The sequence below is a fragment of the Anaerocolumna xylanovorans DSM 12503 genome (assembly GCF_900143645.1).
In the GTDB taxonomy this organism is placed as follows: Bacteria; Bacillota; Clostridia; order Lachnospirales; family Lachnospiraceae; genus Anaerocolumna; species Anaerocolumna xylanovorans.
This window is the reverse complement of record NZ_FRFD01000011.1, coordinates 115343-173013: the sequence shown is the minus strand read 5'-3', so window position 1 is coordinate 173013 and position 57671 is coordinate 115343. Positions and strand designations below refer to the sequence as shown.

The 57671-nt window shown below is 40.8% G+C and carries 48 protein-coding genes, 1 pseudogene and 1 riboswitch (2 of these 50 running past the window's edge); of the genes and pseudogenes, 43 read left to right on the top strand and 6 right to left on the bottom strand.

Annotation, left to right across the window (positions count from 1 at the left end; all coding sequences use genetic code 11):
* The 8 genes from BUF11_RS18445 to BUF11_RS18410 all read left to right on the top strand — a co-directional run.
* On the top strand, nt 1–1891 hold the 3' portion of the coding sequence (locus BUF11_RS18445; protein WP_073590336.1) for a CoA-disulfide reductase. 605 nt of this gene lie to the left of the window's left edge; the window shows 1891 of its 2496 coding nt (coding positions 606–2496); its start codon lies off the left edge, out of view; the stop codon is at nt 1889–1891.
* 264 nt (nt 1892–2155) lie between these two features.
* Nucleotides 2156–3073, top strand: coding sequence for a 4Fe-4S cluster-binding domain-containing protein (locus tag BUF11_RS18440; protein WP_073590335.1), 918 nt, complete (start codon nt 2156–2158; stop codon nt 3071–3073).
* A 103-nt stretch (nt 3074–3176) separates the two neighbouring features.
* Complete coding sequence (gene rlmD / locus BUF11_RS18435; protein WP_084558755.1) at nt 3177–4562, top strand: 23S rRNA (uracil(1939)-C(5))-methyltransferase RlmD; 1386 nt, start codon at nt 3177–3179, stop codon at nt 4560–4562.
* A gap of 509 nt (nt 4563–5071) precedes the next feature.
* A complete protein-coding gene (locus tag BUF11_RS18430; protein WP_073590334.1) occupies nt 5072–5563 on the top strand; it encodes a GNAT family N-acetyltransferase in 492 nt (163 codons plus the stop codon).
* 489 nt (nt 5564–6052) lie between these two features.
* Nucleotides 6053–7168, top strand: a complete 1116-nt coding sequence (locus BUF11_RS18425) for an alpha/beta hydrolase (protein WP_073590333.1) — start codon at nt 6053–6055, stop codon at nt 7166–7168.
* A gap of 380 nt (nt 7169–7548) precedes the next feature.
* On the top strand, nt 7549–8223 hold the full coding sequence (locus tag BUF11_RS18420; RefSeq protein WP_073590332.1) for a Crp/Fnr family transcriptional regulator: 675 nt from the start codon (nt 7549–7551) through the stop codon (nt 8221–8223).
* Between the two features lie 85 nt (nt 8224–8308).
* A complete protein-coding gene (locus tag BUF11_RS18415) occupies nt 8309–8863 on the top strand; it encodes a nitroreductase family protein (protein WP_207665494.1) in 555 nt (184 codons plus the stop codon).
* 4 nt (nt 8864–8867) lie between these two features.
* Nucleotides 8868–9713, top strand: coding sequence for an SDR family NAD(P)-dependent oxidoreductase (locus BUF11_RS18410; RefSeq protein WP_073590330.1), 846 nt, complete (start codon nt 8868–8870; stop codon nt 9711–9713).
* Between the two features lie 165 nt (nt 9714–9878).
* On the opposite strand, the gene BUF11_RS24490 is transcribed toward BUF11_RS18410, so the two are convergent.
* Entirely contained in the window at nt 9879–10676 is a 798-nt protein-coding gene (locus BUF11_RS24490) for a response regulator transcription factor (protein WP_242952411.1), read from the bottom strand.
* 786 nt (nt 10677–11462) lie between these two features.
* Here BUF11_RS24490 and BUF11_RS18400 point away from each other — a divergent pair.
* The 6 genes and pseudogenes from BUF11_RS18400 (at nt 11463) to BUF11_RS18380 (ending at nt 16885) form a co-directional block, all read left to right on the top strand.
* The gene (locus BUF11_RS18400; protein WP_073590329.1) at nt 11463–12845 is read left to right on the top strand and encodes a DUF6271 family protein; all 1383 of its coding nucleotides are present in this window, start codon (nt 11463–11465) and stop codon (nt 12843–12845) included.
* Nucleotides 12832–14094, top strand: a complete 1263-nt coding sequence (locus BUF11_RS18395) for a type III PLP-dependent enzyme (RefSeq protein ID WP_073590328.1) — start codon at nt 12832–12834, stop codon at nt 14092–14094. Before BUF11_RS18400 ends, BUF11_RS18395 begins: the two co-directional genes overlap by 14 nt.
* Nucleotides 14067–14444: pseudogene (locus tag BUF11_RS25235) on the top strand (N-acetyltransferase family protein); the annotation flags it as partial. The gene BUF11_RS18395 and the pseudogene BUF11_RS25235, both read left to right, overlap by 28 nt.
* Nucleotides 14441–14644: a hypothetical protein gene (locus BUF11_RS24820; RefSeq protein ID WP_242952410.1), complete on the top strand. Its 204-nt coding sequence runs from the start codon at nt 14441–14443 to the stop codon at nt 14642–14644. The pseudogene BUF11_RS25235 and the gene BUF11_RS24820, both read left to right, overlap by 4 nt.
* A 14-nt stretch (nt 14645–14658) precedes the next feature.
* Nucleotides 14659–15822 (top strand): MFS transporter, encoded by a 1164-nt coding sequence (locus tag BUF11_RS18385; RefSeq protein ID WP_073590326.1) that lies wholly within the window; start codon nt 14659–14661, stop codon nt 15820–15822.
* Nucleotides 15823–15916: 94 nt separating this feature from the next.
* Nucleotides 15917–16885, top strand: a complete 969-nt coding sequence (locus BUF11_RS18380) for a radical SAM protein (protein ID WP_073590325.1) — start codon at nt 15917–15919, stop codon at nt 16883–16885.
* Here BUF11_RS18380 and BUF11_RS25270 read toward each other — a convergent pair.
* Complete coding sequence (locus BUF11_RS25270) at nt 16869–17054, bottom strand: WYL domain-containing protein (protein WP_456297807.1); 186 nt, start codon at nt 17052–17054, stop codon at nt 16869–16871. The two genes, BUF11_RS18380 and BUF11_RS25270, sit on opposite strands and share 17 nt — an antisense overlap.
* A gap of 524 nt (nt 17055–17578) precedes the next feature.
* On the opposite strand from BUF11_RS25270, the gene BUF11_RS25230 reads away from it, so the two are divergent.
* The 8 genes from BUF11_RS25230 (at nt 17579) to BUF11_RS18340 (ending at nt 31876) form a co-directional block, all read left to right on the top strand.
* Complete coding sequence (locus BUF11_RS25230) at nt 17579–17821, top strand: radical SAM protein (RefSeq protein WP_073590324.1); 243 nt, start codon at nt 17579–17581, stop codon at nt 17819–17821.
* A gap of 848 nt (nt 17822–18669) precedes the next feature.
* Nucleotides 18670–20496 (top strand): glycosyl hydrolase family 18 protein, encoded by a 1827-nt coding sequence (locus tag BUF11_RS24815; RefSeq protein WP_073590323.1) that lies wholly within the window; start codon nt 18670–18672, stop codon nt 20494–20496.
* A gap of 76 nt (nt 20497–20572) precedes the next feature.
* A complete protein-coding gene (locus BUF11_RS18365) occupies nt 20573–21883 on the top strand; it encodes a chitinase (RefSeq protein ID WP_073590322.1) in 1311 nt (436 codons plus the stop codon).
* A 17-nt stretch (nt 21884–21900) separates the two neighbouring features.
* Nucleotides 21901–23658: a chitobiase/beta-hexosaminidase C-terminal domain-containing protein gene (locus BUF11_RS18360; protein ID WP_073590321.1), complete on the top strand. Its 1758-nt coding sequence runs from the start codon at nt 21901–21903 to the stop codon at nt 23656–23658.
* A gap of 68 nt (nt 23659–23726) precedes the next feature.
* Nucleotides 23727–25478, top strand: a complete 1752-nt coding sequence (locus BUF11_RS18355) for a chitobiase/beta-hexosaminidase C-terminal domain-containing protein (protein ID WP_073590320.1) — start codon at nt 23727–23729, stop codon at nt 25476–25478.
* Nucleotides 25479–25519: 41 nt separating this feature from the next.
* Nucleotides 25520–28900, top strand: coding sequence for a chitobiase/beta-hexosaminidase C-terminal domain-containing protein (locus BUF11_RS24810; RefSeq protein ID WP_073590319.1), 3381 nt, complete (start codon nt 25520–25522; stop codon nt 28898–28900).
* Between the two features lie 440 nt (nt 28901–29340).
* The gene (locus BUF11_RS18345) at nt 29341–30354 is read left to right on the top strand and encodes an NAD-dependent epimerase/dehydratase family protein (protein WP_073590318.1); all 1014 of its coding nucleotides are present in this window, start codon (nt 29341–29343) and stop codon (nt 30352–30354) included.
* A 7-nt stretch (nt 30355–30361) separates the two neighbouring features.
* Nucleotides 30362–31876 (top strand): NAD-dependent epimerase/dehydratase family protein, encoded by a 1515-nt coding sequence (locus BUF11_RS18340; RefSeq protein ID WP_073590438.1) that lies wholly within the window; start codon nt 30362–30364, stop codon nt 31874–31876.
* A gap of 41 nt (nt 31877–31917) precedes the next feature.
* Here BUF11_RS18340 and BUF11_RS18335 read toward each other — a convergent pair whose 3' ends face one another.
* Nucleotides 31918–33129: an AraC family transcriptional regulator gene (locus BUF11_RS18335; RefSeq protein WP_073590317.1), complete on the bottom strand. Its 1212-nt coding sequence runs from the start codon at nt 33127–33129 to the stop codon at nt 31918–31920.
* 165 nt (nt 33130–33294) lie between these two features.
* Here BUF11_RS18335 and BUF11_RS18330 point away from each other — a divergent pair, with 165 nt between their 5' ends.
* The 4 genes from BUF11_RS18330 to BUF11_RS18315 all read left to right on the top strand — a co-directional run bounded on the left by BUF11_RS18330 (nt 33295) and on the right by BUF11_RS18315 (nt 40230).
* Nucleotides 33295–34422 (top strand): alpha/beta hydrolase, encoded by a 1128-nt coding sequence (locus BUF11_RS18330; protein WP_073590316.1) that lies wholly within the window; start codon nt 33295–33297, stop codon nt 34420–34422.
* A 63-nt stretch (nt 34423–34485) separates the two neighbouring features.
* Nucleotides 34486–36924, top strand: a complete 2439-nt coding sequence (locus BUF11_RS18325) for a glycoside hydrolase family 3 C-terminal domain-containing protein (RefSeq protein WP_073590315.1) — start codon at nt 34486–34488, stop codon at nt 36922–36924.
* Nucleotides 36925–37168: 244 nt separating this feature from the next.
* A complete protein-coding gene (locus tag BUF11_RS18320) occupies nt 37169–38905 on the top strand; it encodes a carboxylesterase/lipase family protein (protein ID WP_073590314.1) in 1737 nt (578 codons plus the stop codon).
* A gap of 47 nt (nt 38906–38952) precedes the next feature.
* Nucleotides 38953–40230 (top strand): MFS transporter, encoded by a 1278-nt coding sequence (locus BUF11_RS18315; protein ID WP_073590313.1) that lies wholly within the window; start codon nt 38953–38955, stop codon nt 40228–40230.
* A 168-nt stretch (nt 40231–40398) separates the two neighbouring features.
* On the opposite strand, the gene BUF11_RS18310 is transcribed toward BUF11_RS18315, so the two are convergent.
* Nucleotides 40399–40941, bottom strand: a complete 543-nt coding sequence (locus tag BUF11_RS18310; protein WP_073590312.1) for a TetR/AcrR family transcriptional regulator — start codon at nt 40939–40941, stop codon at nt 40399–40401.
* Between the two features lie 193 nt (nt 40942–41134).
* Here BUF11_RS18310 and BUF11_RS18305 point away from each other — a divergent pair, with 193 nt between their 5' ends.
* The 5 genes from BUF11_RS18305 to BUF11_RS18285 all read left to right on the top strand — a co-directional run bounded on the left by BUF11_RS18305 (nt 41135) and on the right by BUF11_RS18285 (nt 46600).
* On the top strand, nt 41135–42343 hold the full coding sequence (locus tag BUF11_RS18305) for an NADH:flavin oxidoreductase (protein ID WP_242952409.1): 1209 nt from the start codon (nt 41135–41137) through the stop codon (nt 42341–42343).
* A gap of 148 nt (nt 42344–42491) precedes the next feature.
* Nucleotides 42492–43301, top strand: coding sequence for an EFR1 family ferrodoxin (locus BUF11_RS18300; RefSeq protein WP_073590436.1), 810 nt, complete (start codon nt 42492–42494; stop codon nt 43299–43301).
* Between the two features lie 184 nt (nt 43302–43485).
* Nucleotides 43486–44511 carry an NADH:flavin oxidoreductase gene (locus BUF11_RS18295; RefSeq protein WP_073590311.1) on the top strand — a complete coding sequence of 342 codons (1026 nt, stop codon included), beginning with the start codon at nt 43486–43488 and terminating at the stop codon, nt 44509–44511.
* 318 nt (nt 44512–44829) lie between these two features.
* Entirely contained in the window at nt 44830–45474 is a 645-nt protein-coding gene (locus tag BUF11_RS18290; RefSeq protein ID WP_073590310.1) for a TetR/AcrR family transcriptional regulator, read from the top strand.
* A gap of 163 nt (nt 45475–45637) precedes the next feature.
* Nucleotides 45638–46600 (top strand): fumarylacetoacetate hydrolase family protein, encoded by a 963-nt coding sequence (locus tag BUF11_RS18285; RefSeq protein WP_242952408.1) that lies wholly within the window; start codon nt 45638–45640, stop codon nt 46598–46600.
* A gap of 296 nt (nt 46601–46896) precedes the next feature.
* Here BUF11_RS18285 and BUF11_RS18280 read toward each other — a convergent pair whose 3' ends face one another.
* Nucleotides 46897–47235 carry a four-helix bundle copper-binding protein gene (locus BUF11_RS18280; protein ID WP_073590308.1) on the bottom strand — a complete coding sequence of 113 codons (339 nt, stop codon included), beginning with the start codon at nt 47233–47235 and terminating at the stop codon, nt 46897–46899.
* Nucleotides 47236–47871: 636 nt separating this feature from the next.
* On the opposite strand from BUF11_RS18280, the gene BUF11_RS18270 reads away from it, so the two are divergent.
* From BUF11_RS18270 to cytX, 9 genes are all read left to right on the top strand, one after another.
* Complete coding sequence (locus BUF11_RS18270; protein ID WP_073590306.1) at nt 47872–48240, top strand: hypothetical protein; 369 nt, start codon at nt 47872–47874, stop codon at nt 48238–48240.
* A 38-nt stretch (nt 48241–48278) separates the two neighbouring features.
* Nucleotides 48279–48608: a DUF7677 family protein gene (locus BUF11_RS18265; protein WP_073590305.1), complete on the top strand. Its 330-nt coding sequence runs from the start codon at nt 48279–48281 to the stop codon at nt 48606–48608.
* 132 nt (nt 48609–48740) lie between these two features.
* Entirely contained in the window at nt 48741–50264 is a 1524-nt protein-coding gene (locus BUF11_RS18260) for a Y-family DNA polymerase (RefSeq protein ID WP_073590304.1), read from the top strand.
* Nucleotides 50261–50689: a hypothetical protein gene (locus BUF11_RS18255; RefSeq protein WP_073590303.1), complete on the top strand. Its 429-nt coding sequence runs from the start codon at nt 50261–50263 to the stop codon at nt 50687–50689. Before BUF11_RS18260 ends, BUF11_RS18255 begins: the two co-directional genes overlap by 4 nt.
* Nucleotides 50690–51175: 486 nt before the next feature.
* Nucleotides 51176–51283: riboswitch (TPP riboswitch) on the top strand.
* A 148-nt stretch (nt 51284–51431) separates the two neighbouring features.
* On the top strand, nt 51432–52262 hold the full coding sequence (gene thiM / locus BUF11_RS18250) for a hydroxyethylthiazole kinase (protein WP_073590435.1): 831 nt from the start codon (nt 51432–51434) through the stop codon (nt 52260–52262).
* A gap of 4 nt (nt 52263–52266) precedes the next feature.
* The gene (thiE, locus tag BUF11_RS18245; protein ID WP_073590302.1) at nt 52267–52908 is read left to right on the top strand and encodes a thiamine phosphate synthase; all 642 of its coding nucleotides are present in this window, start codon (nt 52267–52269) and stop codon (nt 52906–52908) included.
* On the top strand, nt 52901–53560 hold the full coding sequence (locus tag BUF11_RS18240) for an HAD family hydrolase (protein ID WP_073590301.1): 660 nt from the start codon (nt 52901–52903) through the stop codon (nt 53558–53560). The genes thiE and BUF11_RS18240 overlap by 8 nt, the downstream gene beginning before the upstream one ends.
* A gap of 76 nt (nt 53561–53636) precedes the next feature.
* The gene (gene thiD / locus BUF11_RS18235; RefSeq protein ID WP_073590300.1) at nt 53637–54440 is read left to right on the top strand and encodes a bifunctional hydroxymethylpyrimidine kinase/phosphomethylpyrimidine kinase; all 804 of its coding nucleotides are present in this window, start codon (nt 53637–53639) and stop codon (nt 54438–54440) included.
* Nucleotides 54441–55613 (top strand): putative hydroxymethylpyrimidine transporter CytX, encoded by a 1173-nt coding sequence (gene cytX / locus BUF11_RS18230; RefSeq protein ID WP_073590299.1) that lies wholly within the window; start codon nt 54441–54443, stop codon nt 55611–55613. It begins immediately after the preceding gene.
* A 267-nt stretch (nt 55614–55880) separates the two neighbouring features.
* Here the strand turns inward: cytX and BUF11_RS18225 are convergent, their stop codons facing one another.
* Nucleotides 55881–56084: a DUF4177 domain-containing protein gene (locus BUF11_RS18225; protein ID WP_073590298.1), complete on the bottom strand. Its 204-nt coding sequence runs from the start codon at nt 56082–56084 to the stop codon at nt 55881–55883.
* A 236-nt stretch (nt 56085–56320) separates the two neighbouring features.
* Here BUF11_RS18225 and BUF11_RS18220 point away from each other — a divergent pair, with 236 nt between their 5' ends.
* The 3 genes in view from BUF11_RS18220 to BUF11_RS18210 are tightly spaced (at most 2 nt apart) and all read left to right on the top strand, a layout consistent with a single transcriptional unit that may run on beyond the window.
* A complete protein-coding gene (locus tag BUF11_RS18220) occupies nt 56321–56695 on the top strand; it encodes a GntR family transcriptional regulator (protein ID WP_073590297.1) in 375 nt (124 codons plus the stop codon).
* 2 nt (nt 56696–56697) lie between these two features.
* Nucleotides 56698–57558: an ABC transporter ATP-binding protein gene (locus BUF11_RS18215; RefSeq protein ID WP_073590296.1), complete on the top strand. Its 861-nt coding sequence runs from the start codon at nt 56698–56700 to the stop codon at nt 57556–57558.
* On the top strand, nt 57558–57671 hold the beginning of the coding sequence (locus BUF11_RS18210) for an ABC-2 transporter permease (protein WP_073590295.1). Its footprint extends 525 nt past the window's final position; only the first 114 of its 639 coding nucleotides appear in the window; the start codon lies at nt 57558–57560; its stop codon lies beyond the right edge, outside the window. The genes BUF11_RS18215 and BUF11_RS18210 overlap by 1 nt, the downstream gene beginning before the upstream one ends.

Below are 57671 nucleotides of genomic sequence, written 5' to 3'. Positions count from 1 at the left end.
GGCACAAAACGGTGTTAACCTTTATTTAAACGATGGAATCGCCGGATTCACTGATACAGACTGCGGTGTAAAAGTGCATTTACGAAGCGGCAAAGTACTGGAAGCAGAAATGGTTATCCTTGCGATGGGTGTCAGACCGGATACAGAATTCTTGCGTGCAAGCGGAATCGAATTAGGGGAAAGAGGTCACATCAAGGTTAATGAGAGGCTTCAAACCAATATAGAAGGTATTTATGCAGTAGGGGATGCTATAGAAGGAGTTGACTTTGTAACCGGAGGAAAAACAGCAGTTGCCTTAGCAGGTCCTGCGAATAAACAGGGACGGATTGCAGCAGATAATATTGCCGGAATCCCGTCAACTTTTGAGGGTTTTTTAGGAACCTCCATTATCAAGGTATTTGACTTAACGGCAGCAAGAACCGGTGCAAATGAAAGAACATTAAAGGCAGCAGGAATTGATTATAAGACAGTGCACCTGTATCCCATGTCCCATGCTTCCTATTATCCGGGGGCTTTCAACATTTCATTAAAGCTTTTATTTGATATGGAAGGCAAAATCCTTGGAGCGCAGGCTGCAGGGTATGAAGGTGTTGATAAACGCATTGATGTAATCTCTACGGTGATGAGCCTTAAGGGAACTACGGCGGATCTGACAAAGCTTGATTTATCCTATGCTCCACCTTTTTCTTCTGCAAAGGACCCGGTAAATATGGCGGGATACGCAGCAGAAAACATAAGAAAGGGATTCAGCCATATTACCACCTGGGATGAGGTATTTGAAAGTGAAGAGGACTTTGTACTTCTGGATGTAAGAAATACGGAGGAATATGAGCTGGGCCATATGGAAGGGGCCGTGAGCCTTCCGCTTAATGAACTAAGAAACCGCATGGAGGAGCTTGATAAGAGCCAAAAAGTCGTGGTGTATTGCCAGGTAGGCATAAGGGGATATATCGCAGACCGGATTCTTACACAAAACGGGTATCAGGTCCAGAATATTACCGGCGGTTATTTAAGTGCTAAGGATTATTTGTATCAGACAGAAAGAGAGCAGGATATTCTATCAGGAGAAGTAAGGGCGGCCGGTATCTTAGAAGCGCAACCGGTAACACCGGAAGTAAGCACAACAGAAGGGGATAAGGAAAAGATGGAGATAGCGATTGATAAAAAACTGGATTGCACTGGAATCTGCTGCCCCGGTCCTCTGCTTCGCGTAAAAGAAGTGGCAGATCAGTTAAAAGACGGAGAAATACTGGAAATCCATGCCTCTGACCCCGGATTTTATGAAGATGTGAATGCCTGGTGTAAAAATACAGGGAATCAGCTGCTGTCACGTCAGAGAGAAAAGGGCGGCATTACTGCTGTCATAAAAAAGGGAGCGGCAGATAATGCAGTAAAGGCAGAAGCTCATACAGTGACAGAGAAGAATAATAAGACAATGGTAGTATTCAGCGGTGATCTGGATAAGGCGATAGCCTCCTTTATCATAGCAAACGGTGCTGCTTCCATGGGAAGAAAAGTAACCATGTTCTTCACCTTCTGGGGCCTTAATATCTTAAGAAAGCCTGAAAAAGTAAAATTGCAAAAGGGCTTTATGGATGCAATGTTTGGAAAGATGATGCCAAGAGGCAGTAAGAAGCTTAAGCTCTCCAATATGAACATGATGGGAATGGGAGCTAGGATGATCCGCAAGGTCATGAATGATAAAAATGTGGACTCCTTAGAAAGTCTCATCAGGACTGCTGTCGGAAATGGTGTGGAAATTGTAGCCTGCCAGATGTCAATGGATGTCATGGGTCTAAGAAAAGAAGAGCTCATAGACGGCGTAAAAGTCGGCGGTGTTGGTTACTATCTGGGTGAGGCAGAGGAATCCAATGTAAATCTGTTCATCTAATTAATAAATAGGAGACATTATTTTTGAAGGTGGATTTATAAGCCTAAAGCAGGAAAGAAAACACAATATAAAATATAGAATGAAAAGGTATGGTTGTAAAATAGCCTAAGCGGAAAGTGAAAAGCCGGCTGTTTTATGACAATACCCTTTTTCATGCAGGAGCCTTTTCGGGGATTTGCCGCGAGTCTTATGTTTTGCAATTGTATTTGTTTCTTGAATAAGGTAAAATAAGCTGTAAACCAGATAGAAAAGAAGCGTAAAAGAATGGATAGAAAGCAAATAAGGGAAGATGAATATTATAGAGATTGTACTCTATGTCCGAGGAACTGCCATATAAGCCGTTTGGACGGAAAGGTCGGCTATTGCAGGGCCGGGGCAGAGATAACAGCCGCAAGGGCAGCGCTTCATCATTGGGAAGAACCCTGTATATCCGGCAGGAAAGGCTCCGGGACGGTATTCTTTTCCGGCTGTTCCTTGGGATGTGTATATTGCCAGAACTATGATATCTCCAGGAACCTGGCTGGAAAGATAATAACAACAGACCGGCTGGCAGAAATCTTTCTGGAGCTTCAGGAGCAAAAAGCCCATAATATTAACTTGGTAACTCCCGGCCATTATGTACCCTCCATTATAAAAGCCATTGGACGGGCCAAGGAAGGAGGGCTTCATATACCGGTAGTTTATAACAGCAGCGGGTATGAAAGTGTGGAAACTGTTAAAATGCTGGAAGGAGTTGTGGATATATACCTGCCGGATTTCAAATATTATGGACAAGAAATGGCATACCGTTATTCAGGGTGCAGGGATTATTTTGAAGCAGCCTCCCAGGCATTAGAAGAAATGGTTCGTCAGACAGGAGAAGCGGTATTTGAAGAAGAAATCATGAGAAAAGGTGTAATCGTAAGGCATTTACTGTTACCGGGTGGACTGGCGGATTCCAAGAAAATCATAAAATACTTGTATGAAACCTATAAAGATACCATTTACATCAGCATAATGAACCAGTACACACCGCTTGAACAGGTAAAAGAATATCCGGAGATTAACCGTAAGGTAACAGAAAAGGAATATGAGGCCTTAGTGGACTATGCATTAGAGTTGGGGGTTGAAAATGGCTTTATCCAGGAGGGTGAAACAGCATCGGAAAGCTTTATTCCTGCTTTTGATTACCGAGGGATATAGGATTTATGACATTCATGCAAGGAGTTAGTTTGAAATTTTTTTCAACTGCCAATTAACAAATCTCCAATCAAAGATTGGAGATTAAGGAAAGAGGTTAAAATACATGGTACGAAAAAATGAAAATAAAGAAATAAATAAGATAAAAGATAAGGTAAAGAGTGCAGGGAGCTATAAAGAAAAAGCTATAGGAGACAAGAAAGAAAACAGTACGGGAAATAAGGCAAAGCATAACATAGAGCATAAAACCGGGAAAATCAATATTGCAGGAAACAATATAAGGCCAAATACAGGAAAAGATACAGGCAAAAGCAGAGATAAAAGCAATAAGGGAAGGAACCAGCCAGAAGGAGCCTGTCCTTACAGAAGAGACTGCGGCAGCTGTCGGATTTATGAAAAGAGCTATAAAGAGCATTTAGCAGAAAAGCAAAAGCTGGTAAAGGATTTGTTAGCCCAGTATTGTCCGGTAGAGCCTATTGTTGGAATGGAAGACCCGACCCACTACCGCAACAAAGTGCATGTGGTATTTGACCGGGACCGCAGAGGAAATGCCATATCCGGTGTATATGAAGAAGGCACCCACAGGGTGGTGCCGATTGATAGTTGTATGATTCATAATTCGAAAGCAGACGAGATTATAGTCTCCATACGCGGACTGTTAAAGTCCTTTAAAATCAAGACTTATGATGAGGATACTGGTTATGGATTGCTGCGCCATGTCCTGATTCGAACGGGATATCACAGCAAGGAAATCATGGTAGTATTAGTAATTGGTTCTCCCATCTTTCCTTCAAAAAATAACTTTGTTAAAGCAATCAGGCAGCTGCACCCGGAAATATCGACAATTGTGGTAAATGTTAATAATAAGAATACCAGTATGATTCTAGGAGATAAGGAGCAGGTAATCTATGGGAGAGGATTTATTGAAGATACTTTATGTGAGAAGGTATTCCGTATATCTCCCAAATCCTTTTACCAGGTAAACCCTACCCAGACAGAAAAACTTTACCGCCTTGCAATTGATATGGCAAAGCTGACAGGAAAGGAAACGGTACTGGATGCTTATTGCGGCATCGGAACCATAGGTCTGATAGCTTCCGATAAAGCCGCCAAAGTAATTGGTGTGGAGCTAAACAAAGATGCCGTAGCAGATGCAAAGGTAAATGCAAAGCGGAATGAAACCTCCAATATTCAATTCTATCTGAAAGATGCAGGTGAATTCATGGCACAGCTGGCACAGCAAAAAGAAACCGTGGATATTGTATTTATGGACCCGCCAAGAGCCGGAAGCGATGAAAAATTCCTGGACTCACTGGCTATTCTAAAGCCTAAGAAGGTGGTTTATATTTCATGTAACCCTGTGACCTTGCAAAGAGATGTAGAATATCTGACTAAGAAAGGATATAAGGCAGAAAAAGCAGTACCGGTGGACATGTTCCCTTGGACGGGACACGTGGAGACAGTGGTATTGATGTCAAGGATGCAGAAATAGATAGGGCTAAAAAGGCTTAAAATAAAGGGATTCCAAGCATTGGGATTTTCACAGTAGTATGAGAGCGGAGGTTCCTGTGCCGGGAAACCCTTATTTTTATTGTTTGGGAGAACATATCCACCTCATAAAAATGGATAGAGTTGAGGAGACAGGTTAGATGTCAATATGATGGAAGCAATTTGGAAATAATACATTTGACTTAAAAATAATTATATGGTATAAATATTATATAATTATTAAAGCGAGGGAATGCCATGTCAATAAAAAAGAATATAATTTTTATCCATTTTTATGGCTAGAAGTATATCCTTTTATAGATGTGGCTGATTCTTTTCATTGATCTTACTGCCATAGTATATATAAGTATATACTATGGCTTTTTGCTTGAATGTCTCATAAGTTAGGGACAATCTAATACCTTCAGTGCGGAGGATTTTGATTAAATATCTGCAATATTAGCAGTATTTTAAAAATTATTAATTAGCAAAGATCAATGAGAAGGAGCATATATGTGTGATTTAAAATTAAAATTGGAAACAGAACGTTTACTATTGATTTGTGAAACTTACGAAGCCATGTGCCTGTCTGCCGAAAATGGTGATGAGCTGGCTAAAGACTTTTGTGGTGCATATCGTTATCACAACGCACTTGCCGATGAGGGCAAATTTAAAAAAGAGGACTTAATCTGGTACAGGACTTGGACTTATTATGACAAGTCAGATAACAGAGTTATAGGCGGCGGCCTATTTAAAGGTACACCTAATGATCTCGGTTATGTGGAGATAGGTTATGGCATATGTGATAATATGCAAAGTTGCGGATATGCAACTGAGGGAAGTGGACGTCTTATCATTTGGGCACTCAATGAAATGGGGGTTGCAGGTGTCATCGCAGAAACAGAAAAAGATAATATTGCATCTATATGTGTACTCGAGAAGCTTGGTTTTGAAAAGACACATGAAACGGATGAATTTTATTACTGGCTCAAATGCAAACTATAATAATAAAATAAAAGCTATTTTATACTACGATTGAAAGGAAGCGGTATATCTTAAAAAATCTAGATAATCAGATTTTGAGATATGCCGTTTTCTATAAGAATCATTAATTAGTTTATAAATAAACAATGGATTTAAAAATCAATCAATATGTTTCCACCGACTGAGGGTTCTAATGACATCAATACTGTCCTCTCAAGCCATGTGGAGACGGTAATAATGATGACGAAATGTGGTTCAGAGGGCAAAAAGTAGACTTTGACCACAATATGCAGTGGTTTGTAAGCCGAAAATGAGCAAAAATCGGGGCAAAAAAGTGCAAATTAGAAGATAGATGATATTGTAGAGACAGGATTGATGAGCAGATGTTGTTGAAATACTGTTAATGTAGTGTAATATTATTTTAGGGATTAATAAACTGATATTTATAGAATATCTTACCCAAGGGCTATTTGGGATGTATTACCAATAACTGAAAAAAGGAGGCTGATTATGTCAGAATACATTCCAAAACCTACTGGGGAATATCAGGTGGGTATTTATAAAATGGATATAGTTGACAATAACAGAAAAAATACCTACGATATACCTTCTGAAAACAGAAAACTTGCCATGTGGTTTTTCTATCCGGCTGTTGATGAACCTGGTGAGAAGATGCACTATGGTATAAAAGAAGATCTAAAGAAATTAAATATACCATGGTCGAACAATTTCATAGAATGTTATGAAAACATAGCACCAGCCAGGGGCAGCTTTCCAGCTATTATTTACAGTCATGGATATGGTAGTAATTTATATATAAATACTGCATTTTGTGCTGACATGGCATCTCATGGCTTTATTGTTGTCTCTATAAGTCATCCATACGAAGCGGATACGGTTTATTATCAGGATGGAAGCGTAATTAATTTTCACAAACCCTTTGCAAAAATTGTAGACAATCTGGGCATAGTTGAAAGTATAAGGTATATAGGCTTGTTTTTAGACTTTATCTCATCGTATAAAGTCTTAGCAATGCGGCAGCAGCGTATTTTCAAGAATCATATAAGGGAAGCAAGAGACCACATCGCAACATGGACACAGGATAATAGTTTTGTTTTGGATAAACTAATAGAGTTAAACCAAGAAAGTGATTTCTTCTTAAATAAACGGTTTGACTTTACTAAAGGAGTTGGTTTAGCAGGGCATTCTTTTGGTGGATGTGCTGCGGTGGACAGTTGTTATAACGATAAGAGATTTTGTTGTGTATTGAATTTTGATGGACAGGTTTTTGGTGCATGCAGTTTGCAGGATATAGAGCGGCCATATATGAGAATAGGACAAGCTTTATCAAAATATACGGCATTAACTCCAATTGCTTACAGTACAGCGCCTGTTTATGATATAACCTTAAAGAAGGTGACTCATATGGGTTACACCGATTGGATGTATCTGCCTCGTGATAATAAAGGGATGGTCGGCAAATTACCGAATGATATTCTATTTGAAATAACCACACAGTTTTCGCAATTTTTCTTCAATAAACACTTGTGCGGAAAAGAGAATGCTGTTTTCCCTGAAATCAGCAGAAAATATGGTAATGTTGAAGTGTTGAATTGCTATAAATAATGGATAATTGATATAGGTTAAAGTGCATTCATTTGTTAATGGGTGTATTTATGCTTGGCGGAAGAGTGATGCCTATAGTACTATTTAATAAAAACTATAACAATTAATATACCTAGAATTACTTAACATGCCCTGCCGCCAAGGCCCCACCAGGCTCAAGCGGCATCTTTTTTGACCGTTCAAGGCACGTTAGCGATTGCTAAAATTGATGAGAAAACGATTTGATTAATGATATACTAAATAAATTTAATCAATTCATGGGAGATGTGTAAAATATTTAACAGATTACTTCTCTTATCTATGATAAAATCAATAGATAATGCTTTTGGATTGGGCTATTAAGAAAATATAATAATGAGAGGCTTTAAGGGTTAAAGTAAATGGAAAAACGAAGATATTTATGCCTGATGGATATCCCTATCTTTTCTGGAATGGATAAGATTACCTTTTCTGCTATTTGTCGTAATACAAAAAAACAACAGGTGAAGAAAGGAGAATTTTTATTCAGGCAGGGTGACCCCGAGAATGTAATATACTATATAAAAATGGGCAGCTTTAAGCTGGTCAGGATTACCGAAGATGGTGAAGAAGTTATTATTCAGATAGTTGGAGCTGGTGAAACTATTGGTGAAACAGCCTTATTCAGAGAAGATACGTTTTCACCTATATCGGCTATAGCCATTGAAGATGCGATAGTTTGCAGCATTACCCGTAAATCAATTGAAAAGCTTATTATGGAAAAACATGAAATAGCGTTGCAGATAATTAGAAACCTCTCTAATTGCCTGTATGATACATGGGAACGAATTACTGTAATGAATACACAGACGATTCAAGAAAAAGTTACAGGTCTTTTTATTGAATTAGCACAGGAATATGGCGAACCTTGTCCAGATGGGACAATAATCAAGCTTCATTTGACTCAGCAGGAAATTGCTTCTATTGTAGGAGCGTCCAGAGTGATGGTTTCTCATGCTTTACAGAAGCTTATTAAAAACGATACTATTTACAGAAAGCAAAAATATTATGTATTGAGAAGTAAATGTATTTATTAAAATGTAAAATTTTTAACAGAAAAGCACTCCTTTAAGTGTTAGAGTTATAAAAAACTAAAGGGAGTGTTTTAATATGAATGAAACATTGAAGGTAATCAGCAGAAGAAGGAGTATAAGGTCATATCAAACAGAACAGATAAAGGATGAGGAATTGCATGAGGTTTTGGAAGCAGCATTACTGGCTCCTAGTGCAGCCAATGTGCAGAAATGGCACTTTGCAGTTATACAGGAAAAAGACCTGCTTGACAGGATGGTAATAGATATCATCGAAGCAGTAAGGAATTCAGGCAATAAATTCTTGACTGACGTTGTAAGCAGACCAGATCATCATACATTTTATCATGCACCTACTGTAGTTATCATTTCAGGTGATAAGAGTTCCCCATATTCTCAGAATGATTGTTCCGCAGCAGCAGAAAACATTTTAATAGCGGCAGAATCGTTGAATATCGGTTCATGCTGGATTGGAACCTTTCTCCCGCTCTTTGCATCGGAAAAAGGTGAGGAATATAAAAAGAAATTAGTTATACCGGAAGACTATTATCCTGTCTGCGCAGTTGCACTTGGATACAAGGCTATTGACAACGTTCCTACTCCACCCAGAAAAAAAGATGTTATTAGCTTTGTAAAGAAGGGATGATTGCATGAAACTATCGGGTAAAACATGCTTAATTACCGGTGCAAATTCAGGATTGGGCTTTGCCACTGCGAAACAGTTCGCAGAATTGGGGGCGAATGTTGTTTTGGTGTGCCGGGATTTTCAAAAAGGCAAAAATGCAATGAAAGAAATTAAAAAAGAGGTACCTGGTGCCAACCTTGAGCTAATGATTTGTGATTTGGCTTCTATAAAGTCGATTCTGGATTTTACTAAAAAGTTCAAAGAAACACATTCAGAGCTTAATGTGTTGTTTAACAATGCAGCAGTTTTGACACAGAACAGGACTGTTACAGAAGATGGCTATGAAATGATGTTCCAGATTAACTATTTAGCTCCGGTATTACTGACCACATCCTTGCTGGATATGCTAAAGGGCAGTACGGAGGCACGAATTATAAATATTGCGGTACCACCGGAAAAACTTTGGGTTAATTTTGATGACTTGCAGTTTTTAACACATTATAAACCTTTTGATGAGTTTATGAGAACAAAGCTCTATCTTTTGCTATATAGTATTGAGCTTTCCAAAAGACTAGCCGGTACCGGAGGAATAATAGTAAACTCCATAGACCCGGGATTATTCAAATCGGGACTACGCAGAGAAAGCCCGTGGCTTCTTGGCAAGATAACGGATTTATTTGCTGTCACTGCTGACAAAGCTGCGGAAAGCATTGTTTTCCATACATTATCGAATGAAGCTGCAGAAAATTCCGGAAAGGTTTTTGTTAGGAGACAAGAGAAAATGCTTATACCATATTGGAATGATTCTCAAGTAAGAAAACGCCTTTGGTCAGTTACAGAATCGCTAATTGATAAGCATAGTACAGTTTGAAATATTGTACCGTACCTCTTTATTAGCGGTGTTTTCATTTATATAACTGCATTAATGGCGTTTATTTCAACCGTATATAGGATTTACATTTGTATGGATGCAGTAGGACGAAATAAAAAGCAAATGCAAGAATATATGCCATAGGTGAAATAACTGAAGCGGCTTTCATGTAATGTCATCTAAAGATAGATTGCTAAACTTAATCGCTTTGACAATTGCTTGTGTACTGGTCATGGCATTATACTTTTTAAATATATTGTGTTTATGGTATTTGACAGAACTTACGCTTAATTTCATTTCCTTTGAAATGGCGTAATCTGTGAGGCCTTTAGCCATATGTTTTAAAATCTCTATCTGTCTATCATTTAATCTTTCAGGTGTATTTTTATCAAGAATACTTTGCTTTTCGAACTTGAGATATTCGTTGCATATTTTATAATTGATAAGATTGGTAATAGCAATCAATTCTGGCTTTATCGGTTGATTTGTTGTGATTACGGCAATATAACCTATTATTTCGCTATTATAGTCTAAAGGGATGCAATATTCATAACATTCCGATAAAAGGTCGCAATAATGATGCTGGGGCAGAATATTAACTGGTCTATTCAATGTCATGCATAAAGAAACCGAGTTTGTGCCAATACTCTCTTCTAAAAGGGAGGCTCCGGGAGTTACGCTTGATTTGAATGGAGTATCGCTGGCTGCTATATTGTTTTCAGCCAGTATGATTCCGTCACTGTCACATAAAAAATATAAACATTGTACTGAAATATAACTACTTACTTCATTTATGGAATCATTGTACAGCAATAATAGTTTTTTTTTGAAGAGTAACCTTTGCTGGAGGGCAGTTCTTTCAATATGTACCATTGGGGCACCAATAGATGTAAGCAAACCTCTTTTTATGCACCTTCTCCATGACAACAAAATTTCTTCAAGTATTAAAGAATCATTTTTCATATAAATAGCCCCCATCTCAATATTTGAAACCACGATAATCAATGAACCTTGCCCACTGTGTTTCTGTTTCTTTTGCTATATCTATTTCAACGATCAGTGTATTTGGTTTTATTGCTTCAGTTTTTGTACATTGCGGTTCTTCATTTGCGGATTACCTCCTGGATTTTATGATTTTTGTGCGTTTGCAAGGCACACATTAATCATAACAGGAGGTTTTTTAATTCTCAAAATCCATTTCATTCCTTACAGGAATGCTTGTAAAATATAAAATATTCTCATGCATGGCACAAAAACGGTAGTGCTTATTGTTAATTCAAAATAAGAATAGTGATTCTTTATATCGAATTTAATGTAATGAACTTCATGGTAAGTGATATTAAAAGCTAACTTGCAACAGGATTAATTATATAATAGTACTAAAATAGTAAAATACTTAAAAAGATTGCTATAATTTGTAGAAAATTAGAATTTACGATTTATGGATAACAAATTTGTACTTTTGACTATAAATATGTCGATTTTTTACTTGTGGTTAGGACTTTGCATGTCTAGGTGGATAGTTGTGTTTAAAATGAAAGCCTAGTATACTTTGCTTAATTCAGATATTAACGCGATTGTTTTGCCTGCTTTTTGATGGCGAAAAAGAGAAAGGAGTCTAACTATGTCAGAAATATTTTTCATTAATTCCAGTACAATTATCCATGCTGATAAAAACATGACTGAGCCGGGACATGGCCTGCCGCAAGGCAGCTTCAGTGAATCTCGTCAGGTAAGTGGGTGCAGCTTATGACTCGCAGAGTGTGCCTGGCACTTCCCACTAATCGGGAGTGCGCTGCTGCTATCTCCTTGCTGGCGGAGGAAGCGGATTACGCGGTTCGTCACTTCGGAGTCGAAGTATGTCTCTTGATTTTGGACACATGTGATGGCGAGGCATTTTCCAGGAACTTCCGGGCCGCCCGGGACCTTCCTCCATATAAGAACGTCATCCCCGTGCATCTCGGCTTGGCAGCGCAGAAACACCATCTCCGAAAGATCATAGACCGCGCAGGCATCAACGACCCGGATTGGATACTGGACCTTATGCTGCCTGATGGAGTCTCTTATGGTGCCTGCACCAATCGCGCATTCCTAATCAGCAGAAGCCTGGGGTGTGATTCGATTCATCGCAGAGACTCAGACAGCCGCTATCAAGTTGTCAACGGGACAACCGTGTTCCCGATTCATCAAGAACTCCTTTCACTTGGCAAAAAGGCCGGCGATGCGAAAGCTGTGGTCTCTGAAGTGGTGCTTGACCCCATACACGAGAGTAAGCCCGTTTCCATGGTCGGAGGCTCTTTCGTTGGTGAAATGTCGGTGGATATTGGGGAGATTTATGCGCTCGACAGGGAGATCTATTACGACATTGTCAGCCTCTGGGCAGATAATCATTCCTCACCAGAGGGGAGACGCAAACTCGTTGATGTTTCCTTCAAGGGTGCCGGTACCGGCAAATTTACTCACGACCGGTCAACCCTTTCCATCGTTGATCCAATGAATATAGATATGTGCAACATCAGCTTTTATCAGGTGCATGAAGATGTTCCGCTGCCGCCCGCTACCGATACAATTGGCAGCGACTACTTCTTGATGCATGCCGTGGAATGCGCCCGTCTGCCAGGCGTACACCACAACAGACATATAGAGAATTTCTATACCCGGGGGAGAAAGACCGACACCGGTTTTATGGCTTATCATATGAGACTGACGAAGTTCTTTCTCTCAATGCTCTACTTCCATGATATTTATAAAAACATGGCAAGAGCAGGTGAATCTCTGCTTGGTCCAGGACATCGCATATCGATTTCTCCAATCATCGAGATGGCCCGGCAGAGTTTGCAACTTGATAAAAGAGAAAATGAACATAAGCTAAATGTGCTCACGGATGCCTATACCAGGCTGGGTGGACGATATGCTTCATTTGCCGAACTGATAGCAGGACAACGGCATCAGCTGCTCCTGAAGGCGGAGCAGGATATAAACGACTTTATCGTGCTCATGGAGGCATGGGCCTCACTTATGAATGCGAGCAAGATCACCTGTCTGTCGGAAGCCGGACTGTGTAGCAGCCGCGTCGGTATAGAACCTTCGCGTCTTGAACTGGGGGGGGACCTGAAATATGATAGAGAGTAGAAGAATGCGGGCTGCATTGGCTGCGGCAGCAACGAACTGTGTCATCTTCGACCTGGAAGGCATCCATATGCAGTATGACTCACTGCTGCGTGAGCTGCCTGGAGTTGAGATTCGGTTTGCTTTAAAGTCCTGCCCGGTCGACGAAGTTCTTGCTGCTCTCGCAGGGAAGGGCGCCGGCTTCGATGCCGCCAGTCTCAACGAGATTCAACAGGCGCTTCGGACGGGTGTGCCCGTCGAGAGGGTGCACTTTGGAAACACAATCAAGTCGGATCAGCAGATTGCTGCGGCCTTCCGCCTCGGCATACAAGACTTTGCCACCGACAGTCTTGAAGACGTGGAAGCAATAGCCGAATATGCTGCCGGGGCCAGCGTCTTCTGCCGCCTCTCCACCGATGGGGACGGCGCTTTGTGGGGATTGAGCCGGAAGTTCGGATGTTCAGGAACCGACGCTCTGGCGATTCTGCAAAGAGCTGAGTCCAGGGGGCTGAATGCCGCCGGAATCTCGGTACATGTTGGATCACAGCAAATGAAGGCAAAAGGCTGGCAAAGGGCCCTCAGTGGCATGGCTGAAACAGTGCGAAGCCTGCGTGCAAAAGGTATTATACTGGACTACATAAACCTCGGCGGCGGCCTGCCGGCATTGGGCTATACCGACCGGAGCGGAAGATCCCTTGTGCCACCGCTGAATGACATCTTCGCCGCCATTCGCGCCGGTATGCAGGAAATCAAGCGAGCTTCTGGAAAAGATCTGCACTTTATTATCGAGCCGGGCCGCTATCTTGTTGCTGACCAGGGTGCCATCAAGGCGCAAGTAATCCGTATGACAACCAGGCAGCTGCCGAATGGTGAGCGCCAATATTGGCTGTACATAAGCTGCGGTAAATTTAGCGGCCTCTATGAGACCGACGCGCTGCAATTTAGGCTGGTTTTTCCCTCTCATGCCGCCGCCACCGAATATGTGCCGGCCATGATCGCAGGTCCGACGTGTGATAGCGATGACGTGTTCCCGCATGACAACGGCCTTATTTACGTTCCTCGGGATCTCGCGTCTGGTGACCCTGTATGGATACTCTCGTGCGGAGCATACTCGATAAGCTACATGACGAAAGGATTCAACGGTTTCGAGCCGCTGTTAATCACTACGGTGCATTATCAGGAAAGCAGTTGGCGTGCCAGTATGCGTTACCCTATGCGGCAGCTCTTACCAGAATCTGAAACACGATGCTTAAATGGAGGTTTAGAGAGATGAAGGTAAGGTACATAAAGAATCGTGATTGGGATGAGATTGTGGCACTTGAGCGTCAAACATACTTGAGCGTGTTGTCGGAAAACCGGACTGCATTGACGTCCAAAAATAGCGCTTCTCCCTCCACTTGCTTCGTCCTTGAAGCGGAGGGGCGGGTCGCGGGTTACCTGCTCTCCTTACCATATCCCAGATTTGAGTATCCACACCTGGCTCAGGCCGAATCCATGGTCTATCGTTCGCAGAATCTTCATCTACACGACTTGGTGATTGCTAAGCGATACCGTGGACAGGGCTTAGCAAGACGACTCTTGAATCAGCTAATGCTGGCGGCCGAAAGGGAGGGCTATCAATGGCTGTCATTGGTGGCGGTTTCGGAAGCCCGCTTCTTTTGGAAAGTCCAAGGGTACGACTTCTGCCCGGAAATTGTACTTCCAAAAAGCTATGGAGAGGGGGCTGTCTATATGTCAAGAGCGATGCCGGTAAAGACAAGCTCAGTTCAAACATCAATCTCGGCTCCGTAAGTTCGAAGAACCATGACTCAACACCAAGCTAACAAGGAGGGGTAATATGTTCGGATTTCACAGTCAATGGTTTAAGTCTAAGGTCTCTATTGGTGCGCTATTTTTCTTCCTGGGTTTCCAATATGCCACATGGGGGGCGCGTCTTCCGGCAATCAAGGAACATCTGGGCCTAGATGCGGCGCAAGTTGGCATGCTCCTTCTCGCCTGCGGTTTAGGTGCGGCGCTGTCCTTCCCTCTTGTCGCAATGATGATGAATAGACTGGGCTCTTGCCGGGTTATTTATTTGTCAGTTATCGTGCTCGGTGTGTTTCTGCCCATGCTGGCTTGGGTACCAAACTATCCCATAGCGATTTTCGCTATGTTCTGTGACGGCGTCGCATGTGCATTGTTGAACGCGGCGATGAATGCTCAGGGGGCCGCGCTTGAAGTGAAGTCCCAGCAGAACACGATGTCGAAGCTGCATGCAACCTTCAGCTTCGGGGCCTTGTTCGCGGCCATGTTTTCGTCAGGCGTCATGTACTTCACAGCGAACCTTTCGGCTCATTTCATCGGAGCGCTCGTCGTTTTGCTTTTACTCATGTTCTTTACGCGAGGGGGGCTGCTAGGCGAAGACATGAAGGCTTCCAAGGGAGAAAGCACGCGGTTTAGGCTGCCATCCCGGTTTACGTTGTGTATCGGCTTCGCTTTGTTCTTCGGCACGATTACAGAAGGCTCCATGAATGACTGGTCGGCCCTGTACTTGGTGGAAAATGCCGGGGCGTCGGCCAAAATAGCTCCTATGGGCATAGCAGTCGTGTCAATTATGATGGTACTGGCTCGCCTGTTCGCAGATGGTTGGCGCATACGCTGGGGCGATGGGCGTGTCGTTATGTGGGGCGGTGTGCTGGCCAGTTTTGGACTGGCTTTCGCCCTGTTGCTGGGAGGAGTAGTCCCTGCCTTGACTGGGTTTGCGTGTGTTGGATTGGGTATGGCGGCGGTGACTCCCTGCATCTATGTCGCAGCCGCAAAAAAAGGTCCGGACACATTGACATTGGTTGCATCAATGGGAGAGACAGGTCTCCTGGCAGGCCCGCCGGTGATTGGGTTAATTTCAAATGCCAGCAGCCTGGTTTGGGGAATGGGCTTCGTCGCCTTGTCGGCCGGTCTTGTCTCTCTTTTTGCGACCCGAATCCGCTGGTCGAGCAGCAAGGACTCTGAACCCAAGATATAACTGCTAGCTGCTTCTGTAGAAACAATATGTATGGAGGTAGGTTGAAAAAACAAAAAGACTGTTTTTAAACTACGTATTAAGAAAAGAGGTTAAAATGAAAATGACCCGAATTGAACATCCCAGCGTAAGTTTCGAAGTAACCGCGCACTGTAACTTGAAGTGCGCACATTGTGATCACGCATCCCCCTGGATGCAAAAGAAGTTTCTGTCCGTACCCCAGTTTAAAAGGGACGTCGAGCGCTTGGCGTCGGTCTTCCATGCTGATGAAATCCGGTTTGCCGGCGGCGAGCCACTACAGCACCCGGATCTGGCTCAGATTCTTCAGATCGCGCGCAGAAGCGATGTGGCAGCCGGTATCGTGATCCTTACAAACGGTCTCCTCCTCAACAAGATTCCAGATGAGATACTCGATCTTACGGACTGTCTGATGGTGAGTCTCTATCCGGGTGTCCGGTTGCCGTTCGACCTCGCTAAGATGGAAGCCCGGGCCCGGAACCATGGGACGAAAATCATCTACGATCGCGTTACAGGGTTTCGGCAGATGCTGGTCAACAACCGGATTGAAAACGACCAGGCCGTGGATGCGGTTTTTCGCTCCTGCTTCTCTGCCGTAAACTGCCACACGGTTTATGAGGGAAAGTATTTCCGTTGCTCCCGGAGTAATTCTCTCTCGAAGAGGATGAGTCTCGCCGGGCGAAGAGTGAATGAGCCGAGGGAGTATGTGGATCTCTTTGAAAGCCGGGACCTCGCGGCGGATCTGAAGCGCTACATCGGTGAATCCACGCCTCTCGAGGCATGCCGGTATTGTCTGGGCAACATCGGTCAGCGGGTACCTGCGAAGCAGCTCACTAAAGCTGAAATCCAGCAGGAGATGGCAGCACACCATGAGAACCCGGAGAATCTGCTGGACCAGGACATCGATTTCGCATCAGTGGAAACACCTCCTCCGTTGGCGGCGGGCTGGTGGCGTCTCGACTACGACATCAAACAGCAGGAACATGCGAAGCAAAACAAAGACGCATTCTTTATAACGTCGGAGCAGTTCGTTAAAGAGAGTCTTTAGAATTTGGCCCTTTAGATTCAGATGAAGAATACCACAGGTCTTGCGTCGTATAAATTCCTGTCGGTAAAATATCACGTTCACTTATGCCATTTTCAGAATCGTACCTTATGGCTACGGCCTTTTGATCTATTGCTGCATCAAAAACGTGACCAAGGCATGGTGCAGGCAACGGTATTTGAGGAATCCAAAATAAAATTCGATCTGCATTTTGTCAATGCGTGCTTTTATATTATCCGGGCTGCTGTAATAAAACTTTTTTAATGCCAAAGCATGTTCGGCTTTAAAAAGCAATGACTTATACCTCCGTGAGGCTCAACCTCCCAATACAGAGGAACTCCAATTATGGTTTATAAATTCTTTTTTACATATCGTTAATATATTTCGTGTATTAAATGGAAAATCTCATTTTTTTGCAAAAAATGCCAAAAAAAAACTTGCAAATATTTCTATAATGTCATATTCTGCATATAGAATAGTTTTGGAGGATAAAGGAAGAATATGTGGTTTCATGTAAAAATGAAATTCAGATAAGCCGACAGCACCATCAAGGAGTACGGTTCACACGAGGAACTGGTCAACCGGTCGGACGGGCTCTATGCCAAGATGTTTGTAGCACAGGCGCGGTATTATACATAAAGTGTTTAGAAATAATCAGATTAATAATAAAAGTGAGTATCTGCGGGGAGACAAAAAGTGAAAGCAGGTAATATTCTTTATTTAAGTCTTAAATTGACTAATAGATGTAATCTGAAATGTGCTATGTGTGGGCAGATCTTTTCCCCGGAACGGAGTTCAAAGGAAGAATTGGAATTGGCGGCTATCAATAAAATTTTAGATGAAGCGTCATTTGTCAAACAGGTCTATTTGTTTGGTGGAGAGACTCTTCTCTATAGCAGATTACTTGAATGTTGGAGTTGCTACAGAACAGAAATGTAATGTTTAATTTAGAACTGTAAAAACATTCGGTTATACTGACTTAAGTCAATGCTGGCAGTATGTGTGTGTCAAGGTACATTTATTTGGATACGTAATTTGTACCTCTCCCAATTACGCGAAATTATTATTTTGCGTAATTGGGAGGACAGAAGATTGAAGTTTGTATCCAAATAAAAAAGTTATAGAACAATACCATTAACCTGCAGAATAAGTATAACTTACTTTCTATAATTTTCTTTACAATCAATATCACCCTGGTTGGTCTAAACATTTGGGGCTTTAATTTAAGCAGTTGGCTATCTCACAACGTACCTGGTGCCCCGTAACAGAATTTATCCTTACCATGTATTCCCATGATACAAGCATCTCTTCTCGATAAATAACCTTTATTAGCTAAAACAGAATAAATTCGTCTTTGATTTCTATTCTTATTTTGCATAAATTGCTACAAGCATGAATTATTGTAAGCTTGATATATTTACTATATATCAACTTGTCCGCAGCACTGTCCGCAGCTTTGTTTCCAGCATTGTTCGCTTCTTGTTCAGCTATTTAATTTCAACCTTTAAAACTACAGGCGTATTCGACTTGACAATTTAGCATTATAAATGGTCTGGTTGTTATATGCATTTTTAAGAGTATACGTCCGAATTGATTTGATGCAATTCAGGGCTTATATATATCTACGCTTTTTTGATGAAAACAGCCATTTCCAGGGAATTGTTAATATTTTTATAGGAGGTGTTAAAAGTCGAACTTGCTTGCCGGCAATTCCATGTAGAATGCTTTTCATGTGTTTTTGTGAGCGTTGATCAGAAAACTTAATTAGTGAAAGGGGTTTTGAATTTATGAAAGTAAGAAAGAGTTTATCCCAAATGTTGGTAGTACTTGTTTTAATTGCAATGGCAGCGGGCGTATTACCACTGACAACAGCTGCTGCAACAGCGCCTCAAACTGCAGCAGCGGCAACATCTGCATATAATGTAACTGCTTATCTTTGTGATTGGGTACCATGGACAGCAAGCGATATTGATGCAGCAAAGCTTACACATATTAACTTCGCCTTTGCAAATGTTTCAAGAAGTGGGCAGGTTATTATTGGCGACGCCGGTGTTGATCCTACATATTTCAATGAATTAAAGAAATTGAAAAACGTAAATCCTAGCCTAAAAACTCTGATTTCAGTTGGCGGATGGACATGGTCCACAAATTTCCATGCAGCCGCCTTAACGGATGCTTCCCGTACAACCTTTGCGGACAGTGCTGTAGCATTCATGAAGAACTACGGCTTTGATGGTGTGGATATTGACTGGGAATACCCAAACCAGCCTGGAAACGGCAACCCATACGGTCCTGAAGACAAACACAACTTTACTTTGATGCTTCAGAAGCTTCGCGAAAAGCTTGATGCTCAAGGTACCGCCGACGGTGGCAAGCATTACTTGCTGACCATAGCCTCCGGAGCAAGCCAAACATATGCTCAAAATGTTGAACTTAGTCAGCTTCAGCAATACATTGACTTTGTTAATATTATGACTTATGACTTTTATGGCAGCTGGGAGGGAACGACAGGACATGCTTCAGCCCTTATGGACCCAAGTGGCCAGAACCAGTTCAGTGTAGACTCTGCTGTTAAAATACATATGAACAATGGAGTTCCTGCAAACAAAATTGTTGTTGGCTGTGCTTTTTATGGCCACAGTTGGTCCGGTGTAACCAACTCCAATAATGGACTTTACCAGTCTTTTTCAGGTTCCGCCAATGATGAAATCACATACACACAGCTGGCTTCAAGCTATATAAACAAGAATGGTTATACCCGCTATTGGGACAGCCAGGCAAAAGCACCTTACCTTTGGAACGGAAATACCTTTGTTTCATATGATGATGAGCAGTCATTGCAGGAAAAGGCTGCATACGTTAAGTCAAAAGGTCTTGGCGGTGCAATGTTCTGGGAATACACCCAGGATTTCAGTGGGACACTCTTGACTGCCCTTTGGAACAATTTAAACAGTGGTGCAGAAACAGTAGCTGCACCTACTTTCAGCCCTGCTGCCGGAACATATAACTCACCCCAGTCTGTTGCCATCTCATGTGCTACAGCTGGCACAACCATCAGGTATACTACTGACGGGTCAACTCCAACTGCCGCTTCAACTGTTTACTCAGCTCCAATAAGCATAACAAGCGGCGTTGTAACTGTTAAGGCTGTTGCATCCAAATCCGGAATGACGGACTCAGCTGTTGCAAGTGCCACATATACTATTACTCCGGTAAATCAGGTTGCTGCACCAACCTTCAACCCCGCAGCCGGAACTTATACCACCGCGCAGTCAGTAACTATTGCATGCGCTACTCCTGATGCTGTCATCAGATATACCACGGATGGTTCCACTCCTACATCAGCATCATCTGTTTATACAGGTGCTATATCCGTAGCAAAAACTACAACGATTAAAGCTATTGCAACCAAGACAGGCATGGCGGATTCAACTGTTATAACCAGCGCTTACACGATCAATGATGGAACAATCTCTCCATGGGCCCCAAATACGGCCTATAAAGTAGGAGACAAGGTTTCCTACGGAGGTAAGAACTACACGTGCAGACAGTCCCATACTTCCCTTCCAGGGTGGGAACCCAGCAATGTTCCTGCTCTGTGGCAGCAGCTGTAATAAAAAACACTCCGGAGAAACCTGTTTCAGGTTTCTCCGGGTAATCCATCAAAATTAATTAAAGAGGTGTTTTTATATGAGAAAGAATAGAATTTTTAGAAAAATAATCCCATTGCTTTTGTGTCTGGTAATGCTGAACTGTATCTATGTATTTGCAAGTGCTTCGGCATCAGGCGCACCGGGAGCAGCAAACATAAGTCACGACAATTGGGATGGGGACGGAAACTATACCATAACTATGAATATGTGGTGGGGCAATAACGGTACTTCCTGGACCCTTTATGAAAACAATACCGCGATTCTCACCGAAGCTTTGACGGACAATTCTCCAAATGCCCAGACCGTGTCAAAAGCATTTACGAATAAGCCAAGAGGTACCTATACCTACAAATGTGATTTGAAAAATTCCTACGGTACATCGACCAGTTCAACAATAACTGTTACTGTTAATTCTGCTCCTCCTGCATCTGATCCGGGAGTTGGCGGAACCTGGGGCAGCAGAGTATTTGCACCTTATGTTGATGTTATGCTTTGGCCTCAATTCAGTTTAAACGATTGTTACGCCAAGACAGCCCAGAAATACTACACCCTTGCCTTCATTACTGCCGATACAAACGGTAATCCTGCCTGGGGCGGCGTTACACCCATGAGTGATAACTATTATTTCAGTGAAATTAAAGACATCCGCAGTAAAGGCGGCGATGTCATCATATCATTTGGGGGTGCCAATGGTACTGAATTGGCTTCTGCCAGTGCGAATACAGATGTAAACACGTTACAATCAAAATATCAGGCGGTTATTGATAAATACAAAGTAACATGGATTGACTTTGATATTGAAGGGGCTTTGGTTGCCGACAAGACTTCAACTGATAGAAGAAATAAGGCCATCAAGGGGCTGCAAGCCGATAATCCGAATCTAAAAATCGCTTTTTGCCTGCCTGTCCTTCCTTCTGGCTTAACGGCGGATGGATTGTATGTACTTGAAAACGCAAAGACCAACGGTGTAAGGGTGGATGTAGTTAATGTCATGGCTATGGATTATGGTGACGGGCAGGCACCAAATCCCGATGGTAAGATGGGTGATTATGCCATACAGGCTGCAACAAGCACCATAACTCAATGCACTAAAATAGGTTTAAGCCCAAAGATCGGTGTAACTCCAATGATCGGTCAGAATGATGTCGGGTCTGAAGTTTTTTATCTTACTGATGCACAGAAATTATTGAAATGGGCTGATGGAAACAGTTCGATAAGCTTGATTGCAATGTGGTCAAGTACCAGGGATAACGGAACCGGGGGCGTAAACAGACAGGCATCTCCAAAATACAGTGGCATTGCGCAGTCGGAATTTGATTTCACAAATATATTTAAGGCTTTTAAATAATCGAGAGGTGATTAACAATGAAGGTAAATAATAAAAACTCGGCAAGAAAGCTTTTATCTTTATTCTTAGGGCTAGTATTAATTTTTTCAACCTTAAGTTTCTCAAATCAGGCAGCCGCAGCAGATAAAGGCACATGGGCTCCAAACACAACATATGCCGCAGGTGATGTGGTTACCTATAACGGTAGTACATTCACATGTGTTCAAGGACATACTTCGCTTCCGGGTTGGGAGCCCTCCAATGCCCCCGCTCTCTGGAAAGCAGGCGGCACTTCTGCTGTAGCAACACCTACTTTTGACCCGGCACCAGGCACATATTCAACACCGACTACGACTGTAAGTATATCCTGCTCTACTACAGGAGCAACCATAAGGTATACTACTGACGGAACAACTCCAACTTCATCATCCACAGCCTACACAGGCCCTATTAGCATATCAACGGATACTTCAATAAAGGCTTATGCAAGCAAGCCGGGTATGAATGATTCATCAGTTGCCAGTGCTGCCTACATAATCACCTACAATCCGTTACAAGTTTCAACACCCAACTTCCAACCGGCTGGAGGAACCTACAGCTCACCTCTGACAGTCAACCTCTCATGTTCAACAAGCGGTGCGACCATCAGGTACACTACGGACGGGACAACACCTACCGATACATCACCGGTCTACAGTGTTCCTATACCTGTGGACAGCGGAACTAAAACCATAAAGGCCATAGGTACAAAATCAGGCATGGTCAATTCAGCAGTTGTAACATCCACTTATACCATTTCTCCGATCCCTCCCCTTGGCGGTAAGTTGTTGGTCGGATACTGGCATAATTTTGATAATAACCTGACTCCTGTTATTCAATTGAAGAATGTCTCAACTAAGTGGGATGTCATAAATGTAGCTTTTGCAGATATAGCCTATGATGGAACAGTTTCTTTTACACCATACAACGTAACCGATGCATCCTTCATATCCGATGTTTCATACTTAAAAGGCCTGGGGAAGAAGGTAGTTCTGTCTTTGGGCGGACAGAACGGTGCTTTAAGCTTACCCGATAGTGCCTCCAAAACAAGATTTACCAACTCATTGATCGCTGCCATAGACAAATATGGTTTTGATGGTGTAGATATTGATATTGAAACCGGGATAGCCCTAACTGGCGGTGATTCAGACTTTAAGAATCCTGCAACACCCACAATCGTTAATCTGATATCTGCATTAAAGACAGTCTGTGCCAAATACGGGTCAGGCTTCACATTAAGTATGGCTCCTGAAATCGCCTATGTTCAAGGCGGCATCACTGCATATGGAGGTCCTTGGGGCGCATACCTTCCAATTATATACGGTCTTAGGAACGAATTAACGTATATACATGTACAGCATTACAATTGCGGTGGAAACACAGCACTTGATGGAAAGTCCTATAATCAGGGTACTGCAGATTTTGAAGTGGCAATGGCTGAAATGCTGTTGAAAGGCTTTCCCGTAGCAGGTAATTCAAACAATATGTTTCCCGCTTTAAATCAAAATCAGGTAATGATCGGCATTCCTGCCGCTTCAGGTGCAGCTCCAAGCGGTGGATATATACGCCCTTCTGAAATGAAAAAGGCTCTGGATTATTTAATGAAAGGCATTTCCTACGGTGGAACTTACAAACTCCAGAATACTTCAGGCTATTCCGGTTTCAGAGGTCTTATGACCTGGTCGGTAAACTGGGACGCTCAAAACAGTTATGAGTTCACAAACAATTACCGCCCATATTTTGACGAGCTAAAGTAATAGCATGAATTCAAGAAGCTTTCTTATAGGAAGGCTCAAAATGGTACCTACTCATAGGAGGTTATAATATGTGTATTAAAAGAGTATCTTCAAAATTCATCACGCTTTTAGTTGTATTAGCAATGCTGATTTCTACCTTCTGTTTTACTTTCCCCGTGTCTGCTGCGGATAGAGGTGAATGGGCTCCGTACACTACATATGCTGCAGATGATATTGCTACCTATAACGGAAATGCATATACATGCTTACAGAGTCACACGTCCCTTCCCGGCTGGGAGCCAACCAATGTACCTGCTCTCTGGAAAGCCGGCGGCACTGCGGCTGTGGCAACACCTGCCTTCAATCCGGCACCAGGTACATATAATTCAACTCAGACTGTAGCTATATCCTGTGCTACAACTGGAGCAACCATAAGATATACAACCGATAGCAGCGAACCAACTGCGTCCTCTACAGCTTATGCAAGTCCGCTCACAATCTCTGCAACAACTTCCATAAAGGCAAAAGCCTTTAAATCTGGCATGGCGGATTCAGCAACTGCAAGTGGCACCTACACCATTAATACAAATGTTGTAGCTACACCAACCTTTAGCCCAGCCGGTGGATACTATGCTAATACGCAGTCTGTAACCATCTCTTGTTCAACAAGCGGTGCAACCATCAGGTATACTACCGATAATTCCACGCCCACATCTGCATCACCAGTCTATTCAGGTGCCATATCTGTCACGAAATCCACCACTATTAAGGCTATAGCACAAAAAGCTGGAATGACTGACTCAAATGTGGCAAATGAATCATATACGATTGGCGGTTCATTACAAAAGAGGGTATTAATCGGTTACTGGCATACCTGGGGTGGCGATGCAAGCGGAGGAGTGCCTTTCGTCAAGCTTAGAGATGTTGATCCAAACTGGGATGTGATCAATATAGCTTTTGCCGAACCGGTTACTCCTGGAAGTACAACCGGTCAAATGAAATTTGCAGTTACAGGTTTAACCTCAAGTTATACCATTAATGACTTCAAAGCTGATATAAAAACACTACAAAGCAAAGGGAAAAAAGTGGTTCTTTCCATTGGCGGCTATGCTGGATATTTCTCCCTTACCACAGCTTCTGCAGCAACTACCTTTGCAAATGACATAAAAGGATTTATAAATGAATATGGTTTTGATGGTATTGACATTGATCTGGAACAGACCTCGGTTGAGTTTATTAACGGTTCAGACCCTGATTTTAAAAACCCGGTGTCTCCAAAGATTGTCAATATGATATCAGGGATCAGACAAATCTGTGATTCCTATGGATCAAACTTTATCCTCTCATGGGCACCGGAAACCTTCTACCTGCAATTGGGATACCAGTACTATGGAGGGCTCAATTCCGGATGTGACAGAAGAGCCGGTGTTTACATACCAATGATCTATGCTCTTCGTGATAAAACCACCTATGTACACGCGCAGCTCTATAACTCTATCCAGGTTATGGGCCTTGATGGAAAGTACTACAGCATGGGAAATTCTGAAGCTGTAGTTGCAATGTGCGAAATGATGCTCAAGGGCTTTCATTGTGGAGGAAATTCCAATTATTTCTTCCCTGGGTTGAGGGCCGATCAGATAGCAATTGGCGTCCCCTCATCTCAAGGCTCGGCTGGGAGCGGGCAGATATCCAATGCTCAGTTACAGCAGGCCTTTAGCACTTTGAACGCTGCTTATCCGACACTAAGAGGTATTATGACCTGGTCTATAAACTGGGATGCGTTCCAGAACAGCAATTCCTTTGCAAAGAGTAATGGTGCATATCTGGACTCTTTGCAGTAGTAGACTTTAAATTAATAAAATAAATGAAAGGAGTTCTGAATATGAAAAATCTGTTTATGAAGTTCTTGACCGTTTTTCTGAGTTTGGCATTGCTTTTAACCTTTCTGCCGGTATCGGTAGAAAAAGCATCTGCAGCGCTGACCTCAAAGCGTTTGATTGTATACTTCCCCGACTGGGCTATATACAATGCGGCTCACAAGTCCATGACTGTAAGCATGATTCCCTGGACAAAAGTAACCTGTGTAAATCACGCCTTCTTTGAAGTAGATAGCAGCAACAAGCTGGCAACCATTGACCCTGATGCAGATTTTACCCGTCAATTCCAACATTCAACAGCTGACTTGGCAGGTCATTTCGGAGAATATAAGTATTATAAAACACAGTATCCTAATGTAAAAATAATGGTGTCCGTAGGTGGCTGGACCAGAGGACAGAACTTCCATAAGATGGCCCTTACCCCTGCAACCAGAGCGGTCTTTATTCAGAGTGTTGTTGATTTCCTCAAACAATATCCGTTTATTGACGGTATCGATATTGACTGGGAGTATCCGGGAGTCGACAGGGCTGCAGACCCCAATGACCAGTATGATAAAGGCTGCCCGGGCGGCCCCGAGGATAAGCAAAACTTCACCTCATTATTCAGAGAACTGCGCCAGGCATATAACAATAACGGTTTATCTGGCAAGTTACTGACAACAGCAATTGCTGCAGGCTATGACAAGCTTGAGCTGCAGGAACCAAATATCTATGCCCAGTATCTCGATTGGCTCAATGTTATGACCTTTGACTTCCATGGAGCATGGGAGCAAACTACAAACAATGCAACTCCAATGTATGCAAATCCCGCAGATCCATCAGGTACTTCACCTATAGACATAAAGAATAAGTATAATGTGGATTATGCAATGAAGAACCTTAGGGACAATTACGGTATTCCGGCAAGCAAGCTGAATGCTGCAACTCCGTACTATTCCAGAGGCTGGGTAGGTGTTTCCGGCGGAACCAACGGATTGTTTGCCAATGCCACAGGTCCTGCCACAGGTCCTTGGGATAACCCTAGTTCACCAGGCGGACAATATCCTTATTTCCAGCTGAAAACCATGGAAAACTCAGGCGGGTATGTAAAGTATAGGGATCCGGTATCCAATACTCCTTACCTTTACAACGCATCCCAAGGTATTATGCTTACCTACGAGGATGATATATCCCTTGCACAAAAATTAGATTACATCAACTCAAACGGTTTTGGAGGGATAATGGTTTGGGATATATCCGGTGATGACAACAATTTTACCATGACCAATCTTATTTACAGCAAAATAATTAATAACAATCTGGAAACTGTAGCAACGCCGACTTTTAGTCCACCAGGCGGAACTTACGTTACATCACAGTCAGTAGCCATATCCTGTGCTACTCCAGGTGCTACTATCCGGTATACCACAAATGGAACGGATCCTACTCCAAATTCTCCTGTTTATACCGCTCCAATCAATTTGCCCGGCAGTAATGTGACAACAACCACTACTATACGGGCAATCGCGTTCAAGTCGGGTATGAATGATTCTTTTGCTGCCAGCAGCACCTATACTATTTTGGATAATACCACTGTGGCTCCGCCAACCTTCAGTCCTGACGGAGGTACATTTGACTCGGCACAAAATGTATCCATTTCTACTCTGACAAACGGCGCAGCCATCAGGTATACAACGGACGGCTCTGCACCAACTTCAGCATCAACATTATACACCGGGCCGATTAATGTACCTACTAATACCACAATGACAATAAAGGCAAAAGCCTTTAAATCCGGGTTGAATGATTCTATTGAAAAAAGTGCATCCTTCATCGTTCACAATTCAATAAGTTATCTTCCATGGGCTCCAGGCACCGTTTACAAAATAGGAGATATCGCGTCCTATAACGGTATTGTCTATAAATGCACCTTCCAGCACACTTCAATGACCACCTGGGAGCCACCTAATGCGCAGGCTCTTTGGTCTGTATACAATGGAGGAGCTACAGGAGAAACGGTAGCTACGCCCACTTTCAGCCCTGACAGTGGAAATTATACAGGTACACAAAATGTAATCATTTCCTGTGCAACAAGCAATGCCGTTATCAAGTATACTACTAACGGCTCCACACCAACAGTAAATTCCGCTACCTATACAGCTCCAATTGCTGCCTCGAGTACTGCAACCATAAAAGCTGTTGCCTTTAAATCAGGCGCATATGATTCAAATGTTGCCAGTGCCACATATAATATAGGCACCATGCAAACGGTAGCGACACCTGTTATTAGCCCTCCAGGCGGCACTTATGTATCATCCCAGTCTCTGACTGTCACCTGCAGTACGCCCGGAGCCACCGTAAGATACACACTTGATGGAAGTGAACCTACTGAGAATTCTCCCATTATTGGCGGGTCTATATCAATTTCAAAAACTACAACCGTTAAAGTGAAAGGCTTCCTTACCGGAATGCTGTCTTCTGCAACAGCAACTGCAATATACGCTATTGTTCCACCTACTGTGGCTACCCCGGTTATGACTCCTGGAAGCGGAAACTATACCTCTTCACAGACTGTTTCTATAACTTGTGCCACCAGTGGAGCTGTTATCAGGTATACTACGGATGGTTCAACACCTTCAGCGTCTTCCACTATATATTCAAACCCTATAGTTGTGTCCCAGAATACAACGATAAAAGCATACGCAACGGCAAATGGAATGACTGATTCAGCAGTGGCTGCTGAAACTTATAACTTTGGCACACCTGTAAAACTGATGCTTACTATCAGTCCTGCCTCAGGAACTTACACGGGTCCTGTGTCTGTAGCTATCACATGCAATTACGCCAGTGCTACCATAAGGTATACAGTTGACGGTTCAACTCCAAATCCTTCCTCTACGGTTTGGACTGCTCCCGTTACTGTGTCAAGCTCTGCTGCCGTAAAGGCCTATGCTTCGGCACCCGGCTATTTGGATTCTGATATAGCAAGCGCCCAGTATACGATAACTCCGGCAAAAGTTGCCACACCAACCTTCAGTCCTGCAGCAGGTTCGTACCAGGCAGCCCAGACAGTAACTATATCCTGTGCTACAAGTGGAGCAACCATAAGATATACCACTGACGGCACCACGCCAACATCAACTTCAAATATATACAGCACTCCAATTGACGTGACAGCTACCACTACAATCAAGGCTATTGCAATCTATACCGGCATGACAAATTCCGATGTAAGCAGCAGCACTTACACTATCACACCTGTTATACCTGCTTGGGGACCGAATATTTCATATAAGACAGGCGATCTCGTAAGCTACAGCGGAAAGACTTATAAATGCGTACAGGGCCACACTTCACTGCCCGGTTGGGAACCATCCAACGTTCCGGCCCTCTGGCAGGCACAATAGGAACAGCGTTGATAGTTGCATAAGAACTTTCTTCCTCTCATCTATGCAGTTTATGTATTTCAATTCTAATGCAATAAACAAACTATAAAATATGGGGGCCATCGCAGTAGAAGTCAGTGCGATGGCCCCTTTTTACATAAATAGATATATTCTGAAATATTCATGGTTCTTCCTTTAGCTAATTTTTTTATATTAATATAATTTTCCTAACATATTTGAAATACTATAATACGATTATCCTATAAAATAACTATATTATATTTTACATGATTCTAAATTTATTGTATTTGCCGGTTAATGTCGGTTTAACTCACCCCCCACGGCCGTCCTCTCCTTATGAAGAGACTTACTATAGTGGCAAATTCAAGAATGATGAAGAAACACGTCTAAAATATACTCTTTATATTATAAAGAAAAAATAAAGGGAGGTTAACAGTAGCATGAAAGTATTTATGATAGGCGGGACAGGTTTACTTGGCTTAGAAGGGGCAAAAGAATTGATTCGTAGGGGGCATGAGGTATCTTCAATAGCATTGCCTCCAATTCCGGAGGGTGTAAGTTTGCCACCGGGAATGAAGTTATTTTTTGGCAACTATATGGAATTAACCGATGAAGAAATTAGAAACTTCATGAAGGGCTGTGAAGGTTTTGTCTTTGCGGCTGGAGTAGATGAAAGGGTAGAAGGGCCGGCACCAATTTATGATACGTTTTATAGGTACAATATAAAGCCGTTGGAGAGGTTGCTAAGAATTGCTAAGGAGGTCGGAGTAAAGCATGCTGTTGTGCTGGGGTCATTCTTTGCTTATTTTAACAGGATATGGAAAGGTCAAAAGCTATATGATACCCATCCCTACATAAGAAGCCGTGTAGATCAAGCCAATATGGCATTATCCTTTGCAGATGAAAATATGGATGTATCTGTTTTGGAATTACCATACATATTCGGTACTCAGCCAGGACGTAAGCCGGTATGGGTTTTTTTAATTGAACAGATAAGTAAAATGAAAGGTTCCACTTTCTATCCTAAGGGGGGAACAGCCATGGTTACAGTCAGACAAGTCGGCCAGTGCATTGCAGGAGCCCTTGAACGCGGCAAAGGTGGGAAAAATTATCCTGTAGGCTACTTTAATCTCACATGGAAGGAAATGCTTACAATCATGCACAAACACATGGGTACTCCGGATAAGAGAATCATAACGATACCAAAATTTTTATACAGGCTTGGGATGAGATCTATCATAAATGAATATAAGGAAAAGGGCATAGAGCCAGGGCTTGATCCCATTGGATTGGTTGAAATAATGACCAACCGGGCGTTTATTGATAAAAAAATAATTGTAGAAGAGATGGGTGTAAAAGGAGATGATATTGATAAGGCTATCGGTGAATCAGTTAGACTTTGCATGGAAGTTTTGGATGGAAAACAGAAGACGATCAGCATGAAAGGTGAGTGAAGATATTATGTCAAAAAAGAAAACAGTTTTTCTTACTGGAGCAACAGGCAATATGGGTTCTTGCGGTTTAAAAGAGCTGCTAAAAGAACCATCAAAATATAACATTGTTATATTAGCGAGAACATCAGTAAAGGATAAGGAAATGCTTAAGCAATATGAAGGTCTCGATAATCTGAAAATAGTCTGGGGCGATTTGATTAATTATAATGATGTTAAAACATGTGTTAATGGAGCGGACATTATACTGCATGTAGCTGCCTTTGTATCCCCGGAGGCTGATTATCACCCGGAGCAAGCTATGAGAATTAACTATGGATCAACCGTGAATATCATCAACGCTATAAAAGAAAGTCCGAATCGTGACAGTATTAAACTTGTTTATATAGGAACGGTTGCACAGACTGGAGATAGGATGCCTCCGATCCATTGGGGCAGAGTGGGAGATCCTATCAAGCCAAGCGTTCATGATTATTATGCAGTATCGAAAATTGCAGCCGAAAGAGCTGTCATTGAATCTGGATTGCGGTATTGGGTTTCTCTAAGACAGACCGGTATATTCTCTCAACATATGGTAGAAATAAATGATGGTATCACGTTTCACAATTGCCTGGACAATGTGCTTGAATATGTGAGTGATCATGACTCGGGTGTTCTTCTGAAAAATATCTGTGATGATCTGCCGGAAGACTTCTGGGGGCATATATACAACATTGGTGGAGGTAAAAAGGCAAGATTAAATACGTATCAAATGTTTAAAGACATGTTTGAAGTGATGGGACTTACTAAATTGGAGTATGCCCTTGACGCAAACTGGTTTGCTACAAGAAATTTCCATGGTCAATACTATTTGGATTCGGATAAACTGGAGAACTATTTACACTTCAGAAGCCACGGTACAGAATATTTTACTGATCTTTACAAGAAAAACAATCCAAGTGCTATTAGGGCGGCTAAAATAATTACAAGGTTCCCAGGTGGGCAAAAGCTTATTGGCAGTACTGTAAGAAAGCAATTTGAGAAAACGGCAAGAACAGAACATGGTCCGCTTTTCTGGGTAGAAAACAACAAGCTTGATTACATTGAACCCTTCTTTATCTCCAAGGAGGCAAGAGATGCTATTTCACCAAGTATAAAGGATTTTAAGCCATATTCAGATTATGACAGGGTAGTACATATAGATCACGGTTATGATGAAACAAAGCCGGAGAGTATGCTTGATATTGAAGATTTAAAAAAAGCAGCTGCGTTCCGTGGAGGAAAATGCATGTCTGACAATATGACCATGGGTGATATGAGGACAGGGCTTAGTTTCAAGTGTGCTTTCGGACATTCCTTTGAGGCAAGCCCAAGGCTTATATTGGAAGGGGGACATTGGTGTCCACAGTGTGAACGAGAAAGCTGGAATTACCATGAAATTGCAAAAAGAAGTGAGTTTTTTGCTCAAGTATGGTATCCGCTTCATAGTCAAAATGAACCAAGTAAGGTTTACCCCAAGAAGGTTAATGAACTTGAGTATACCTAAATAGAGAGTGTGAAAGTTTATAAATAACAAATCCTAAGCAATTATAAATCTGATTTAGCATCTCGAAATCTGTTTGGGGTTATATCGGTATATTTTTTAAACACTGTTTGAAAATGGCTCTGCGAGGAAAAAGCCAGATGTAATGCAATTTCAGAAATACTTTTGTTAGTAAACTGCAATAAACGCTGAGATTCCAAAATTTTTTGCTGCAAAATATATTGTGTTAAGGTAACACCGGTTCGCTCATGAAACTGATTACACAAACGGGAACGGGACATGCCGAATTCGGCAGCCATTTCTTCCACTTTGATATTGCTAAATAAATTTTCGGAAACATAATTTGCACATCTTATAAATAATTTAGAGGAGTTATTGCAATTATATTTTGCCTGGTTTGTACGTTCGGTAAAATCTAATAACATTTGCCTGATTAATTGGTATATGAGTGCGGAGTCACGAAGCATTTCAAACTTTTGAATATACAAATCCGATAAATGAAGTGCAGTCTGGACATTTAATCCCCCTTCAATTGAGGCACGGGAAGCCCCGGTAGTACAGCAAATTCCCATGTTCTTAAGTTGGCGCAAGGTATCATTGGCCATTGTTCCGGCCTTTATTTTTGGATAGGCACTTAATAATTCTTTTAAGGTTTCATACTGGCCATTTTTTACATAGAACAATAGCATTTTTTCATTTTGATAGTTATCTACAACAAGGGCACTGGATTCTTTTTCATCAGAGAAAGTCAGTGTATTCTGTACACTGCTATTCATGAACTCATGTTGATGATTCTCTGAATTGGTTTGTACAAATACGTCTTCTACAAAAAGAGGATCTTTATTGAGCGTGGAAGCAATAAAGGAAAGGAGCCATCCTATCCGTTCGGCAGAAATAGAGGGAGCGCACTCTAGTTTACCAATATATTCTTCCTGATATTTTTCTTTTACATCTAATAAAAATAAAAGGTTATCCAATTTATTTTTATCTTTCACTAAAATGGAAGAAGGCCCTATCACAAGCCGATAATCACCATCCAAAGAAACATAACCATAGAATTGAAATAAGTCAGTAGTAATGATACCGGCAGTTTGCTCAGACTGTAGCATATCTTTCTCATAAAGCAGAAAAGGATCCGGGTTCATGGGATATACCGAATAGTAGTAGACTTGATTTTCTTTTTGGTAAAGTCGGACAGAAGCACTTGTGGATTTGGCAAGTGCTTTACTTAAATATTCTAATTTATTCAAATTCATGTATATTCCCCCGCTTTCTCAGATTTGGACTTTTTATATAATTTGTAGAACAATTTTGAAATACAAGAATTATTTTAACATATAAAATATGATTAAGTAAATATATCGCTGTAATAATATTTAACCCAAAATGGATAGCAGAGCAGAAAAGGAGGAACAGACTATATGAAAAGAAAATATCATGAGAAACTTTTAGAAGCACTAAAACAAAATGAAAAAGAGGAAGTAGTAAATGGTATTAAAGTATTGGTCAAGCCCATTCCAGAAGGCGGAGAACCGGGAGATATGGATCCACGGCTTTATAAATCCATGAAGAACGTTGCCATGCTGGTAAAGTTTATGCCAAAGCCAAAAAAGAATCAAAGTATTTTGGAAAGAATAAGGCCTATGCGAAAGATGTTTAATGAGTATAAGGGAATCCAGCTGGTTGAAGAGGGGGTTACCACACAATATTTTAATGTAAACAGCGCAGATGGTTATCAAGTACCGGTTCGAGTGTATAAAAGAACAAACGCCGGCACAAATTTACCAATGTTTGCTTACTATCACGGTGGTGGATTTTTCGGTGGTTCTGCCGATGTTGTAGAACAGATGTGCAAAGTTCTGGTACAGAATATTGATTGTGCAGCCTTTAATGTTGATTATCGTCTATGTCCGGAAAATCACTATCCACAGCCTTTTGATGATTGTTTCTTTGCGACAAAGTGGGCATATGACAACGCGGAAAAATTTGGTGCTGATAAAAATAAAATGGCAGTATCCGGAGACAGTGCCGGTGGGAATTTGGCAGCAGCAGTTACCTTGCGCGACAGGGAAGAAAAAACCGGAATGGTAAAACTTCAGGTACTAATCTATCCTGCAGTCAACATTTCGGGAAAGAAAACGGAATTTTATCAAGGTGTGGATTTAAGTAAATATCAGCGCAGTAAAAAGCATGGGAAAGTTTTAGATGCTACGTTGTCTATGATGAACAGTCTGTTGGATGGCGGTGGTGACATCAATATGCTGGAGCAGGTCTATTTGCAAGGGAACTTAAATTCAGACCATATCTATGCATCTCCATTATTGGATGATATGCATGATTTACCTCCTGTTTTATTGATTTTTGGAGAACATGATTTCTTAGTATTTGAGGATTTTGCTTATGCCAGGACATTTGCAAAAGCCGGAAGAAAAATAAAGACAATAATATATCGCGGAATAGGGCATGGGTTTGCAGATCAAATCGGAGTAATACCACAGGCTGAAGACTGCATGAAAGAAATTGCTTCTTATATGAAAGAAATTTTATAGTTTGAAAATCAGAAGGCAATCGGAAGTTAGTAATTGCGCAAAGGAGCGCAGATAGGAGTTTGCATGGAAAAAGGCAATCATACGTTAAAAAGTGTTTTACCTAAAGCAAAGGAACTTGTAGAGCAGATGTCTCTCGAAGAAAAAGCCAGTCTTTGTTCGGGAAAGGATTTCTGGCATACAAAAGGAATAGAACGACTTGGAATAAAATCAATGATGGTAACGGATGGCCCCCACGGTTTACGCAAACAAGCAGGAGATTCTGATCACCTGGGTATAAATAATTCGGTATTAGCGACCTGTTTCCCGACGGCTGTAGCAACAGCCTGCAGCTTTGACCGTGATCTATTATACGAAATGGGTATGGCACTTGGAGAGGAATGTGTACAAGAGGAGGTTGCTGTAATTCTGGGGCCGGGAGCCAATATAAAGCGAAGTCCGCTTTGCGGCCGTAACTTTGAATACTTTTCAGAAGATCCGCTTCTGACGGGAGAAATGGCTGCGGCGCTCATTAGTGGAATACAGAGTAATAACATAGGTGCCAGCCTGAAGCATTATCTTGCAAACAATCAGGAAAAAGCGCGTCTTGTCTCAAATTCGGTAATTGATGAGCGGGCACTCCGGGAAATATATCTTACCGGATTTGAAATAGCGATAAAGAAAGCACAACCTTGGACATTGATGTGTTCGTATAATAAGATTAACGATATTTATGCTTCAGGACACAAGCGTCTTATGACAGACATTCCCCGCGGTGAATGGGGGTTTGGCGGAGCCATTATGACTGACTGGGGAGCGATGAATGACAGGGCGGAAGGTATCTTGGCAGGACTGGATTTGGAGATGCCGGCTTTTGATGGAGCTTCGGACCAATTGATTGTTGATATGGTTCGAGCAGGGAAATTGGAGGAAAAGCTGGTTGATCTTTGTGCAGTTCGTATGACGGCTATCGCACTACAGGCAGAGAAAACACAAACAACACCTTATGATGCCGAAGTACATAATGAATTGGCAAGGCGCATTGCACGTGAAAGTGCAGCGCTGCTGAAGTTAGGAAATGCCCTGCCGGCAGACAAGCATAAAAAGATTGCTTTAATTGGTGAATTTGCCAAAGTTCCTCGTTATCAAGGGGCAGGAAGTTCAAGGATTTCTCCAATCCGGATTACTTCTGTAACCGATGCCTTTGATGCGGAAAATATAAGCTATTCTTTTGCACCAGGTTATTCGTCCGCGAGTGATGAACCGAATGAAGCGTTGATTACCGAAGCAATCGGAGTAGCAAAAGAAGCAGATGTGATATTTGCTTTTGTCGGTTTACCGGATAGCTATGAAAGTGAGGGATTTGACCGCACTCATTTAAATATGCCAAAGGCACATACTGGATTGATAGAAGAACTCATTGCTACAGGGAAAAAGATAGTAGCTGTCATAAGTGCAGGGGGAGTTGTAAATATTCCGTGGCGTGACAAAGTGGATTCCATACTTTTGATGAATCTTTCCGGACAAAACAGTGGTTACGCCGCATATGATCTGCTTTTTGGGGATTATTGTCCCTGCGGCAAACTGGCAGAAACCTATCCGTTATCACTTACTGATACCCCTAGTATCACTCATTTTGGTACAGGAGGTAATATTGAATACCGGGAAAGTATCTATGTAGGATATCGATACTATGATAAAGCGCAAAAACAAGTGATGTATCCGTTTGGACATGGACTTTCCTATACAGCATTTACCTATTCGGGATTAAAGCTTAGTGCAAAGAAGATGGGAGACAGAGATACACTTCAAGTAGAGCTGGTAGTTACCAATACCGGAAAGTGGGCGGGAAAGGAAATCGTTCAGCTGTATATTTCAGCACCGGAAAGTACTGTTTTTAAGCCTGTTCGTGAACTTAGAGATTTTGCAAAAGTGGAATTGCAGATAGATGAAAGTAAAACCGTTACGTTTACATTGGAAAGGCGTGCATTTGCTTACTATAACGTTAATGTGAAAGACTGGTTTGTGGAAAGTGGTGATTACAGGATTGAAATTGGTGCATCATCAAGAGATATACGATTGCATGATACGGTTACCATTGAAAGCAGACAAGAGGGAGCAATACCTGATTATCGTGCAGCAGCACCGGGCTATTACAGTCTTTTACAACCAGGAACTTATGATATTCCAAAAGAACAATTTGAGGCAGTTTTAGGAAGAAAAGTACCACAAGAGCGCAGCCCAAGACCCTTTACGCTCAATTCTACGCTGGGAGAAATAAGGGTTCATTGGATTGGACGTATGATGAATAAGCAAATAGAAAAGTCGACAATGCAAATGTTCGAAGGGGGCGAAGGTAATTCAAGTGACATTGTAAAGATGATACAGGAAATGGCAGTAGATATGCCCCTGCGTCAGCTGGGTATGCTGTCACAAGGTAAGTTATCAGTTAGAATGGTTAAGGGACTCATAGATATAATGAATGGGCATATCCTAAAGGGAATCCGTGGGTTGATGAAAAAATAAAACACAGTACCAGCCTTTACCGGAAGCCAAGTAAGGTTTATCCCAAGAAGGTTAATGACTCAATATAGTTAAATAGAGAACGGGACTTATTAACTAGATGAATTTGACATAATACTCTAATCGAAAGGATGGTGAGATAAATATGGATATGGTCTATTTTGATGATGCTTAACCAGCTTAGGACATATAGCAAAGAAAACCATAACTTGACCGTATGAAAAAAATAGAGTGGAGGATTGAGATTATGTATAAAAAGAAATCGATATTATGTAAAATTACTTCTATTGTTATACTTATACTATTCGTCTTTTCATTTTTGGATTTGAATGCCGTTGCATCTGCTGAAGACACAGGTGATTCTAAACTAATCAGACAAACAACTGCCGGAACTATTGAAGGTACAACAGATTCTAACAATACACTTGTGTGGAGAGGTATCCCTTATGCAACCCCTCCTGCGGGTGATCTTCGCTGGAAAGCGCCGCAAGAACCGACACCTTGGACAGGCATAAAAAACACCACTTCATTTGGCAACTCATCAGTGCAATGTGGTACGGGAAATCAAATAGCTGGATCCGAGGACTGCCTCTACTTAAATGTTTGGCGCCCAGATACAACAGAAACAAATTTACCTGTAGTTGTTGAAATATATGGAGGGGCTAATACTTACGGTTCAAGCAGTAATCCAATATACTGGGGAGATAATCTTGCGCATAAAGCGAATGCTATAGTCGTAACAATAAATTACAGGTTGGGTATACTGGGATGGTTTGCCAATGACGCTCTGAAAACTGGTGATCCACTAACCGATTCAGGTAACTTTGGTTTGCTTGACATTATTAAGGCTTTGAAATGGGTTAATAAAAACATTAGCAATTTTGGAGGAGACCCTGGTAACGTAACTGTATCCGGAGAGTCCGCTGGTGGTTTTAATACACTTGCATTGTTACTTTCTCCAGAGGCAAAAGGTCTTTTCCATAAAGCAGCAGTACGCAGTGCTATTCCACAGGGAATACCCATGGATCTTGCAAAGGTTGCTTCGAATAATTTTATAGCTTCACTTTTGGTTCAAGATGGTCTTGCTGCAGATACAACCAGCGCACAATTAAAAATGTTAGGTATGAGCAAACAACAAATATCTGCATACTTAATGTCTAAAACTCCGGAAGAGCTGATGAAACAATATACAAGCTCTCCAATGATGGGTATGTATATATGGCCTACAAACTATTCGGATGGTACGGTAATAGTTCCTGAAGGTCACCTTGCTTTTGCATTAGGCACTTACCCGAATAAAGTCCCTCTAATGATAGGCAGCACCAAGGATGAAGTCAAGCTTTTCCTATCTATGTTGGGCGGTCTTGACAAAGATCCTACAGTTTATGGTCCTGTTACAAAACATGTCAACCTATTGTGGAAAGCCATGGGAGTTGACGATATTGCCAATAATATAGCTTCAAAATGGTTTTATCCGCCAGTATATGCATATGAATTCAATTGGGGCACAATCGAGGCTGATGGCTCCAGTGTACTTCCAGGAGATAAAGGATATAAATATGGAGCCATGCATGGATTGGATATATTTTTCTATATGGGTAATATAGATCTTATAGCGAATGCTCCGGTTGAGGATGCTAATCCATATAGTGGCTTATTTACCACAGAAAACTTGCCTGGGGCTCAAGCACTTTCTAATACTATAATCGATTATTTTGCTAAGTTTATCCGTACTGGAGATCCTGGAAAAGGCTTGAGTAATACCGCCGTTGAATGGAAGAGATGGTGCAGTTTCAATGGCTGGGATAAAGCAATTATCCAGGATGCTACTTTAACAAATACCAATATTAAGATGGTAAACACAGAACTTAAGATATCGGATGTAGTTGGAAATATATTATCTCAGCCTCAAAAAGTAATAGACATAGTAAAACGTCTTATTGATTCACTTGGAGGCGGTTTGGGCGGTTTGTTACAACAATAATAAAGATATCTTTATCTATAGTTAACTCAACAAAGGAGAAAAACTTTATGGAAACAATTAAAACACCTTTTCCGCGATTGGTCGCGGGTATCTTTATTGGTTATGGGCTGATGCTCATGGGGTTCATGACCACCGCCGCACTATTGGTGCCACTTAGGGTTATGGCTATAGACCCTAAGAGTTATGCCACATCCTATGGTCTGGTGGCAGGCGTAAGTGCATTTTTTGCTTTAATCGGCAACCCGATTGGCGGTGCCATCAGCGATCGAAGCAATGTGGCTTTCGGAAGGCGCCGTCTCTGGATTTTAGTGGGTTCTCTGATTGGCTCATTCTGTATCATGTGTGTTTTATTCTCGAAAACCGTTTTAGGCGTAGTGATAGCATGGTCAGCATCACAGTTTTTCTTTAATTTCAGCTGGGCGGCTTATACGGCTTTGATTCCCGATCAGGTTGAGGAATCCAAACGCGGTACTATGTCAGGTATATTTGGTGTTATCGTACCAGTTTTTATGACTGCAGGAATGATATTGATTAATGTCATCGTCAATGCCACCGATGCAGTTAAGTTCACCACGTTCGCATGTATTGGCGTTATCGGGCCAATTATCAGTTTATTTATTATAAAAGAAGGCAAGATGGAATTCGTGAAAAAGAGTGATAAAATCTCCGTTGGTGAAAGACTCAGCAGGGTTTTCCCAAATCCCAAAAAATATCCTGAGTTTACATGGGCTTTATTCTCGAAGTTCCTGCTGATGATGGGCTATGCCAGTTCGCTGTATCTGACCGTTATGCTGGGTGACCGCATGCATATGAATCAGGTACAGATCACAGCCACTTATTCTACAATAATGATTATCGGCTTTATTTTCACCGCTATTGCCAGCCTTGCGGGTGGTTTTTTATCAGACAAAATCAGAAAGCAAAAAGTCTTCCTTTATGTTTCCAGCGTTATTATCACAATCGGTATTGTGATGTACGTTATACCAAACATTACGGGCTTCTTTGCAGCAGCAGTGATGATTAGTATAGGCGGTGGCTGCTTTATGGCGGTGGATACGGCTATGGTTACCCGCGTTCTTCCCAATAAAAAGGATACTGCAAAGGACTTTGGAATCATGAATGTCGCCAATTGCTTACCGCAATCGCTGGTGCCTGCAATAGCACCGCTGCTTCTTTCGGTTGGGGGGTGGAACTTCTTTTACATATTCCTTGCGCTCATGCCGATTATAGGAATCTTTACCATTCGGCCTATACCTGAAGTGGGTCATAAGCTGAAGTCAGAAAGAGAAGTGGAAACAAATATTCATGCTAAAACGATAGTGTAAACAGAATAAAGAGGTAAGATATATGGTTCATTCAGAAGTATAAACTGCTGCTGAACTGAACGTTAGCCCGGACACCAAAAAGGGGGGATGCAATCTCTTTCAGATTCACCCCCTTTGTCTGTTTTTATATTTAAAATAAAAATGTCGCGTTATCATAACATGATTGAATTAACTTGCAAAACCATTTTTTACTTTGTACGCCAATGCTGAAATCGTTTGAGATTCTATTTCTGCGAACTCATATTGCTCTAATAAACTAATTAAGCCACTGATAATAAAAGAAACCGTTAATCGATGAGTCATATTTTCTCGATTCATACAAGTGGCCTTATCCAATACTTTTTCGATCATGAGTTGTTTCATTTTACAAGAGCTTGATGCAAGACTTGGCGATTTAAGAAATGGCATATAAAGTGCTCGGTTTTTTTCAAACATATTTATCAAACTCACTAAGAAAATATCGAATTTATCAATAATATCTTCAAACTCAAATTGATCTATAACAACACAAAACTCATCTATAATAGTATCTCTTAAGCAGTCTGCACAGTCATAAATGTCTGTGTAGTGCAAGTAAAAGGTACTTTTATTTATGTTTGCAGTTTCGCATAAGTTTTTAACTGTTATATCTTTCATGCTCTTTTCTGTCAAGAGTTTTGCAAAAGCTAACTGTATCGAATCTCTTGTTTTTTTTATACGTCTGTCTCCCATTTTTGTACTCCTTAATAGACAAATTGAAGAGTTAAGTTGTTTTATAGACGAAAGGCTAAATGTTGGTGGTTGATGAATAATAGCCGTATCAATATAATAGACTCAAGTCTATAATCAGATATTAGTTTATTATCTGATAATTGTCAAGCATGGTCATTTTTAACAAGAATAAGAAGGAGTTATCAAAAATATTATGGAAGGTGAGACGATGACAAAGAGCACTATATTTGAACCATTTGAACTGGATGGAATTACTTTTAAAAATCGAATACTAAGATCTGCAACACTCGAGGGATTAAGCGATGAGCAAGGCAAACCGGCAGAACAATTAATCAGAAAACATATCGCTTTAGCAAAAGGAGGTGTGGGTGGTATCATTACAGGCTTTATAGGCGTTAATCAACAAGGAAAATCAACGGATTTTATGGCTATGATTAACAATCAAGAGAGCCTGGATCGTTTTAAAGATTTAACAAGCAGAGTACACGAATTTGGTACGCCTATTATAGCGCAGTTGAACCATTGCGGGGGGCAGGCAAAGCGAGAAAGTTCACACATGCCGGTTGTTGCCCCATCAAAAATAAGTGATTACAAAGCAAAGGAGATGTCAGAGCTTGAAATAAATGAAGTCATTGAAGCTTTTGCAGGAGGCATAAGAAATGCAAAGGAAGCAGGCTTTGATGGTGTTCAACTTCATATAGCACATGGGTATTTACTCTCAGAGTTTGTTTCACCAAGAATGAATAAAAGAAGAGATAAATGGGGTGGTAATACAGAAAATAGATTCAGAATCATTAAAGAAATATTTGAAAAAGCCAAAAAAGAGGTGGGTGATTATCCCATAATTGTGAAGCTTAACGGGTTTGAAACACTTAAAAATGGAATGACTATAGAAGAGTCCATAAAAATTGCGAAGTTACTTGAACAGGTAGGTTGCAAGGGAATAGAGGTATCCAACGGAACATTAAAGGCTGGAATGTCTACAATGCGTGGTCAAGTTCCATGGCAAATGGTTATTGCACAAGATAAAAGACTTAGAAGACTTCCAGGCTTCATGAAGTCCGTTGTTGGATTTGCTGCAAAGAAAGCCGTACCACAACCGCAACCACATAAACTTTATAATTTAGACGCAGCTGCTGCCATTAAAAAAGCAGTTAAAATTCCTGTTATTGTAGTAGGTGGGATAACAACGCTGAATGAAATTGAAGCAATTATTAGCGAAGATAAGAGTGATTTAGTCTCAATGTCTCGCGCATTTATAATAGAACCAGATTTAGTTAATAAATTCAAAGAAGGCAAACAAACGCAGTCAAAATGCATACATTGTAACTATTGCATACTAAGTCCTGAAAAGGGACCCTTGAAATGCTATTACGGAACAGTGCCACAACAACCCCAATGAAAAGTGCTCTGTTAGAGCAAGTATACATGACGCACTATCCGTACCGCTTATGGAAGCGCAAACGAACATGGAAAATACGCTCGGCACATACATTTTTATATCATTTGTTGTAACCAAAATGGTTTCATCAATATTGGAGGCTTATGAAATGGAAAGAAATATTATCTTTGTTTTTTCAGGTACAGGCAACAGCTTATGGGTGGCGAAAGAAATCGCAAAAGAGCTGCAAAATTGTGAAATTGTGTCTATGGGCTGTAACAGCGAATATCTTTTATCAGGTGAATATTGCAGGGTGGGGTTTGTATACCCGGTTTATGGTGGGGGATTGCCTTTAAAAGTGCGGGAATTTGTTTCGCGGCTTGATTTTTCAAAGAGTAAAAATTTATATACTTTTGCGGTTTCAACTTGTGGCAAGCTCTCCCGCGGCGGCAATTCAACCAGGCATCTAAGTAGGATACTGAAAACCAAGGGTACCGCTCTTAATTATGGTGCAAAGCTTGATGTGTTTGCAAATTATGTCGTTTTATATGAAATGGAATCTGCCGCTAAAGAAATAGTCTATCAATCGGCAAAGAATTTGCAACCAATTATCAAAATGATTAAAGATAAGATTGACAAAAAAGCTAATATTGCAATTAATCCTGTCCAGCACTTATCTAATATAGCCCTTAGTCATTTTTTACCCGACTTTTTACCAAATATGGATAAAAAGTTTAATGTATCAGATGATTGTGTGAAATGCGGTATTTGCATGAAGGTCTGTCCGGTAAACAACATTGATTTTGAAGAAGGCGGAAAACCTCTGTTTCGGCACCATTGTGAACAATGCGTTGCATGTATTCAAAACTGCCCCACAAAGGCAATCAATTATAAGAACAAAACGCAAAAAAGAAGACGCTATGTCCATCCTGATATCTCATGGAAAGATTTGGCGGCACTAAATGGTTATACTGAATAGAAATAAATGTTGATTATGCTTCATGCCGATAAGGGCGGTGTATTTAAGGGGAAGGCAAACAAGGCAGTCAAAATGCATACATTGTAACTATTGTATACTAAGTCCTGAAAAGAGACCCTTGAAATGCTATTACGGAACAGTACCACGAAAATGAAATTTTGATAAAGCGAAATGGAGGATTAATATGAAAGTATTTAGTGAAATCAAATTGGAAAATATGACCATTAAAAATAGAATTGTGCGATCGGCAACACACAGTATGTTAGGAAATTTGGATGGTACAATTAGTGAAGCAGAACTGGAGATGTTCGAAGAACTTGCAGCAAATGAAGTGGGCATGATTATTGCTGGTCAATTTTTCGTATCTAAAAGGGGTATTGCTGCACCTGGTTCAAATGAATTATCAGAAGATTTCCATATAGATGGTGTCAACAGGATTTTGCCTGGAATCAGACCCTATGGAACAAAAGTGATTGCACAAATCAATCATGCGGGAGCAAAATCGTACTCAGAAGATAAAATAAGTGCATCTGCAATTGAGTTTGAACCTGGAAAGAAAGCTAGAGAAATGACTATAGCAGAAATAGAATCTTTAAAAAATGATTTTATAAGTGCCGCTTTCCGTGCTAAACAAGCGGGGCTAGACGGTGTACAAATACACTGTGCTCATGATTATTTATTATGCCAATTTTTAACGCCCTCTTTTAATAAGCGAACTGACAAATATGGTGGAAGCTCAGAAGGACGATTTTTAATTGTTGAAGAAATCATATGTGGCATTAAAAATAAATGCGGTACAGGCTTCCCTGTTTTTGTGAAAATAAATACAAGTGCAGCCGAAGAAAATGAGCTTTATGTAAATGATTTAAAGAAAATGATGCCTAAGTTTAAGCTATTAGGTGTTGAAGCGGTTGAATTTAGTGGCTCTAATTATAAGTATATGAAGTATTCGGATCACAATTACTTTGTTGAAGCGGCTATGGAAATAAAAGGAGAGACAGATATTCCAGTTATAGTTGTTGGAGGTATACGCGGTTTTAATGATATGGAAGCTGCCCTGGATGCAGGAGTAGATATGGTATCGATGTGCAGACCTCTTATTAGTGAACCAGATCTAATTACAAAGCTTAATAGTGGCCAGCTAAAATCACGTTGCACAAGCTGCAATAAATGCTTCATAGCAGGCAAAAAAAGATGTATTCTTAATTAGCTCATCAGTCTATACTCTCAAATCACAGCATAGCTATTCTAAGTGGCATTTACAGCCTCGGATATGTTATATTGAACGGTAAATAGTAGAGCTTTTGATAAGACAGGTAAAGATAATGAAATTTGCAGGGTATATATTATTGTCTTTTGCAGCCCAAGGACTATAGAAAGTTAATAGATTGTAGTAGTTATCCCGGAGGGATGTTACATTAAAGCGTCAGTAAAGATTAAGGGGTATTTGCCCTTGACAAAATAAGTATTAGGGTATAATATTATTATCGATTTGAGCATGTTCAAACAAACACTCAGGGGTGAAAATTTGGAAGAAGTAAAGAGTAAGATATTACTGGCGGCAAAAGAATTATTTGCCAGGCAGGGATACAAAAAAACAACTATCAGGCAAATTGTGGAAGAAACGGGGGTGTTAACTGGAAGTATCTATCACTTTTTTAAAAATAAAGAAGATATCTTTCAAGCACTAGTTCTGGAATTGTTTAACCGGTGTGAAAAACTGGTGAACGAACGTTTTGATGAAAAAGAAAGTCCTGCTTTACGGTATGCTGTTATGTGTGCAATAGAATTAAGAGCAGTTAGAATGAACAAATTAGTGTGTGAATCTTATTATGAAGCCTATAGCTCCAATGCTATACTAGAGCAATTGACCATGTGTGCCTCACAAAGATCTTATGAATTATTTCGGAAATATAATCCTAATTTCACCATGGAAGATTATTATATCCGTACTTTAATGATAAAGGGTGCAATGCGCAGTTGTATTGTAAGCTGCTGTCTGGAAAGGGATATTACATATGAACAGATGCTGAACACTTTTCTGGAAATTAGCTTAAGCACATTTAATGTTAATCAGATCGAAATAGAACAGGTTACTGGACGAATTCATGAAATGTATGAAGATATTATTGATATGGCCTTTATGGTAGGAGAAGAAGGTTTTACTGATTAAAGAGAATATCCACTTTGCTTAAAGTGGATATTCTTTTACGCATATTTGAACATGTTCAAATATGCGGCGTTTCAATATTAAATATATATCAAAGGAAGGAATGTAAAATAGTATGAGATTAAAAAAAATCAGGATGAAACAGAGTGAAAAGAACTCTCTCTGTGTGTGGAAAGATAATGCATGGATTACCTTTCGTGCAGTATTGGACGCAGTACCAGATAATGGAACAGAGGAGCGGAATATGCTGGAACGAGTCTCCGATGATCTCATTGGGTTTTTAAAAAACATAGATACTCTTCAGCCAGAGCTGGAAAAATTAATTCGACTTGCCAAAGAAAATGATGCAGAGATTACTTTGGAAGGTGAAGAGATAATACCATTCCAACCATTGTTTTATAGGGATTTCATGCTTTGCGAAAGGCATTTAATTAACAGTTCCCGTGAATTTACGAAACGCTGGATGCCACAGGTGATGCCTTTTGTAAAAATTTATGAAGCTTTCATACGAAAACCATTTCCCACTTTTCATCCTCAAAAACCATGGTATGACAATCCGGTATATTACAAAGGAAATATCCTCTCTTTTGTAGGTGATAGTGAATCTATAACATTTCCTCAATATGCTACTGTAAAGGACTATGAACTGGAACTAGGGATAATTATCAGCAAGGATATATTGAATGCTACTGAGCAGGAAGGCTATGAGGCAATCGGTGCATTTTGTGTATTTAATGACTTTAGTGTGCGTAATGTACAATTAGATGAAATGAAGAAAACTGGATTTGGACCATGCAAAGCCAAAGATTTTGCAAGTTCAATTTCATCTGTGGTCGTTACCGCAGATCAAGTACTCCCGGTTCTGGATACATTAAAGACTAGAGTGTATATAAATGACAGGAAAATCGCAGAAGGACAGCTGAATGAATTTTATCATTCAGTTGGAAAAGCAATTGCCTATGCTTCTAAAGGAGAAAAAGTGTATGCCGGAGAATTTATGGCAACTGGAACGATACCGAACTGTTGTGGAATGGAGAATGGTGTTTTTTTGGAAGATGGAGATGTAATTCGGCTAGAAATTGACCGAGTAGGCAGCCTGACAAATTTCATTAGCAGAAAGCTGCTGTAAATACCAAGTGTTTCAGAATTTAGATGTTTTACAGAAGACGAGAAATAATAATTTCAAACATTATAATAATTATTTGCGCACCCGCTATTACCATGGCGGAATTTTTTATCGTAAGGAAAAACGCTTATATCAGGATTTTCCGATAGTTTTCTTGGCATGTCCAAAAATTGTTTTATAATACAAACAAGGGCAGAAACCAAAAGAAACTGGTTCTGCCCTTAATAACTATCAACATATTTTACATTAGTTTTTAGAGTTTACACGGAACTTGAAACTCTCTCCGTTTAACTTTTATCTTACATTGCTTTGCATTCTACGGCACATTTTTTGCATTCATCAGCACATTGCTGGCAGTGTTCATCTTTGAATTGTGTACATCCTGTAGCACATTCTTCACAGATGGTAGCACATATCTTACAGAATTCCCTGGCGTGCTTTGCATTCATTGTCATCAGGCAAGCTGCTTCCTTGCAGACACTCGCACACTCCATCATCATAGCAATATGGGTGGTTCTCTGAGCAACATCTGGCTCCTGCAAGCATAATACAGCGCACTCGTGACATGCCTGAAAACAACGCAGGCACACATCAATACACTGCTGATAATTGTTTAATGGTTTTCCTACAATACTCATTTATCAATAACTCCTTTGCACTATTTTTTAGTATTGTTTGTGTAATTGGCAAAAGTATTCATTTTTTATTCGATATGAGAAAGGAATGCATATGGGGTGTAAGGGAGTAGCAGATAAAATATTTTGAGCTGTAATTCAATTTGACAGTTCAATTTCCGGCAACTATAATAAAAGAAAATTGTAATGAACAAAGCCTTTAAATGCAAAGGCACTTGAGGGTTTTATTGTTTACAATTTTTGATTAAAAGATCAGGAGGGTTAACAATGTAATTTCATTTGACGCTGCCTGATGTTCAATTTCAAAAAACAGAGTTCTCTTGGCCTGAAAATTACGAAGAGATTTGTAATAAAATTAGTGATATGATTTCAACTGCTCGAAAAGGTGCAATCCAGGCAGTTAATAGCGCACACGTTATGCTGAACTGGAACATTGGAAAATTTTATAAAAAGTCAAGATGACAAAAAAGATGCAATTTGGTACGATTTTACCAAAGAAAATATTGACAGCCAACTTTCTGCAAACTGATAATTGATTTAGAACACACAAAATAAGCATTATGCAAAGTGGACATAGCTCTCAATTTTGTAAAAGAGAATTAAGACATTTCTATAATTTCAAATTTAAAGGAGAAATACGTGGAAAATTATTCACAAAAAGAATTAGATGCTGCGTTACAGCTCATATCCTCTACCATCGACAAGTGTGAAAAGATGCAATTAAAATTTGGAGAAGGTACATCACAGTATTCTCTCTTAAAGAATAGAATTAAAGCTTTGTATATTTCAAAGGATTTGATAGAAAATGATAGTAATATTGGGATGTATACTCAACCAGATTTAGAAAAAGCATTAGCACCTGTGCTTTCAATCATAAACAAAACCGAGAAAGCTCAAATCAAGTATGGTGAGGGAACTGTTCAATACAGGCGGTTCGACCCTATCATAAGTGCAATGTATATTTCCAAAGTCTTTATAGAGAACGAAATATCGAAACGAACGCAGTAAATTCAAATTTATATAATGAGAAATGGAGGCTATAGGCTTTGAAAGTCAGTATGTATATTAGTGGCGCTGTTCGCCAATTCAGTTATTGGTTTGCGCATGGAACATTGGGCTACCCTATTTTAGAGGGAATTGATTATACTGATTCCACAATGAAAGAGGAAAGCAGTTTTGTGGAGCAGGCTTTTGCAATATTTATGAATAATTTGGAGCTGGACAAAGATGGAAGTGTTATAAATTACAAATATTGTGAGCAACGGGCAGCACAGTATATTAGAAGCTACTTTGAAGTTAGTTATACTGTTCAGCCACCATTGGAAAGCTGGGAAACAGAGCTTTATCCTGTAAGTAAGGAAAGTTACGCAAAATAATATAAATAATGAACATAATAGGAACACATTAGCCCACAATCTCTCAAAACAGAGACTTATTGAACAGAAATAACAATTAACAAGAATTTTGACGAGCAGATAATTCTTGAAGGAGGAGACCGGAGAATAAACATGAAGAACAGAACCTACATCTCAATCGACCTAAAATCTTTCTACGCTTCGGTCGAGTGTATTGAACGAAGGCTTGATCCGCTGACTACTAACCTTGTTGTCGCTGACGTAAGCCGCACCGAAAAAACCATCTGTCTCGCCGTTTCTCCCTCCCTCAAAGCATACGGTATTTCCGGTAGGGCGAGGCTGTTTGAGGTCGTACAGAAGGTCAAGGAAGCAAATGCGGCACGGCTGCGCAAAGCACCGGGGCGAGTTTTTTCCGGCATTTCCTGCAACGATACTGAATTGAAATCTTCACCGGGTCTTAAGTTGAACTACATTGCTGCTCCACCGAGGATGGCGTATTATATAGAGTACAGCACACAGATTTATAATATCTATTTGAAGTACATCGCGCCCGAAGATATTCATGTCTACTCCATCGACGAGGTATTCCTTGACGCCACCGATTATCTGAACACCTACAATCTTTCAGCCCGTGAGCTTGCCAGGAAAATTATCATGGATGTACTTAAAACAACCGGCATTACAGCAACGGCAGGAATTGGCACAAACCTGTACCTTAGTAAGATTGCTATGGATATTCAGGCAAAGCACATACCGGCTGATAATAACGGTATGCGTATTGCCGAGCTGGACGAAATGAGCTACCGTCGCTCCCTGTGGTCACATCGGCCTCTAACAGACTTTTGGCGCATTGGAAAGGGATATGCCAAGAAACTGGAGGAGCATGGCCTCCTTACGATGGGAGATATTGCAAGCTGCTCTCTCGGTAAACCTGCCGATTACTACAACGAGGATTTACTGTACAAGCTGTTTGGCATCAACGCTGAATTGCTGATCGACCATGCGTGGGGATGGGAGCCATGCACAATTGCCGATATTAAAGCGTATAAACCAAGCACAAACAGTATTGGGTCAGGGCAGGTGCTGCACTGTGCTTATGCTTTTGACAAAGCGAAGCTGATCGTGCGGGAAATGACTGATCTGCTGGTACTTGATCTGGTGGATAAAAGGCTTGTGACCGACCAGCTTGTTTTGACGGTCGGGTATGATATCGATAATCTAACAAACCCGGAGAGAAAGAAATCATATCACGGGGAAATCACTACTGACCGCTACGGACGCAACCTTCCGAAAGCCGCACATGGTTCAATAAATCTTGGCAGGCAGACCTCCTCTACAAAGCTAATACTGGATGCCGTTACAGAGCTGTTTGAACGCATCGTTGATAAAAATCTCCTGATTAGAAGAGTCAACATCACAGCAAATCATGTTGTTGATGAGGCAGCTATTCAAAAGACGGACAACTTTGAACAGCTTGATCTTTTTACGGATTACGCGGCTGTACAGGCGAAAAAAGAGGAGGAAGAAGCCGAGCTTGCACGAGAAAAAAAGATGCAGCAAGCGATGCTGGAGATAAAAAAGAAGCACGGCAAGAACGCCATTCTAAAGGGAATGAATCTGGAGGAAGGCGCTACCACAGTAGACCGGAACAGGCAGATTGGAGGGCACAAAGCATGACGAAGACATATGAAGATATTATTAATCTACCACACCATGTCTCTGCGACACGTCCTCATATGACAGCTATTGACCGAGCAGCTCAGTTTTCCCCCTTCGCCGCACTGACCGGCTATGATGCCGCCATCAAAGAAACCGCAAGACTGACTGACGAGAGAGTAAAATTGGACGAATATATGAAGGACGTTTTGAGCGAAAGGCTGCAAATCATAGCAGATCGGATCAAAGAGCATCCTGAAATCGTAATTACCTACTTTCAGCCGGATGCGAAGAAGAATGGCGGTGCCTATGTTACTGCTGCCGGTACGGCTAAAAAGATAGATTTATATGAACGGGTGGTTGTTATGACTGACGGTACAGCGATCCTCATTGATGAAATAATTAGCATAGATGGGCAGATATTCGAAACTATGTGTGATGGATGAATAACGATAAATAAGAATTTATGGAGGAATCTTATAGTAAAAGTTAGAGTTATCGTCTTTGATTTATTTGAGACATTGCTTCCTGATATTAAATTTGATTTTTGACTCGGGTTTATCTTATAAATTATATTGAAGAAAATATGTGTAATGATATTAAGTATGATGAAGCAGCAAAAATGCTGGGAGTATCCGTATTTCACTTTCAGCGTTTACTCTCTTTTCTGACAGGAACACCAATTGCAGAATATATCAGGTGTAGAAGGATGACTTTGGCGTGTTTTCGATTGGATATTGCTATGCAGGATTGGGCATAAAATGAATAGCAGTATGAAATATGGGAAGGTTGCCGCATTGGTGGTTTTGATGAGGAAAGCGTTTTCTGGAAAAAATATGAAACGTAAAGAGAGTATGTTCCAAGTTTTCTATATTTTCATAATTAGGTCTTGAATTCCATAGCAAAAAGCTATACTATTATTCTTGGATTGAAAACTTAAACAGGGGAGCTCATAGTAATGGGCTGAGAGGAAGCTGGTCTGCTTCGACCCATAACCTGATTTGGATAATGCCAACGTAGGGATCATAAAGCAGAGTATAAGCTGTATATCACTATATTGGTGATATGCAGTTTTTTTATGCAACCGGAATAATCCTGTTGCGAAAAAAATCCTGCCGGGCGGAAGGACATGGGAAAAATACAGGGAATAGTTTCCAGTCAAACAAAAGAAGGGAAGGAAAACATAAAATGAAGAACTGTTTGGAAAATGTAAGAAACACAATGCCGCTGGTTCATAACATTACCAATTATGTCACTGTAAATGATGTAGCAAATGTACTGCTGGCATGTGGCGGAAGTCCGATTATGTCAGATGAACCAAAGGATGTAGAGGAGATTACAAGCATCTGCGGAGGGTTGAATATTAATATTGGAACCTTGAATCAGAGGTCAATTGAAGCAATGTTTCTTGCAGGCAGAAAGGCAAATGTATTGCATCACCAGGTGCTCCTTGACCCTGTCGGAGCGGGAGCAAGCACCTTGCGGACAAATACTTCACTTGAATTAATAAAGCAGATTAAATTTACTGCCATCCGAGGCAATATATCCGAGGTCAAGACACTTGCTTTAGGCAGTGGCAGCACCAAGGGTGTTGATGCCGATATAGCAGATAAAGTAACAGAGGATAATCTAGCAAATGCTGTTGCATTTGTAAAAGGATTTTCTTTGAAAATCGGAAGTGTGATTGCTGTTACAGGAGCAATTGATCTGGTATCTGATGGGCATTATTGTTATGTTATTCGTAATGGCAGACCTGAAATGGGACGTATTACCGGAACCGGATGCCAGCTTTCCGGACTGATGACTGCATTTCTTACAGCAAATCCGGATGAACCGCTAAAGGCAGCAGCTGCTGCTGTATGTGCCATGGGGCTTGCAGGTGAAATTGCCTGGAGCTATATGAAACCGGAGGATGGCAATTCAACTTATCGTAATCGTATTATTGATGCGATTTATCATATGGATGGCGAAACCTTGGAAAAGGGTGCAAAGTACGAAGTTTTGCAAAAGGAGATATAGAAAAATGCAGATAAAAAGAGAAGAGCTTCTTCTATACGCAGTAACTGACCGTACATGGCTTGGCAATGAGACCCTGTACAGTCAGGTTGAGAAGGCAATAAAGGGCGGGGTAACATTTGTCCAATTGCGAGAAAAGCATTTGGACAAAGGACATTTTCTGCAGGAAGCTATCGAAGTACAGGAGCTTTGTAAAGAATACAGCGTTCCCTTTGTCATTAATGACAATGTGGAGATAGCATTAGAAATGAAGGCAGATGGTGTACATGTAGGCCAAAGTGATATGGAGGCAGGAGCGGTACGGGAAAAGATTGGGCCGGATAAAATCCTTGGGGTATCAGCGGAAACGGTAGAACAGGCTATTCTGGCAGAAAAAAATGGCGCTGATTATCTTGGAGTCGGGGCGGTTTTTCCTACAGGCTCTAAGGACGATGCAGAAAACGTCAACCATGAAACCTTAAAAGCTATTTGTACAGCGGTAAAAATACCGGTTATTGCAATCGGTGGAATTTCAAGAGAGAATGTACAGGAACTGAAAGGGTCAGGTATTGTAGGCATTGCTGTTATCAGCGCAATCTTTGCAAAGCCGGATATCGAAGAAGCTGCACGTGAATTAAAAGAAAAAACAAAGGAAGTCATTCATGATTAGAGGCGTGATATTTGATGTGGACGGGGTATTGTTAGATTCTATGCCTATGTGGAGTCATATTTCGGAATGGTACCTGGAAAGCCTTGGACTTGTACCGGAGAAAAATTTAAGCCAGAGGATATTTGCCATGAGCATGGCGGAAGGGGCGAGGTACCTGAAACAACAGTATGCACCTATGCCAGGGGAAGAGGAGATACTCGATGGAATCAGTAAGCTGCTTGAAACTTTTTACAGAGACAAACTGGAACCAAAACCCGGAGTGAAGGAAACCTTGCAATGGATTTCACAGAGGAAGGTACCAATGATTATCGCCACATCCTCGGATAGTAAGGCAGTGGAGGCTGCACTGGAAAGACTGGATATTAAAAAATATTTTTTGGATATTCTGACCTGTACACAAATCGGAGCAGGAAAAGACCGGCCGGATATCTATATCGCAGCGCAAAAAAAGATGAATTCACCTACAAAAGAGACAATTGTTGTGGAAGATGCGCTGCATGCATTGCGAACGGCTTCTGCCTATGGTTATCCCACGGCCGGAGTCTATGATGAGGCCAGCGGCAAAGACCAGACAGAGATTATGTCAATTGCTGACTTTTATACCAGGCAGCTTAGCGCTGAATTTATGGAGGATATTTTTCGGATATTATAGTAACAAAGCGGAAAATCGGGGGCACCACTTCTTTCCGCTATAGAAAATTAATGCAGAAAGAAAAGAGGAAAATGAAATGAGAACAGCATTAACAATCGCAGGAAGTGATTCCTGCGGAGGCGCCGGAATTCAGGCAGACATTAAGACAATGACTGCAAATGGAGTATATGCCATGAGCGCAATTACGGCATTGACGGCACAGAATACAACCGGTGTGACAGGAATTATGGAAGTAACACCGGAGTTTTTAAAGGAACAGCTGGAGGATGTCATTACGGATATTCGTCCGGATGCCATCAAGATTGGAATGGTCTCTTCGGGGAAGCTGATTTCAGTAATCGCAGAGACCATTACCAGATTTGAATTGGTTAACATTGTAGTGGACCCTGTTATGATTGCCACAAGCGGGGCAAGATTAATCTCTAAGGAAGCAATTGAGGTACTAAAGGAACAACTATTACCGAAAGCAAATATCATTACACCCAATATACCGGAGGCAGAGGTCCTTGCAGGGTTCCCGATTAATTCAGGGGAGGATATGGAAAAGGCAGCAGAATTGATTTATCAGAACTTTCACTGCAATGTGCTTTTAAAGGGCGGACACCAGTTGAATGATGCAAACGATCTGTTGTTTACCGGTGAGGGTAAGCAGTGGTTTAAGGGAAAGCGTATCCATAATCCGAATACACATGGGACAGGCTGTACGTTATCAAGTGCGATAGCATCCAATCTGGCAAAGGGCTATACAATGACAGAAGCAGTTGAATATGCCAAAAATTATATCTCCGGTGCACTGGCGGCCATGCTGGATTTGGGAAAAGGCAGCGGTCCTATGAATCATGCATTTGCGATTAGCGGCGAGTACAAGGAGATAAAGTAAATGGAAAAACGTACCTCGGTTTTAAATAATGGTTTGATTTGGGCTGGAGCAGCTATTTCATTGGCTGAGATTCTAACAGGAACCTGTTTTGCTCCCCTTGGAATGGTAAAAGGTATTATTGCAATTCTGATTGGCCATGTGATAGGATGTACCATGTTCTTCTTGGCCGGAATTATTGGCGGTAAGACCAGATTGTCTGCAATGGAAACTACAAAAAGAAGTTTTGGAGTATGGGGCAGCAAATTCTTTGCATTTTTAAATGTACTTCAGCTGGTTGGCTGGACAGGTATTATGATTTATGACGGTGCTGTTTCGATTAATGGAATTATGGAAACAGGAAAATGGATCTGGTGTCTGGTTATTGGAGGACTGATTATTGTATGGATTCTGGTGGGGATCACAAATCTTGGAAAAATAAATGTCGTTGCCATGACACTGCTTTTTCTGCTGACATTGCTTTTATGCAGGCTGATTTTCTTTACAGGTGCTGCACCAATTTTTGAGATGGAAGGTAACATAGGCTTTGGCGCGGCAGTAGAACTTGCAGTGGCGATGCCATTGTCCTGGCTGCCATTAATCAGCGATTATACGAGGATTGCAGAAAAACCTGTTGCAGCAACATTGACCAGTGCAGCTGTTTATGGAGTTGTAAGTAGTTTTATGTATACCATCGGAATGGGAGCAGCAATTTACACAGGAGAATATGATATTGCTGCGATCATGGTAAAAGCCGGACTGGGTATTGCAGGGCTTCTCATCGTTGTGTTTTCAACTGTTACCACAACGTTTTTGGATGCCTATTCTGCCGGAATATCTTCAGAGACTATATGGAGTAAAATTAACGGAAAAAAAGCTGCTATTCTTGTAACAGTACTTGGTATGGCCGGTGCAGTATTTTATCCGATGGATGATATTACAGGATTCCTGTATTTGATTGGTTCCGTGTTTGCACCGATGATTGCTATTCAGATTGCAGACTACTTTATCTTAAAAAATGACAGCAGCAATGGAAAGTTTGATTTAGGCAGATGTATCATCTGGCTGATGGGTTTTGTCTTATACCGCTACTTTATGCAGCTGGATTTTGTCGTGGGAAGTACATTTCCTGATATGATCATTACTGTGCTGCTTACAGTAAGCTATGGATATATCAGAAGAAAGAGGAGTATATAGCTGTAAAAAGAAATGAAAATATACTAGTAGATACAAATGACTACATATTGATTAAAATATTGAAATTAAGGTTGATATATAAAAGAATAAGGCAGAAAGATTAATACTTTTAAATTTTGATTTCCTCCTTTGCTATTTTGGTATGGTTGGCGAACCTACACTTATTATAGCATTGGAGGTTTTTTCTTGAAGCTAGAGCTATGGGGGTCACACCTGCATAGCAGATATCCGCCTACATGTTATGGAGATGAAAGCGAGTTCAATTGATTACAATTTTTCAAAAACTAGTGTAGCTTGAATTCTGTCTCCGCCAAGCAGGCCTTTGCTGGCTGCTGAAGAAGTAGTTATAGTATGTAATCTATACCCTTTACCAGCTTGTTCATTTATAACTTTTTCTAATTCAGTTAAGTTGCCTGAACCTGTGCCAATAAACTTTTCTTTTAAAGTAACTTGCAAAACTACATATTCCATAATAGTTTCATCCTTTCCTTAGTTCATATATTTGTATGCTTATTTTTGTACATAGGGTATTACAGTTCCTCCCTACTTTTGCTTACTTTTCCATACATACTTTACAACAATTGTTTGCAATATGCAATATTTTTTTACAATATTCATAGTCCTCTATCATCATTAAATGGTATTGACAACAAAGTAGTCACAGTGTATAGTGTGTATGTGAAAGCATCACACTAAGGAGGGACGATATGAAAATATTAATTTCAAATACTTCTGAAAGTCCTCTTTACCAACAAATTAAAGACCAAATTATAGACGCTATCTTAAAAGGCGAATTAGCAGAAGGTGATACTTTACCATCTATTCGGGCGTTTGCAAATGATTTGAAGGTGAGTGTTTTAACTATTCGACGGGTCTATGATGATTTGGAAAAAGAAGGATTTGTTAATAGTCAAATAGGTATTGGGACATTTGTTTCTACAAGTAATATTGAGCTACTACGAGATTCAAAACGCCGTCTTGTAGAACAAAAAATGCAGGATATGATACAAATGGCAAAATCACTCGGAATTAGCAGACAGGAATTAAATGAAATGATGAATATTCTATTTGAGGAGGAATAAGAATGGAAAACATTTTAGAAATTAGTGGCTTGAATAAATCTTACGGGAACTTCTCTTTGCAAGATATTTCATTTTCGTTACCAGAGGGTTGTATTACTGGCTTCATTGGTATAAATGGAGCAGGTAAAACCACCACCCTAAGGACAATTTTAGGTTTGACCTCAAAATCATCTGGCAATGTCCGATTGTTCGGAATGGATATGAAAACAAACGAAAAACAGATAAAAGAGCGAATTGGGATTGTTCTTGACGGCGGAGGATTTTATGATGAATTGAGCCTGTCAGAAATGAAAAGCATTGTGGCTTCGGCTTATAAATCATGGGATGAAACAAAGTACAGAATATATCTTGATAGATTTTCTCTAGGCCCAAAACAGAAAATCAATACGCTTTCAAAGGGTATGCGTATGAAATACGCTTTAGCCCTTGCTCTATCCCACAAAGCGGAACTGTTGATTATGGACGAACCGACAAGCGGGCTTGATCCTCTTATTAGAAGTCAACTTCTCGATATACTAAAGGAATTTATGAATAATGGTGGAAGAGGTGTTTTCTTTTCAACACATATAACATCTGATTTGGATAAAATCGCTGATATGTTGATAATGATTGACAACGGAAAAATCATATTTCAAGAGGAAAAGGATATTCTGCTTGACAGTTATAGAATAGTCAAAAGTGATTTGAAAGACCTCACGAAGGATACGGAAAAATTATTTGTGAATATCAGTAAAACTGCTTTCGGATTCACAGGTATTACTAACCAGCTTGAAGATATCAAAAAAGCTATGCCGGACGCTATTACAGAACGTACAACAATAGAAGATGTTATGCTGTGCAATATCAAAGGAGGTAAAAAATAATGTTATTTCAATTGGTAAGAAAAGACTTTCTGCTTGTTAAAAAATATGTGCTGATTATGATAACTATATATATTATCTTTCCTTTGTTTTTGGTTTGGAGACTTCCGGAATAT

Bases quoted from the DNA above. Each gene is read 5' to 3' on its own strand.
- BUF11_RS18440 (WP_073590335.1), top strand. From the start codon at position 2,156: ATGGATAGAAAGCAAATAAGGGAAGATGAATATTATAGAGATTGTACT.
- rlmD (WP_084558755.1), top strand. From the start codon at position 3,177: ATGGTACGAAAAAATGAAAATAAAGAAATAAATAAGATAAAAGATAAG.
- BUF11_RS18430 (WP_073590334.1), top strand. From the start codon at position 5,072: ATGTGTGATTTAAAATTAAAATTGGAAACAGAACGTTTACTATTGATT.
- BUF11_RS18425 (WP_073590333.1), top strand. From the start codon at position 6,053: ATGTCAGAATACATTCCAAAACCTACTGGGGAATATCAGGTGGGTATT.
- BUF11_RS18420 (WP_073590332.1), top strand. From the start codon at position 7,549: ATGGAAAAACGAAGATATTTATGCCTGATGGATATCCCTATCTTTTCT.
- BUF11_RS18410 (WP_073590330.1), top strand. From the start codon at position 8,868: ATGAAACTATCGGGTAAAACATGCTTAATTACCGGTGCAAATTCAGGA.
- BUF11_RS24490 (WP_242952411.1), bottom strand. From the start codon at position 10,676: ATGAAAAATGATTCTTTAATACTTGAAGAAATTTTGTTGTCATGGAGA.
- BUF11_RS18400 (WP_073590329.1), top strand. From the start codon at position 11,463: ATGACTCGCAGAGTGTGCCTGGCACTTCCCACTAATCGGGAGTGCGCT.
- BUF11_RS18395 (WP_073590328.1), top strand. From the start codon at position 12,832: ATGATAGAGAGTAGAAGAATGCGGGCTGCATTGGCTGCGGCAGCAACG.
- BUF11_RS24820 (WP_242952410.1), top strand. From the start codon at position 14,441: ATGGCTGTCATTGGTGGCGGTTTCGGAAGCCCGCTTCTTTTGGAAAGT.
- BUF11_RS18385 (WP_073590326.1), top strand. From the start codon at position 14,659: ATGTTCGGATTTCACAGTCAATGGTTTAAGTCTAAGGTCTCTATTGGT.
- BUF11_RS18380 (WP_073590325.1), top strand. From the start codon at position 15,917: ATGAAAATGACCCGAATTGAACATCCCAGCGTAAGTTTCGAAGTAACC.
- BUF11_RS24815 (WP_073590323.1), top strand. From the start codon at position 18,670: ATGAAAGTAAGAAAGAGTTTATCCCAAATGTTGGTAGTACTTGTTTTA.
- BUF11_RS18365 (WP_073590322.1), top strand. From the start codon at position 20,573: ATGAGAAAGAATAGAATTTTTAGAAAAATAATCCCATTGCTTTTGTGT.
- BUF11_RS18360 (WP_073590321.1), top strand. From the start codon at position 21,901: ATGAAGGTAAATAATAAAAACTCGGCAAGAAAGCTTTTATCTTTATTC.
- BUF11_RS18355 (WP_073590320.1), top strand. From the start codon at position 23,727: ATGTGTATTAAAAGAGTATCTTCAAAATTCATCACGCTTTTAGTTGTA.
- BUF11_RS24810 (WP_073590319.1), top strand. From the start codon at position 25,520: ATGAAAAATCTGTTTATGAAGTTCTTGACCGTTTTTCTGAGTTTGGCA.
- BUF11_RS18345 (WP_073590318.1), top strand. From the start codon at position 29,341: ATGAAAGTATTTATGATAGGCGGGACAGGTTTACTTGGCTTAGAAGGG.
- BUF11_RS18340 (WP_073590438.1), top strand. From the start codon at position 30,362: ATGTCAAAAAAGAAAACAGTTTTTCTTACTGGAGCAACAGGCAATATG.
- BUF11_RS18335 (WP_073590317.1), bottom strand. From the start codon at position 33,129: ATGAATTTGAATAAATTAGAATATTTAAGTAAAGCACTTGCCAAATCC.
- BUF11_RS18330 (WP_073590316.1), top strand. From the start codon at position 33,295: ATGAAAAGAAAATATCATGAGAAACTTTTAGAAGCACTAAAACAAAAT.
- BUF11_RS18325 (WP_073590315.1), top strand. From the start codon at position 34,486: ATGGAAAAAGGCAATCATACGTTAAAAAGTGTTTTACCTAAAGCAAAG.
- BUF11_RS18320 (WP_073590314.1), top strand. From the start codon at position 37,169: ATGTATAAAAAGAAATCGATATTATGTAAAATTACTTCTATTGTTATA.
- BUF11_RS18315 (WP_073590313.1), top strand. From the start codon at position 38,953: ATGGAAACAATTAAAACACCTTTTCCGCGATTGGTCGCGGGTATCTTT.
- BUF11_RS18310 (WP_073590312.1), bottom strand. From the start codon at position 40,941: ATGGGAGACAGACGTATAAAAAAAACAAGAGATTCGATACAGTTAGCT.
- BUF11_RS18305 (WP_242952409.1), top strand. From the start codon at position 41,135: ATGGAAGGTGAGACGATGACAAAGAGCACTATATTTGAACCATTTGAA.
- BUF11_RS18300 (WP_073590436.1), top strand. From the start codon at position 42,492: ATGGAAAGAAATATTATCTTTGTTTTTTCAGGTACAGGCAACAGCTTA.
- BUF11_RS18295 (WP_073590311.1), top strand. From the start codon at position 43,486: ATGAAAGTATTTAGTGAAATCAAATTGGAAAATATGACCATTAAAAAT.
- BUF11_RS18280 (WP_073590308.1), bottom strand. From the start codon at position 47,235: ATGAGTATTGTAGGAAAACCATTAAACAATTATCAGCAGTGTATTGAT.
- BUF11_RS18260 (WP_073590304.1), top strand. From the start codon at position 48,741: ATGAAGAACAGAACCTACATCTCAATCGACCTAAAATCTTTCTACGCT.
- BUF11_RS18255 (WP_073590303.1), top strand. From the start codon at position 50,261: ATGACGAAGACATATGAAGATATTATTAATCTACCACACCATGTCTCT.
- thiM (WP_073590435.1), top strand. From the start codon at position 51,432: ATGAAGAACTGTTTGGAAAATGTAAGAAACACAATGCCGCTGGTTCAT.
- thiE (WP_073590302.1), top strand. From the start codon at position 52,267: ATGCAGATAAAAAGAGAAGAGCTTCTTCTATACGCAGTAACTGACCGT.
- BUF11_RS18240 (WP_073590301.1), top strand. From the start codon at position 52,901: ATGATTAGAGGCGTGATATTTGATGTGGACGGGGTATTGTTAGATTCT.
- thiD (WP_073590300.1), top strand. From the start codon at position 53,637: ATGAGAACAGCATTAACAATCGCAGGAAGTGATTCCTGCGGAGGCGCC.
- cytX (WP_073590299.1), top strand. From the start codon at position 54,441: ATGGAAAAACGTACCTCGGTTTTAAATAATGGTTTGATTTGGGCTGGA.
- BUF11_RS18225 (WP_073590298.1), bottom strand. From the start codon at position 56,084: ATGGAATATGTAGTTTTGCAAGTTACTTTAAAAGAAAAGTTTATTGGC.
- BUF11_RS18220 (WP_073590297.1), top strand. From the start codon at position 56,321: ATGAAAATATTAATTTCAAATACTTCTGAAAGTCCTCTTTACCAACAA.
- BUF11_RS18215 (WP_073590296.1), top strand. From the start codon at position 56,698: ATGGAAAACATTTTAGAAATTAGTGGCTTGAATAAATCTTACGGGAAC.